39 protein-coding genes, 4 tRNA genes and 1 rRNA gene (1 of these 44 only partly in view) are annotated in these 57,671 nt (G+C 44.8%); 10 read left to right on the plus strand and 34 right to left on the minus strand.

Translation table 11 applies throughout. The features are described from left to right. A 16S ribosomal RNA gene (locus tag NYP65_RS03980) occupies positions 1-901 on the minus strand; it reaches 627 nt to the left of the window's first position. A gap of 556 nt (positions 902-1,457) precedes the next feature. Between NYP65_RS03980 and NYP65_RS03985 the strand changes: the two genes are divergently transcribed. Next, positions 1,458-2,240, plus strand: a complete 783-nt coding sequence (locus tag NYP65_RS03985) for an SIR2 family NAD-dependent protein deacylase (protein WP_016635875.1) — start codon at positions 1,458-1,460, stop codon at positions 2,238-2,240. Here NYP65_RS03985 and NYP65_RS03990 read toward each other — a convergent pair. The 6 genes from NYP65_RS03990 to NYP65_RS04015 form a co-directional block, all read right to left on the minus strand. Then, positions 2,227-4,179, minus strand: coding sequence for an alpha-glucosidase (locus NYP65_RS03990; RefSeq protein WP_473410645.1), 1,953 nt, complete (start codon positions 4,177-4,179; stop codon positions 2,227-2,229). The genes NYP65_RS03985 and NYP65_RS03990 overlap by 14 nt on opposite strands. A 181-nt stretch (positions 4,180-4,360) precedes the next feature. Then, complete coding sequence (locus tag NYP65_RS03995) at positions 4,361-5,329, minus strand: ketopantoate reductase family protein (RefSeq protein ID WP_060785743.1); 969 nt, start codon at positions 5,327-5,329, stop codon at positions 4,361-4,363. 232 nt (positions 5,330-5,561) lie between these two features. Beyond that, entirely contained in the window at positions 5,562-6,026 is a 465-nt protein-coding gene (locus tag NYP65_RS04000; protein ID WP_415680965.1) for a nucleoside deaminase, read from the minus strand. Further along, positions 6,023-6,898, minus strand: coding sequence for an alpha/beta hydrolase (locus NYP65_RS04005; protein ID WP_174191181.1), 876 nt, complete (start codon positions 6,896-6,898; stop codon positions 6,023-6,025). The genes NYP65_RS04000 and NYP65_RS04005 overlap by 4 nt, the downstream gene beginning before the upstream one ends. Positions 6,899-7,192: 294 nt before the next feature. Continuing rightward, positions 7,193-7,774 carry a dCTP deaminase gene (gene dcd, locus NYP65_RS04010; protein ID WP_004131288.1) on the minus strand — a complete coding sequence of 194 codons (582 nt, stop codon included), beginning with the start codon at positions 7,772-7,774 and terminating at the stop codon, positions 7,193-7,195. A gap of 90 nt (positions 7,775-7,864) precedes the next feature. Further along, positions 7,865-10,822: a cation-translocating P-type ATPase gene (locus tag NYP65_RS04015; RefSeq protein ID WP_473410646.1), complete on the minus strand. Its 2,958-nt coding sequence runs from the start codon at positions 10,820-10,822 to the stop codon at positions 7,865-7,867. A 223-nt stretch (positions 10,823-11,045) separates the two neighbouring features. Here NYP65_RS04015 and rlmB point away from each other — a divergent pair, with 223 nt between their 5' ends. After that, a complete protein-coding gene (gene rlmB / locus NYP65_RS04020) occupies positions 11,046-12,041 on the plus strand; it encodes a 23S rRNA (guanosine(2251)-2'-O)-methyltransferase RlmB (protein WP_032839766.1) in 996 nt (331 codons plus the stop codon). A 46-nt stretch (positions 12,042-12,087) separates the two neighbouring features. Further along, positions 12,088-13,821 (plus strand): ABC transporter ATP-binding protein, encoded by a 1,734-nt coding sequence (locus tag NYP65_RS04025; RefSeq protein ID WP_128813910.1) that lies wholly within the window; start codon positions 12,088-12,090, stop codon positions 13,819-13,821. Between the two features lie 79 nt (positions 13,822-13,900). On the opposite strand, the gene NYP65_RS04030 is transcribed toward NYP65_RS04025, so the two are convergent. Both NYP65_RS04030 and NYP65_RS04035 read right to left on the minus strand, forming a co-directional pair. Further along, complete coding sequence (locus tag NYP65_RS04030; protein WP_473410647.1) at positions 13,901-14,611, minus strand: nitroreductase family protein; 711 nt, start codon at positions 14,609-14,611, stop codon at positions 13,901-13,903. Between the two features lie 9 nt (positions 14,612-14,620). Beyond that, complete coding sequence (locus tag NYP65_RS04035; RefSeq protein WP_473410648.1) at positions 14,621-16,513, minus strand: S1C family serine protease; 1,893 nt, start codon at positions 16,511-16,513, stop codon at positions 14,621-14,623. A 293-nt stretch (positions 16,514-16,806) separates the two neighbouring features. On the opposite strand from NYP65_RS04035, the gene tgt reads away from it, so the two are divergent. From tgt to NYP65_RS04055, 4 genes are all read left to right on the plus strand, one after another. Next, on the plus strand, positions 16,807-18,144 hold the full coding sequence (tgt, locus tag NYP65_RS04040; protein WP_473410649.1) for a tRNA guanosine(34) transglycosylase Tgt: 1,338 nt from the start codon (positions 16,807-16,809) through the stop codon (positions 18,142-18,144). A 371-nt stretch (positions 18,145-18,515) separates the two neighbouring features. Further along, positions 18,516-18,598 (plus strand) — tRNA-Leu (locus NYP65_RS04045). Positions 18,599-18,778: 180 nt separating this feature from the next. Next, complete coding sequence (locus NYP65_RS04050) at positions 18,779-21,481, plus strand: exo-alpha-sialidase (protein ID WP_473410650.1); 2,703 nt, start codon at positions 18,779-18,781, stop codon at positions 21,479-21,481. Beyond that, positions 21,465-22,256, plus strand: coding sequence for a FadR/GntR family transcriptional regulator (locus NYP65_RS04055; protein WP_004131272.1), 792 nt, complete (start codon positions 21,465-21,467; stop codon positions 22,254-22,256). The genes NYP65_RS04050 and NYP65_RS04055 overlap by 17 nt, the downstream gene beginning before the upstream one ends. Positions 22,257-22,359: 103 nt before the next feature. On the opposite strand, the gene nagA is transcribed toward NYP65_RS04055, so the two are convergent. From nagA to NYP65_RS04105, 10 genes are all read right to left on the minus strand, one after another. Then, positions 22,360-23,619, minus strand: coding sequence for an N-acetylglucosamine-6-phosphate deacetylase (nagA, locus tag NYP65_RS04060; protein WP_473410651.1), 1,260 nt, complete (start codon positions 23,617-23,619; stop codon positions 22,360-22,362). Positions 23,620-23,689: 70 nt separating this feature from the next. Beyond that, a complete protein-coding gene (nagB, locus tag NYP65_RS04065; RefSeq protein WP_128831935.1) occupies positions 23,690-24,502 on the minus strand; it encodes a glucosamine-6-phosphate deaminase in 813 nt (270 codons plus the stop codon). Between the two features lie 203 nt (positions 24,503-24,705). Continuing rightward, positions 24,706-25,665 carry a dihydrodipicolinate synthase family protein gene (locus tag NYP65_RS04070; RefSeq protein ID WP_101889456.1) on the minus strand — a complete coding sequence of 320 codons (960 nt, stop codon included), beginning with the start codon at positions 25,663-25,665 and terminating at the stop codon, positions 24,706-24,708. Between the two features lie 140 nt (positions 25,666-25,805). Beyond that, positions 25,806-26,666, minus strand: a complete 861-nt coding sequence (locus NYP65_RS04075; protein ID WP_004116524.1) for an ABC transporter ATP-binding protein — start codon at positions 26,664-26,666, stop codon at positions 25,806-25,808. After that, positions 26,663-28,687, minus strand: coding sequence for a dipeptide/oligopeptide/nickel ABC transporter permease/ATP-binding protein (locus NYP65_RS04080; RefSeq protein ID WP_004132421.1), 2,025 nt, complete (start codon positions 28,685-28,687; stop codon positions 26,663-26,665). The genes NYP65_RS04075 and NYP65_RS04080 overlap by 4 nt, the downstream gene beginning before the upstream one ends. A gap of 1 nt (position 28,688) precedes the next feature. Then, positions 28,689-29,594, minus strand: coding sequence for an ABC transporter permease (locus NYP65_RS04085; protein WP_004131261.1), 906 nt, complete (start codon positions 29,592-29,594; stop codon positions 28,689-28,691). A gap of 196 nt (positions 29,595-29,790) precedes the next feature. Next, positions 29,791-31,356, minus strand: coding sequence for an ABC transporter substrate-binding protein (locus tag NYP65_RS04090; protein ID WP_473410652.1), 1,566 nt, complete (start codon positions 31,354-31,356; stop codon positions 29,791-29,793). A 322-nt stretch (positions 31,357-31,678) separates the two neighbouring features. Next, positions 31,679-32,347, minus strand: a complete 669-nt coding sequence (locus tag NYP65_RS04095; protein WP_004131256.1) for an N-acetylmannosamine-6-phosphate 2-epimerase — start codon at positions 32,345-32,347, stop codon at positions 31,679-31,681. Between the two features lie 62 nt (positions 32,348-32,409). After that, on the minus strand, positions 32,410-33,426 hold the full coding sequence (locus NYP65_RS04100) for an ROK family protein (RefSeq protein WP_102704868.1): 1,017 nt from the start codon (positions 33,424-33,426) through the stop codon (positions 32,410-32,412). Between the two features lie 47 nt (positions 33,427-33,473). Continuing rightward, positions 33,474-34,424: a DUF4862 family protein gene (locus tag NYP65_RS04105; RefSeq protein ID WP_473410653.1), complete on the minus strand. Its 951-nt coding sequence runs from the start codon at positions 34,422-34,424 to the stop codon at positions 33,474-33,476. A gap of 279 nt (positions 34,425-34,703) precedes the next feature. Here NYP65_RS04105 and NYP65_RS04110 point away from each other — a divergent pair, with 279 nt between their 5' ends. Continuing rightward, complete coding sequence (locus tag NYP65_RS04110) at positions 34,704-37,424, plus strand: Rib/alpha-like domain-containing protein (protein ID WP_473410654.1); 2,721 nt, start codon at positions 34,704-34,706, stop codon at positions 37,422-37,424. A gap of 73 nt (positions 37,425-37,497) precedes the next feature. On the opposite strand, the gene NYP65_RS04115 is transcribed toward NYP65_RS04110, so the two are convergent. After that, positions 37,498-38,754 carry an ATP-binding protein gene (locus NYP65_RS04115; protein ID WP_473410655.1) on the minus strand — a complete coding sequence of 419 codons (1,257 nt, stop codon included), beginning with the start codon at positions 38,752-38,754 and terminating at the stop codon, positions 37,498-37,500. 395 nt (positions 38,755-39,149) lie between these two features. On the opposite strand from NYP65_RS04115, the gene NYP65_RS04120 reads away from it, so the two are divergent. After that, positions 39,150-40,040: a Fic family protein gene (locus tag NYP65_RS04120; protein ID WP_473410656.1), complete on the plus strand. Its 891-nt coding sequence runs from the start codon at positions 39,150-39,152 to the stop codon at positions 40,038-40,040. 196 nt (positions 40,041-40,236) lie between these two features. On the opposite strand, the gene NYP65_RS04125 is transcribed toward NYP65_RS04120, so the two are convergent. From NYP65_RS04125 to NYP65_RS04185, 13 genes are all read right to left on the minus strand, one after another. After that, complete coding sequence (locus NYP65_RS04125) at positions 40,237-40,545, minus strand: hypothetical protein (RefSeq protein WP_016839044.1); 309 nt, start codon at positions 40,543-40,545, stop codon at positions 40,237-40,239. 183 nt (positions 40,546-40,728) lie between these two features. Then, positions 40,729-40,802, minus strand: a tRNA-Gly gene (locus NYP65_RS04130). Between the two features lie 100 nt (positions 40,803-40,902). Then, the gene (locus NYP65_RS04135) at positions 40,903-41,946 is read right to left on the minus strand and encodes a M48 family metalloprotease (RefSeq protein WP_473410657.1); all 1,044 of its coding nucleotides are present in this window, start codon (positions 41,944-41,946) and stop codon (positions 40,903-40,905) included. A 185-nt stretch (positions 41,947-42,131) separates the two neighbouring features. Continuing rightward, positions 42,132-43,640: an FAD-dependent oxidoreductase gene (locus tag NYP65_RS04140; RefSeq protein WP_473410658.1), complete on the minus strand. Its 1,509-nt coding sequence runs from the start codon at positions 43,638-43,640 to the stop codon at positions 42,132-42,134. Positions 43,641-43,942: 302 nt separating this feature from the next. Next, positions 43,943-46,303 carry a heavy metal translocating P-type ATPase gene (locus tag NYP65_RS04145; RefSeq protein WP_473410659.1) on the minus strand — a complete coding sequence of 787 codons (2,361 nt, stop codon included), beginning with the start codon at positions 46,301-46,303 and terminating at the stop codon, positions 43,943-43,945. Between the two features lie 283 nt (positions 46,304-46,586). Next, a tRNA-Ala gene (locus NYP65_RS04150) sits at positions 46,587-46,659 on the minus strand. A gap of 28 nt (positions 46,660-46,687) precedes the next feature. Further along, a tRNA-Ile gene (locus tag NYP65_RS04155) sits at positions 46,688-46,761 on the minus strand. Between the two features lie 97 nt (positions 46,762-46,858). Next, complete coding sequence (locus NYP65_RS04160) at positions 46,859-47,338, minus strand: Dps family protein (RefSeq protein ID WP_032815613.1); 480 nt, start codon at positions 47,336-47,338, stop codon at positions 46,859-46,861. A 27-nt stretch (positions 47,339-47,365) separates the two neighbouring features. Continuing rightward, positions 47,366-48,697, minus strand: a complete 1,332-nt coding sequence (locus NYP65_RS04165) for a hemolysin family protein (RefSeq protein WP_004131228.1) — start codon at positions 48,695-48,697, stop codon at positions 47,366-47,368. A gap of 109 nt (positions 48,698-48,806) precedes the next feature. After that, the gene (locus tag NYP65_RS04170) at positions 48,807-49,622 is read right to left on the minus strand and encodes a TIGR03943 family putative permease subunit (protein WP_473410660.1); all 816 of its coding nucleotides are present in this window, start codon (positions 49,620-49,622) and stop codon (positions 48,807-48,809) included. Further along, positions 49,619-50,761: a permease gene (locus NYP65_RS04175; protein ID WP_004132405.1), complete on the minus strand. Its 1,143-nt coding sequence runs from the start codon at positions 50,759-50,761 to the stop codon at positions 49,619-49,621. The genes NYP65_RS04170 and NYP65_RS04175 overlap by 4 nt, the downstream gene beginning before the upstream one ends. Further along, positions 50,755-51,414 carry a carbonic anhydrase gene (locus tag NYP65_RS04180; RefSeq protein ID WP_115757084.1) on the minus strand — a complete coding sequence of 220 codons (660 nt, stop codon included), beginning with the start codon at positions 51,412-51,414 and terminating at the stop codon, positions 50,755-50,757. Before NYP65_RS04180 ends, NYP65_RS04175 begins: the two co-directional genes overlap by 7 nt. Before the next feature lie 188 nt (positions 51,415-51,602). Next, positions 51,603-54,359 (minus strand): phosphoenolpyruvate carboxylase, encoded by a 2,757-nt coding sequence (locus NYP65_RS04185; RefSeq protein ID WP_473410661.1) that lies wholly within the window; start codon positions 54,357-54,359, stop codon positions 51,603-51,605. Positions 54,360-54,553: 194 nt separating this feature from the next. On the opposite strand from NYP65_RS04185, the gene NYP65_RS04190 reads away from it, so the two are divergent. Continuing rightward, on the plus strand, positions 54,554-56,359 hold the full coding sequence (locus tag NYP65_RS04190; RefSeq protein WP_473410663.1) for a threonine/serine exporter family protein: 1,806 nt from the start codon (positions 54,554-54,556) through the stop codon (positions 56,357-56,359). 115 nt (positions 56,360-56,474) lie between these two features. Here the strand turns inward: NYP65_RS04190 and trpS are convergent, their stop codons facing one another. Further along, the gene (gene trpS, locus NYP65_RS04195; protein WP_004131219.1) at positions 56,475-57,566 is read right to left on the minus strand and encodes a tryptophan--tRNA ligase; all 1,092 of its coding nucleotides are present in this window, start codon (positions 57,564-57,566) and stop codon (positions 56,475-56,477) included. Positions 57,567-57,671 lie beyond the last annotated feature (105 nt).

Raw genomic sequence — 57,671 nt, forward strand, 5'->3', positions numbered from 1 at the left:
TTCTTTGAGTTTTAGCCTTGCGGCCGTACTCCCCAGGCGGGACGCTTAACGCGTTAGCTCCGACACAGAACCCGTGGAATGGGCCCCACATCCAGCGTCCACCGTTTACGGCGTGGACTACCAGGGTATCTAATCCTGTTCGCTCCCCACGCTTTCGCTTCTCAGCGTCAGTAACAGCCCAGAGACCTGCCTTCGCCATTGGTGTTCTTCCCGATATCTACACATTCCACCGTTACACCGAGAATTCCAGTCTCCCCTACTGCACTCTAGCCCGCCCGTACCCGGCGCAAACCCACCGTTAAGCGATGGGCTTTCACACCAGACGCGACGAACCGCCTACAAGCTCTTTACGCCCAATAATTCCGGATAACGCTTGCGCCCTACGTATTACCGCGGCTGCTGGCACGTAGTTAGCCGGCGCTTATTCGAAAGGTACACTCACCCAAAAGGCTTGCTCCCAATCAAAAGCGGTTTACAACCCGAAGGCCTTCATCCCGCACGCGGCGTCGCTGCGTCAGGGTTTCCCCCATTGCGCAATATTCCCCACTGCTGCCTCCCGTAGGAGTCTGGGCCGTATCTCAGTCCCAATGTGGCCGTCCGCCCTCTCAGGCCGGCTACCCGTCGAAGCCTAGGTGGGCCATTACCCCGCCTACAAGCTGATAGGACGCGACCCCATCCCATGCCACTAAACACTTTCCCAACAAGACATGCGTCAAGTTGGAGCATCCAGCATTACCACCCGTTTCCAAGAGCTATTCTGGAGCATGGGGCAGGTTGGTCACGCATTACTCACCCGTTCGCCACTCTCACCAACCAGCAAGCTGGTCAGATCCCGTTCGACTTGCATGTGTTAAGCACGCCGCCAGCGTTCATCCTGAGCCAGAATCGAACCCTCCACGAAAAACTTCAATGAAGAGCCAACATAAGGCTCCAATATAAAAGAAAAAGACGAGACATTCTTTAAGGAAAGAACATCCCAACAAAAAACCTCACCATCATTTAACCATCTCTCAGGCACCCCACAATCTGTGAGGCTGACAATGAACTGGCAATAATTAACTAAATAAGTAGTACAGACACGCTCTTGAGTTCTCAAACCACCACCACACCAGCCGGCTCATCAACCTCAACCGAGGAGAACCAGCCGCGCTGAGCAGCAAGAGATAAACTTACACCAAAGCAAGCCCAAAAGCAAATCACACACAAGCCAACAAGCCAAAACCATTGAAACAAAGCCAAAACATCGGCGTGTTGAAAACACGATCAAAACACGATAAAAAGTCGCAAGCAACCACACACCAACAAAAACACAACAAAAATAATCCAAAAAAACAAGAAAAACACCCCCAAAACCCAAAACCCGGGAGTGTCGCAAAATCACACAAGCCAAATACGCAAAATAATCAAAACAAACAGCATATATGCACACAACATGTGCGCGTGCTATATATAGGTATATGAGAAATAGCGAGAAAAACAGCAAGAACAACGCACACCATCATATTGTTGTGTTAACAGGCGCAGGAATATCTACAAGCGCGGGCATTCCAGACTTTCGAGGCCCAGATGGAGTTTGGACTAAACACCCAGAGCAAATGAGTGTTTACGATATAGACGCATTTTTAAGCAGCGAAGAAGAACGCATGTACTCTTGGAGATGGCAAAAAGAGTCGCCAGTTTGGAACGCTCAGCCAGGAACAGCGCATAAGTCGCTAGTAAAACTTGAGAAAGCTGGGATGCTGGACTTAATCGCCACTCAAAACTTTGATGCGCTTCACGAAAAAGCTGGAAACAGCCCAGACATTATAGTGAACTTGCACGGAAGTATTGGAACATCACACTGCATGAGCTGCCACGCTAGCTACAATACAGCCGACATTATGCGCGACTTAGACGCACACCCAGACCCACATTGCAGGCGCGCGCTGCCGTACCGCGGAAACATGCCTTGCAACGGTCTTATAAAAACAGACGTTATATATTTTGGAGAAGCTCTGCCCGAAGGCGCAATGGAACGCAGCGCGCAGGCAATTATGCACGCAAGCGAGCTGTGGGTTATTGGCTCTACGCTAGAAGTGTTTCCAGCTGCAAGCCTTGTACCGCTAGCCGCTCGCGCAGGAGTGCCGATTACAATAATGAACCTGGGCGCTACGCAATACGATTATTTGGCAGAGCGCGTAATACGAGAAGATATTGCGAAAGCTCTGCCAAAGTTAGTGGACGAAACTATTGCAAGCTAACAGCGATTCCCTCCCACGGCGCAAGCGTGCCATTTTTAAGCGATTTAAGAGCATGATCCGCGCTGTAGGTAGAAATCATCACATCATCATACGATACGCCGCTAGAGGCGATATTACGCAACAATTCGGCGCTTTGAGCAGGTATTGCTACAGATGAATCCGTCATATTTACCATTACGAGCAACTTCTTTACAGAAGCGCAAGGCAAATCGCAAGCAACCGCGCTTGAAGAACTCACACCATGCTCAAGACCTGCCTCATCTGCCACATCTGCCTTAGCATTATCACAAGTCTGCTCAACCTGCCTAATAAACGCGTAAACGCACTCGTCATCCGCATCAACCAAATTCCAAGAACCAGCCGAGACAACAGGCTGCGAATGGCGCAACTCAATCAAACGCTTATAGAACGAGTAAACGGAATCCGAATCTTCCATTTGCTCCGCCGCATTAATATCTACATAATTAGGATTCACGCTAATCCAAGGCTGCGCATTATTTTGCGACGGAACATTAAAAGGCATGAATCCCGCATATTTAGACGCATTCCACTGCATTGGAGTTCGAGAATTATCGCGACCGCGCTTTGCGAGCGCATCCATCATAGACTCCGCAGACTGAATATGCGCTTCTTCTACGCGCTGCTTAAACATATTCAACGCTTCCAAATCGCGATACTGCTCGAGACGCGTAAAGTGCGCGTTTGTCATGCCAATTTCTTCACCCTGATACACGTACGGAGTGCCGCGATGCATGTGAAGAAGCATTGCAATCGCCTTAGCAGAAAGCACGCGCATCTCGTCACTAGCCTCGCTACCCCAGCGAGAAAGCGCACGCGGCTGATCGTGATTATTAAAGAACAGGCTCGCCCAACCAGCCTCGCTAACTGCTTGCTGCTGATCCGTCATTGCGCGCTTTAATGCTGTCAACTTAAGAGGAATAGGATTCCACTTAGTTCCATTTGCGCAATCAACATTAACTTGATCAAACAAGAAGAGCATGTCCAGCTCGCCATTAGCAGGATTTGTAATATAAGTGTTTCGATGCGCGGAAATTCCAGGAGCCTCGCCAACAGTTAAGAAACCTTCGCGACCCTTGAAAACCGCCTCGCGCATCTCGCGCAAAAACTCGTCTAAGCGAGGGCCATCGGAGCAGAAGAAATACGGCGAAGAGTAGCCGTCGTCGCCTGCTGGCGCATCTTCAATCTGCGAACCGTATTCTCCAGGCAAACGCCCTTCGCTATCTATGCGCTTAGAAATTTGCGTAATCACATCCATGCGGAAGCCGTCAATTCCGCGATCCATCCACCAATTCATCATCTTGTACACTGCAGCGCGAACGGCAGGATTTTCCCAATTCAAATCTGGCTGCTTTGGCGAATACTGATGGAAATAGTATTCGCCGCGCTTTGGGTCGTAGGCCCACGCAGAACCGCCAAAATACGAGCCCCACTTGTTTGGCTCCGCACCTGGCTCTCCAGGCACATGCCCTTTGCGTGCTGGCCTCCACCAATACCAATCCGCGTAGTCGCTAGAAGCATCTCTTGAAGCCTGGAACCAAGCGTGCTCGTCGGAAGTGTGATTTACTACCAAATCCATAACAACTTTAAGGCCGCGCTTGTGCGCTTCTGCCAAAAGCTCGTCCATATCTTCCAAAGTTCCAAAAAGCGGATCAATATCTTGATAGTCGGAAATATCGTAGCCGTTATCGTCTTGTGGAGACTTGTAAACAGGGCTAAGCCAAAGCACGTCGACACCTAAATCAGCCAAATAGTCAAGACGCGAAGTAATGCCCTTCAAATCGCCTATTCCGTCGCCGTTAGTGTCTTGGAAGCTTCGCGGATAAATCTGATACACAACTGCATTTGCCCACCAAGGGTTTGGCGTAGCGCCGTTTGTGCGCACAGATTGCGGCAAGTTCGCTCTATTAAAAGTAGTCATATAAACCCCATTAATATTTTTATTATTTATTTTTATTATTCACAACGTTTACAATTCTATACTTTAACTATCTTACAAGCACATTTTTTAAGCACTAACAATATAAAAAGCGGCCCGCAGTAAAACCGCGAGCCGCGCCTCCTTCTCATTCATTGTAAGAGCTATAGAGATACTATCTAAATTATTGCTGATTATGTAATCTAAATGCAAGCTCCGCCAAATGAACTCCGTGAGTCAAGAACTCGTGAGTGCGGCACACGTAGTCATTTTCGCGACCAAGCTTCGCAATATATCCGTTTATATAATCAACCTCTGTTTTGCGACCGCGACTCATATCTTGGTACATTGAAGGATAGTGCAAAGGATTTGCAACACGGCTCACATAGTCAATAGCCTCCAGCTCTTGCTGACGAGTATTGACCATACGGATTCCTGCGCGATCGCACACGTCGTACGCTTCGTTAATAAGTTGGCGAGCCATATCCATAGCCCCTGGATACGAAATAAACTGACCCATCTGAATCTGATACATTGTGCACAAAGTATTAACTACGGAATTAAAAACTACCTTCGCCATGCACGTGCCCTTGAAATCTTCCGTAATAGTAGGATTCAAGCCAGCAGCTTGAAAATCATCACGCATAGCAAGCTCAACATTGCTCACTTGCTCGTTCAACGCGCACATATTCATTGTACCAACGCCAACTTTACCAATAAAATCAACGTCTCCAGGACCATTCAGAACAGTTGCAATCATTGCGGTACCGCCGTAAATTCGATCGTCCGAGAAATATTGCTGAAGCTTTTCAAAATGACCCCAACCGTTCATTGCAGCGAACACAACCTGATGATCCTTAAACAAAGGCTTGCATCGCTCCAACATCTCCGCAAGCTGCATCTGCTTCATAAACACAATCCACACGTCTGGATCGCCGTCATAATCTTCTGGAGTATACATATTGATTGGCACAAGATGGCGATTTTCATGGTCACGACTAACCATTACTCCACCTTGCTCGCGGACTTTATTCACATTTTCATCCCAGGCATCAATAAAATCAACATGAATACCAGCCGTCTCCTGCAACAAAACGCCATAGCGATATCCCATAGCGCCCGAACCGATCATTGCATATTTCATGTCACTCATAATGACACCTCCCTGTAGGTAAAGTGGCGCCCATACATAAATTCATAAATTTCATTTATATGGATTACGCGCAAGCGACCACGAATATAACAAAAAGCAGAAGACCGAATGAGTGAAAAACAATCAGTCAACTGCTCTTTGGTTTTTATAGCATATTACACAGTTTTTTGAAAATGTCAAAATTTTTCTAATTACATCTTTACAGCGTTTCTAATTAAAAAATTATTCAGTTTTATCTATGATTTTCGAAAAAATTACGCAATAATTGCACACACTGCGATTCGCAAACGGAGCCAAAAACTTGCGGATGCGAGCCAATATGAGGATCTCGCAAAATATCCCAAACAGATCCGCATGCGCCAAGTTTTGAATCCCATGCGCCAAAAACAACGCGACTAATATGCGTTTGTAAAATCGCGCCAGCGCACATTGGACAAGGTTCCAAAGTAACAACAAGCGTGCAATCGCTAAGATTCCAAGACTTACGCACATCGGCCGCCTGCCTAATCGCAAGAATTTCTGCGTGAGAAAGAGGGTCCGCGTCTTGCTCGCGAAGATTAGAGCCGCGGCCAATAATCGCACCAGAACCATCTACAACAACAGCGCCAACTGGAACTTCTCCACAATCGTAAGCGCGCTTAGCAAGTCGCAATGCCTCTTGCATGAGTGGAACATATTCGCGCGCGCCGAAAGTCACATTAACCCCGAAGAAATATTGTGCAACGCAAGCCAAGAGCGAATATCGCCAAGTTCTTCCATGTGAACTGCGTGGTCAAGTCCGCGGTAACGCTTCTCTTCGAGCCATGTATGCTCCTCAAGCCAGGCTGCAGCCGCAGAAAACTCGTAAGGAGCAATAACAGCATCATCCAAGCCGTAGCCAAAGAAAACAGGCGTGTTAAGATCCGCAAGAACGTCGTCGTTAAGAGAAATATCTTTAGCAATATTAGGAGCTACAAAGCCAGAAAGCGCAACGGATGCGCGGTAGCGATCTGGATTAAGCCTAAGAACATGAATCGCAAGAGCCGCACCTTGCGAAAAACCGAATGGAACAACAGCGCGGTCTTCGGGAACGTTCGCCGCAACCCACTCATCAATCGCAGCAGCCGCAGCATACATATCTCGGTCTAAGTCATCTCCGTTAGGCACAGCATCATGGAACCAACTGTAAGCGCCTTGAGCCAAGCGAAGTGGAGCACGCAAAGAAATCGCATCGTTATAAGGAGCCACAACGCGCATTAAGTCAAGCAAATCGTCCTCGTTTGAACCCCATCCGTGCAACAGCAAAAGAAGAGGCCTTGTGGCATACGCAGCTGCTTCGCCTCGAGAATATTTGGCAACGCTTACATGCAAATCTTCGCCGAATCTGCCTGGAACAACGCTAGATTCTCGGCCAGCATGAAGGCCATTCGATGCGCCATCAGCGCTATCTTCGCTGCCAAAATCGCCATTATTGGCGTTGCTGCCATTGCCGCCGCCATTACCACTACCAAAATCGCCGCCGCCAAAATCACTATTGTTAAAATCGCCGTTATCGAACTCGCTAGAGATCACACCGTTATGATTAGTCATAATTACAGCATACGGCACAGCTTTGGCATTTATAAACGCGCGAAGGCTACACTAAACTCGCAAACGCTGCATAAAAATTTAACCCCAGCCGCTTGGACTGGGGTCTAAATTTAAGGAAAAAATATGAATAAGCTTTCGTGAATTACCTTTTAAGTTTTTCACTAATATTATGAAAACACACAATCCTTAGCGCTTATAGTGCGTTAGCTGATAACTTGCTGAAAGTTTTCTACTTTTCCCCTGATTTTTCTTAAAAATCAAGACTAATCAAGACTAATCAAATCTTAATTAAGACTAATCTTCCAAATTTGCGCGATAGAAATTCTCGTAAGACCTAGACGGCGTTGGGCCGCGCTGACCTTGATAGTGAGATCCGTTAACAGAAGAACCGTAAGGATTTTCGCATGGAGAGCTTAGCTGGAAGAAGCACATTTGGCCAATCTTCATGCCTGGCCACAATTTAACTGGCAATGTACTAACGTTTGAAAGCTCCAAAGTAATGTGGCCTTCAAAACCTGGGTCAATAAAGCCAGCCGTGGAATGAGTTAAAATTCCAAGACGGCCAAGCGAGCTTTTACCTTCTAAGCGCGCAGCAATCGTTGAATCCAACTTCACATACTCCCAAGTGGAGCCAAGCGCAAACTCGCCAGGATGCAAAATCCAAGGCTCATCAGGCGCAACCGCAAATTGCTCAGTAAGCTCGCCTTGATTTTCTGCAGGATCCACGTATGTGTAAGCGTGATTATTGAACAAGCGGAAGAATCGGTCGAGCCGCACATCAATCGACGCAGGCTGCACCATTTGTGGGGTCCATGGAGTCAAATCAATATGACCCTCGTCATGAGCTTTGAGAATGTCGCGATCAGACAACAGCATAACGTCAAATCTCCTTGCGATAAAACTTCGTAAAACAAACACTTAAACACACTTATATGCCAAGTGTAGCGCGTGCCGCGGTCGAAAATATTAGGCAGATATTGCAACAGAAGATTCGCCTTTGCGCTTAGCAATAAATCGCAAAACGCACTTTCTTAACTCCGAAGCAATAAGCACAACCATTGAAAGCCCAAGGCACTCCACCCACTCCATAAAGTCGAGCGGAACTGTGCCAAACGGACCATTAAGGAATGGTATATAAATTACAGCAAGCTGCAACACTACGGAAACTGCGATTGCGCCCCAAAGCCAACGATTTGCAAACAAGCCAACAAACACGCTTTGCAAATGCGAGCGAGATGCAAGAGCATTAAGCATTTGAGCAAACACAAGAATAGTGAAGCCCATTGTGCGCGCATGAGTCATTTGGGCAGCATGAGTTAAAACAGTTGTGGAGCGGTCTGTAAACAATCCGCCAGCCAAATGCATATCCATGCCAATCAACGTTATAGCTGCCATAATCACGCCAATAAACACAATGTCTCCCCACATTGGCTTATCAATAACGCTATCCGTAAGTCTTCGCGGACGCCTATTCATAACGTCATCCGTTTGCGGATCAACACCCATTGCGAGCGCAGGAGCCGCGTCCGTAAGCAAATTAATCCACAAAAGCTGCGTTGCGAGCAAAGGCAAAGTCACGCCTACAGAGTTTGGCTGCGTAATTCCCAAAGCGCCAGCAAACACTACACCACCAAACACGGTGAACACTTCGCCAACGTTGGAGCTAAGCAAATATCTCAAGAATTTACGAATATTGTCGAAAATTCCGCGACCTTCGCGCACAGCTGCGACGATTGTAGAGAAGTTGTCATCTGCCAAAATCATCTTGGCGGATTCTTTAGTGACTTCCGTACCCGTAATGCCCATTGCAACGCCAATATCTGCCGACTTTACAGCAGGAGCATCGTTTACGCCATCGCCAGTCATAGCAACAATATTGCCTTGCCTTTGAAGCGAGGAAACAATCGCAAGCTTGTGTTCTGGAGCAACGCGCGCATACACGCTCACTTTGCTAATCGCATCGTCGAAAGCAATATTGTCATCGTCTCTAGAAAGCAACTCGTCAAGCTCATCGCCTGTAAGCGCATGCTCATCTTTTCCAATAATGCCAAGGTCGCGAGCGATTCGAGCGGCAGTAAGTGGATGATCGCCAGTAATCATAACAGTTCTGATTCCAGCACGATGCGCTTGAGCAACGCTATCTCGAACTTCGATTCTAGGAGGATCAATAATCGCAACCATGCCGTTCCAAATCAAATCAGATTCCAAAACATCGCTTTGCTCAGCAACATCTGCGATTTGGCCTGCAGCATTAGAAACCATGCCGTCAACTTTAGCTAAACTATCTACGCCAAGCGGCCTATACGCCATTGCAAGAGTGCGATACGCTTCGCCAGAGAGCTTTTCCACATTTGCAAGAATTTCTTCGCGGTCTCCTTCTGTAAGCGGACGAACAGCGCCAGCCACTGCGATTCGCGTGCAATAAGAAAGCAAAACATCTGGAGCGCCTTTAGCGCAAACAATAAGATTTCCAGAATCCGAGCCATCTTTAACAACAACAGACATGCGTTTGCGCTCAGAAGTAAATGGCACTTCCGCAACGCGACTAAGATGCGCGTAACGCTTGTCTGCCTTGGTTTTGCGCGCCGCAACAATAAGCGAGACCTCGGTAGGGTCGCCAACTGGCTGCCATGCGTCAGACGATTCATTATGATGCAAGTCGCCATCGTTTGCCAAGTACCCAGATCCGAGCGCACCAATCACCTCTGTAGCCAGCGCTGGAGGAACTGCCAAATCCGCATCTAAAGAATCAAGCAAAACCATTCGCCCTTCTGGTTTATACCCACTACCCGTAAGCTGCACTTGGCCACTAGGCGTTATAACACGCTCAACAGTCATCTCGTTTCGAGTTAAAGTACCAGTTTTGTCGGAGCAAATAACAGATGCGGAGCCAAGAGTTTCTACAGACGAAAGCTTTTTAACAACAGCATGATGCTTTACCATGCGCTGAACGCCCAAAGCAAGAACAACCGTTAAAATAGCAGCCAAGCCTTCTGGAACAGCAGCAACGGCAAGAGAAACGGAAAGAAGCAAAGAATCTATAACGTCTTCAATAGTGTGGAAGCCTTCAAGAGCCCACATAGACGCAAGCACAACGGCTGCAATAATACACACTGCGATTCCAAGAACCTTAGATACGCGAACCATCTCTTTCTCTAGAGGTGTAGCTTCTTCTTGCGCGCTAGAAAGCATATCTGCGATTTTTCCAACCTGAGTTTTCATGCCCGTAGACGTGACGATTGCGCGACCAGTGCCCTGCGTTACGGCAGTGCCATTAAACACCATGTTTGTGCGGTCTGCCAAAGACTTTAGTGAAGCTAGAGTTTCTGGACGCTTACTAACGGCAACCGATTCTCCCGTAAGGCTTGCTTCTGCAACGCGCAAAGAAGCGGCTGCAATAAGCCTTGCATCTGCAGAAACAGCATCGCCTTCGCCAAGAACCAAAATATCTCCAGGCACAACATCTGCCGTATCTATGCGCATAACTCGCCCATCTCTAAGAACAGACGTTTGCGGAGCGCTCATTTTTGCCAGCGCTTCAACTGCTTCTTGCGCACGCGATTCTTGAATATAGCCCAAAACTGCGTTTGCTATAAGAATCACGATTATAACTATTGAGTCAAACGGCAGAACTTCGCCGCCACTTTCGCCACCATGTTGTGCGCGCTCAACAAACCATGCGATTGCGGAAATAATAGTCGCCGCTATAAGCAAGTAAACAAGCGGATCCTTAAACTGTTCGAGGAATCTCTTCCACGCTGGTGTTTTAGGAGCACTAGCTAAAACGTTCGGGCCAAATTGCGCAAGCCTTTTAGACGCCTCATCGCTGCTTAAACCCGTAGAAACGTTTACATTAAGCGAATTTGCAACATTTTGCACGTCTTGCAATGACGGATCTTTGGATTGATCGCTTTGATCAACCATATTTTCCCCCTTGGGAGCGCCGCGGAGTAGTCAATAATCAAAATTTTTACGCAAAGTTGACTCAAAATCTTGATTATTGCGCGGTTGTGGATTATTGCAATAACAATAATTTGCAATAATTAAGTACCGTTCTATTATGCCACATAAAGCGCCAAATACTAATGCCTCGCTGATGCAGCACCAAAGCATCGCCAATGCCTCGGGGGCATGTGAAAATAAGAATATGGCTATGAAAAAAGGACCGACCAAGGGGTCGGGTGGAAAACATCGTAATGCATTGCGCGGCAAGGGTCCTACTCCTAAGGCAGAAGACCGCGTTTACCATAAGGCTTATTTCGCCAAAAAAGCTGCGATTAAGCGCACGTTTGCAGATCCGCGTTTGGCAGCTAGACGCAGAGTAGATAAGTTGGGCACAGATAGCGACGAGTTGGTAATCGGGCGAAATGCAGCTCTTGAAGCTTTGCGCGTAGGCGTTCCTAGCACGCAGCTTTATGTTGCAAATCGCATTGAGCACGACGATCGCACGCGCGAAATCGTTAAGCTTGCTGGCATGCAAGGCTTGCGACTTTTGGAGGCGGATCGCCTGGAGATGGATCGCATTGCTCACAGCACTAATCATCAGGGCATTATTTTAAAGGTGCAGCCTTATCAATACTATTCGCTGCAAGAGCTTGTTGATCGCGCAGAAAAGAAGGCTCGCGCTATGGAAGCAGCAGATTCTGCATCTGCACGCATTAACGCACGCCCATTGTTTATAGCTCTAGACGGCGTTACCGATCCGCAAAATCTTGGTGCTGTTATTCGATCCGCAGCCGCTTTTGGCGCAAATGGCGTAATTTTGCCAGAGCGCAGGAGCGCATCTGTTACAGCTGCAGCTTGGAAGGTTTCTGCAGGAGCCGCAGCGCACTTGCCTGTTGCTCGAGTTGTGAATTTAAACAAGGCGATTCAAGGTTTGCGCGAACGCGGATGGTACGCGATTGGCCTAGACGGCGGCGGAGATAAGCTTGTTGGCGAAACTGGCTTTGAAACCGATCCGCTTGTGGTAGTTCTTGGAAGCGAAGGCAAAGGCATGAGTCGCCTAACGCGCGAAGCTTGCGATGCTATTGCTGGAATCCCAATCTCTAGCGCTGTTGAATCGCTTAACGCATCCGTTGCTGCTGGAATCAGCTTGTATGCTGTTGCTAATGCGCGTAGGCTTGCCGCTTTAAACCAAAATTAGCAATTGTTTGCAATTAAGAGTATTGCGGATTTAAGAGTTAATGGTAATGCGGATTTTAAAGCTACGCAATTTACAAAGCTCACATAACGCGCGCACATTGGCACAGCTATTGGCTTTTGTTCTATACATTGCGATTATTGCAATCGTAATGTGTTTCCACGAACCTTGGTTTGACGAAGCTCAAAGCTGGCTGATTGCGCGCGATTCGCCAATCGCAAGCATTTTTAGCATTAGAACGCATTACGAAGGTCACCCTCCTTTTTGGAATCTTTTACTTGCAATTGCAGCCAAAAATGGCGTTCCATACGAGTTTGGAATTAAGGGAACTCAGCTGATTTGTGCAAGCTTACTTGGCGCGTGGCTTATTTTTAAATCGCCTTTTAAGCACACAAGTAGCCTTGTAACTTTTCTTATTCCGTTTACTTATTTTGTTTGCTTCCAGTACGGAGTTACATCGCGACCATACGCTTTGCTTTGCTTAAGCTTGCTAGTAGCGGCACATTACTGGAATAGCGCAGATTCTAAGACTTCTAGCGCTTGCAAACTTGCGATTAGTCTTATGTTTATGTGCCTGCTTAGCGTGTATGGAATCGCGTTTGCTGCAGGATTTACAATTGCTTGGATTTGGCGAGTTTTTAGCAAAAATATCAGCGAAGCCTGTAGCAAAGCATGTAACAAAACTCTTAATTTTAGTGCCATTTTTCACGCGATTAAAGCAACAATCTCATCAAATTTGGCGCGACTTATATCTTGGGGATTAATCGCCATTTTTGGCGTTGCAAACCTTGCTCTTGCATGGCCCGCAAAAAATGCGTTCGCCACTCGCGCAACTATTGATGGCAATTCAACAATCGCAAAATGCTTCGCTTTTATATTTGTAATGCCTTCCGAAAGCATGTTTACAAGCTTTTATGGCGATATTTCAATGCGAAGAATGCCTTTTGACTTTTTGCCAATTGCAATATGCACGCTGTTTAGCCTTGCGATTTGGGCATTTGCAATTAGAATCGCCAAGCGCAGAAAACTTCTTGCGGTTCTTGTAATCCCTTATCTCGTTCTTACAATCGTAGCTGTTCGCTATTTTACGCTTCACCACGCAGGTCTAATCTTTGTGTTTTTGCTTAGTGTGCTTTGGATAAGTCACATAAAAGAGCCGCTTAGCAGCAAAGATATTCCTGCGATTTTTGTTAAAATCGCCCCTACTAAATTCAGATTTATAAAAAACAAAGCTTTGAAAATCAACGTGCTAATTTCAATAATTCTTGCACCAAGCCTAATTTGGAACGCGTTTGCTTGCGTAAACGATATTCTGTTTGACTATTCGCCTTCTAGAGCTGTAGCGCAATACATATCTAGTAATCACTTGCAAAATAAGCGTTTTGTAGCATCTTGGCTCCATAATTACGAGCAGGTTGACGATAGTGGAAACGTTATTTCGCACGAAGAAGCCGACACTCACCAATATTCGTGGCTTTTAGTGGGCGCAAATCCTTATTTTTCTAAGAATCTTATAGACTGCGCTTACAAAAACAAGACTTTTATAACAAACGAAAGTTCTAGCGCAAAACAGCAAGAAAAAGAGTTGGCAGCGTGCGCTGCAAAAGGCGAGCCAGAGTTTTTTGTTAGCGAATCCAGCCAGCCGTGGTACTACTTCTTGGCATTAAACTACAACATTTCGCATTACAAAGCGCATGCTGTTTCCAACGTTAAAACGTCTTGGAAAGCTCTTGTTTGGGAAAGCACTGCCACTATTTACGAGCGCAAAGCACACATAAAATAGGCAAAAGCGGTTGTTTAGCAATCACTAAGCAGCCGATAAGCAACCACTAAATAATCGCTAAACAGCCGCTAAACAATCGCTACAGCAGCTCAATCTTTGGATGCTCGGCTCTAAACTCGTTTGTGTGCGAATCGCTAGCATACCAAAGCGCAAATCCAGTTAAAAGCTCCATGTTTTCTGGAACATCAAACTCCGCGTCTAGCGGATCTCGCCAAGTTGCCAAAACGCCAAGCGGGCAAGAGTCAACGCCTAAATCTTTAGCAGCAAGAAACAGCGTTTGCAACATAAGGCCAGCGTCCATTGCAGCAAACGGCATAAAGTCGCGTCTAGCTAAAACAAAGCCAATAACAGGCGCCCCAAAAGCCTCGAAATTTCTGCGCGTATGGGCGTTCCTGGCTGCAAAATCGTGCCTTTCGATTCCTAAATGCGAATATAACGCTAGACCGAGTTTAGCGCTTCGCTGCTTTAAGTCGCTAGGGTACGGCTTTGCAACAGGAACGTCGCCATTAGGCGCTGACTCTTGAGCAAACTGATCGCGCTCAGATTCACTCAAACTCTTATCTTTAGCTTTAAGCATTGCATTGCACTTATCTAAATAAGCTTTTACAATGTTGTCTTTTTTGCTGCCTTGCGCAATCGCAAGCGCATAAGCCCTTGTGTTACTCCAGCTTGGCGCAAGCGAAGCGGTGTGCAATATTGACTCTAAAACGTTTTGCTCAATCGGCTTGTTTAAAAAGTCGCGTGCAGAAAACCGCTCCGATGCAAGTTTGCCAAAATCTTTGTAAGTCATGGTATCAGTTTACCAGAAACCGAATGGGTCAAAAATGCCGCCGTCGTCGGAATCGTCGTCTCCGCCTCTAGGAAGCTGATCCAAAGGATCGTCGTCGTCATCCGAAGAATCGCCGCCGCTGCCCTTTTGGCTCTTATTCTGGGAAGAATCAGGCTTCTTGTTACCGCGCTTTCTTAGCGAGCGAGGGTCTTGGCGAGTTGCACCATTAACCGCAGCTTCTTCTTGGTTAAACTTAACAGTTAAGTTGACGGTTCCGTTTCCACGAACAACCGTTATTGTTGCTTTATCTCCCAAAGCGGTAGCGCGCACAAATCCAAGCAGCGAGTAGTTACTTGTAACAGACTTGCCATTAAACGCTACGATTGTATCTCCAGCACGCATTCCCGCCTTTGCAGCAGGAGCACCAGGCGTTACAGACGCCACTTGAGCGCCGCCACGCGTAATGTTATTTTGCGTTACATTTACGCTTTTAACCATGATTCCAAGAGCAACGTGCTTTACAGAACCGTTCTTAATAATCTCGTTTACTACGCGCTTAACAAGGTTAGAAGGAATAGCAAAGCCGATTCCAATAGAGCCTGCCGTGCCGCCTCGTGCAGAAGTTGCTGCAATAGACGAGTTAATACCAATCACTTTCCCAGAAGCGTCGAAAGTTGGGCCGCCAGAATTACCTGGATTAATTGCGGCATCAATTTGCACAGCATTTGTAACGATTTCCGAACGACTTTGATCGTCCATAACAGAAACTGGGCGATTAAGCGCAGAAACAATGCCTGTTGTAGCAGTATCGTCGTATCCAAGCGGATTTCCGATTGCCATTATTGGCTGGCCGACTGCGAGCGCGTCCGAATCCGCAAAATCAACTGGCTTTATGCTGCTAGGCAAACCGTCTACTTTAAGCACAGCCAAATCAGTTGTTTTATCTGTTCCAACAAGCTTAGCCTTGTAAATCTGGCCGTTAGAAAGCGTTACTTGAAGCTGTTGCATGCCAGCAATAACGTGGTTGTTTGTAACAACGTGACCCTGCTTGTCGATTATTGCACCCGAGCCTTTGCTCATGTTTTTGCTGTTGCGCGCCTGAATAGACACAACGCCGCCAGAAACGTTTTTAGCAACCGAGCGCCAATCGGGAGACTGACCGCCTTTTACTACGGCTGTTCCTTTTGAAGGACTTTGCGCACCCACATCTGCAAGTGTTCCCGCGCCTGGAATAGGAATCAAGCCTTGAGTAAGAACAAACGCCATTACAACAACGCACACAATTGCAGAAATAATGGACGACACAATTGCCACCATTATTGTTGAGTTTTCTTTATATTCCGCCTTAAACCCGCGCTTTTTATAAACCACATTTGGAGTTTGGCTTAGCATTTGGCCTGGCGCTTGATTTAGCGCTTGATTTGGCGCTTCAGCAGGCTGACTTTCCGCGCTATTATCCGCGCTATTGTCATCGATACTATCCACACTACTATCTGCGCTATTGTCATCGCTTAAATCGTAAGGATTGCCGAATCTAGTTCGCTTTTTCTCGCCATTTGCATTATATGGATCGCCATATGGCAAAAATGGGTTATCTAAACCGTTTCCGTATTCTGAATTTGCATAATCACGGCTATTTGCGCTATTCGCTACACTTGCATTACTCGCGCCAATTTGCTCTTGATTTTGCAACGATTCGCCAGAATGATTAGAATCACCGCTATTTTTATTTGCATCACCATTATTTGCATCACTCGCGTCTACAGGACCATACGCTCCGTATTCTGGAGCTGGTCTATAAATCTGCTCTGACTCCACATGATTTTCCTGCGCGCTCGTTGGCTCCGATTGGCTTTGTGAAGCATTGCCATTATGCTCTTCACTAGAATCGTAGGCCTTAGAATCGTAAATATCGTCAGCCATTAATCCTCCTTAAATCTTTTACAAAGCATACTCTAATCTGATTACACAAATTCATACAAGCTAATATGCAATTAATGTGCAATTTTTACACAATTTTGCGTTTACAATACGAGTTAAACGTGCCGCTCTTAAAATTACCTGAATATTTAGTAGTATAAATGCCGTATAAATACCACATATAACCCATAAATTAGCTAACTATTTTTATAAAAATTATAAAAACACGTAAAATTTAACGAACGGCTGCTTGCGACTTTTCCGCGCGCAATGCCGCAACTTATGCGCGTATCGTCATGCCTTCTAATAGAGTAAAAGGTATGACTAATCTTATTGAACACCCACGCGGAGCAGAGCCTGGTAAGCCAGGAGATCGCAGCGAATTCTCGTTTACAACAAAAACACGTTTAGAAAATGCGGCAGACGGCAAGGGAAAAGATGGAGCCAGATACGGCCGCACTGGCGTGATTCGCACGCCTCATGGAGATATTTGCACGCCTGCATTTGTGCCAGTTGCAACACAAGGCGCAATGAAGGCCGTGCTACCAGAATCAATCAAAGACTTGGGCGGCCAGTGCATGCTTTCTAACGCATTCCACTTGTATGAGCGCCCTGGCGAAGACATTTTAGACGAAGCTGGCGGCCTTGCAAAGTTTATGAATTGGGATGGTCCAACTTTTACGGATTCTGGCGGATTCCAGGTGCTTTCGCTTGGAGCGGGATTCAAAAAGACGCTTGCAATGGACGTTACTGGCATGAAGTCCGACGACGTAATCGCAGCTGGCAAAGAGCGCATGGCATTCGTTGACGAAGATGGCGTTACTTTTAAGTCTCCTCTAAACGGCTCGATTCACCGATTCAGCGCAGAAATCTCAATGGGTATTCAGCACAAGCTTGGCGCAGATATTATGTTTGCTTTCGACGAGCTTACAACGCTTATGAACACTCGCCGCTACCAAGAAGAGTCTGTTGAGCGCACCTTCCGATGGGCCAAGCGATGCGTTGCAGAACACAAGCGATTAACCGAGACGCGATTGGGAAAGCCATATCAGGCGTTGTATGGAGTTGTTCAAGGCGCAAATTACGAGGATTTGCGTAGGCGCGCGGCAGAACAAATTGCTTCGCTCGACTTTGACGGCGTTGGAATTGGCGGCGCAATCGAAAAGCGCATTATTGGAGATACTTGCGCTTGGATTTGCGATGCCATGCCAGAAAATCGCCCTCGCCACGTGCTTGGAATCGCGGCAGTTGACGACATTTTTGCTTGCGTAGAAAACGGCGGAGACACGTTTGATTGCGTTGCCCCTGCGCGATGCGGCAGAAACGGCGCGATTTTTACTCGCCATGGGCGATACAACGTAAAGCGCGCGGAATTTAAGCACGATCAGGGGCCGCTTGAAGCTGGATGCGATTGCTACACTTGCACGCATTATTCGCGCATGTATGTTAGCCATTTGCTGCGCGCTAAAGAGATGAACGGATACACGCTTGCCACTATTCACAACGAGCGATTCTTTGTTAAACTTCTAGACGACATTCGCGCGTCGATTGACGGCGGATATTTTGAAGACTTCCGCGATGAATCGCTTGCGCACTACTACGAGAATGGCTCGCGTGCGAATCGACCTGCATGAGCGCTTTGACTGAGCTTGAAATTGCATAACGCATTTCAAGCTCCTTCAAAGCGTGATTTGGCTTAAGGCATAAAGTCCAGTGGACTTTATGCGCCAAATCAGCCGAACGGCTACTAATAGCCGTGAGGAATAGCGTAGCGCGCGAATGCACTTCGATTCGCTGAGCCGCTCAAACAGAAGCACTGCTTCTGTGCGGCGAAGGCGTTAGCGCGCTTAGACCGCGCTAACGATACATCTCATTCAGGGCGAAAAATCTCGAATCTCTACCTAACTTGGCAGCGCTATCTAATCGATTGCGTATAATTTGCATAAACACACAAGTGTCAATATTTGCTAAACGGCTGCAAATATGGTAGCTTTGTGGTCTGTATGCGAACGTGGCGGAATGGTAGACGCGCTGTCTTCAGGTGGCAGTGAGTGTATGCTCATGCGGGTTCAAGTCCCGCCGTTCGCACTCTTTAAGAACGTTGATTTTTCAACGTTCTTTCTTGTTTTGTAGCATCATTTTGCAACGCAATGTGCAACAATTGTGCATTTGCTTAAAAATGTGTGATAGACTGAATAGTGAACGTCATAAGACGTCAGACGTGTTAAAACATTGGTGTTTTAATTTTTACGGTCATGGAGGACTAAAATGGAACGTCGTTCAACGAAGACGACGAACCTAAGCGGAGATATAGCGAATATCGTAGGTTCGGAGCACACGCGATTCAGTCATGCCACAATAAAAATTACACCATCTACTGAAATCAAAAAATATAGCGAAAACACGTCGGAAATCAATCGCAAAGATAAAAACGAGGAAATAAATCAAAACGAAGGAATAATAAGGTTCAAATTTGTAGCAAATACGGATTGTGATTTATTGCATATTAAGCCAGCACAAAAATCACCAGCAACCGCACTACAAGAGGACGCAACTCCAATAATAAAAATAAGTATTAAAGAAGATGCTCCCCTGCTTATTGCGCAAAATCTTTTGGAAGATAGCGCAGACGCAAATGGCGCGAAAGAAATCGCGTTGCACATGGAAGATGCGCTAGGTGCATGCGACGGTAGCGAACACGATTTTGCAATAACGTACGGAAGTTTTGGAAGCCGATTCTATCTAGACGGATACCAGTGCTTTGCGAGCGCAACAAATCTTGGGCCGAAAAGAGTGAGTGCAAAAGAAGTTGAAGCAAGTGCATCGTTGGAAGAATCTTCGCAAATCTACGACTTTTACTACTCAAGTCACTTGCCAAATCCAGAAGAAATCGCAAATTCAGCCACTCAGACGCAGCCAGACATATGGTTTGCAGGAGCTACGATTTGCGCAAGAGACATAAAACGCGTAGCTTGCAAGTCGAGCGGAACTTTGCACATTCAATTTAGATTGCGAGGCCCTGGCCAACATGGAGTGCTTTTTGCTGCTGGAACTGCTGGAACAAAAACTAAGCAAGAATCTAACGAGAAAATAAGCGTGTATGCAGGGCCAGAAGGCATAAAAATCACACTAATCGACGACGAAACGTGCGTAAAAAGCGTGATCGAAGCAGCCGCAAGCGTTGACGACGGCGAATGGCATGACTTGATTGTTCGCGCAAATCGCGGAACAACCGACATTTACGTAGACGGATACAGCCAGTCGCACAATATAGGGCAATTCTGGTTTGCAAACATACCAGACTTAAACGCCGTAAGCATTGGCGAAGACTTGCGCGGAGTGCGATTAATGGGCGAAGCTAGAACAGGCGGAATCTACTTTAGCGCGCTTAGCGAAGGCCAAATCCAAAGAATATCAAAAGTAAAGCCGCTTGTAACAACTGCACTATTTGACACGGGATATGCGGGCTCTCGCAGCTACAGAATACCGTCGCTCGTAAAAACGCGCATGGGAACGCTAATCGCAGGAGCAGACCAGCGAACAAGCGTTTCAAACGACGCTCCAAACCACATAAACTTTGTGATTCGCCGATCCGCGGACGGCGGCAAAACGTGGGAGCCTTTGCAAACCGTAATCAACATGCCTGGCAAAAACCTTGGAAAACTGGGCGCTAGCGCAATCGACTCCTGCCCTGTTTTAGACCTAGAAGGCAAAAGCGAAAGAATCAACGTATTAATCGACATTAATCCTGGCGGAATTGGGCTAACAAATTGCAAAACCGTTGTAGGCGTGGACACGCGCGGAAGAATCAAGCTTATAGACCGCTTAGGTGGCCACTACGCGGCGGCAATGGATGAAAGCGCGGCCGTAAAATTGCCATGCGATTCTAGCGAAAAAGAATGCTCAACAAAGTGGATAGTTTTGCCAGATGGAAGTATAAAAAATAGCGATTCGCACAATGACTTACGCAATAACTCGCACAGTAATCAAACTTGCGACTGTTCCACGTGGAACATATGGAAATCGCCAGAAATCGCAAGCGAAAGTCAACCATTATTTGCCGAAAAAACGTGCTATATAGCGCAAATTTATTCTGACGATGACGGCAAAACGTGGAGCGAGCCACGCTTAATCGACCACATGGTTAAGGAGCCGTGGATGAGCTTTGCGGGAGTATGCCCAGGGAACGGAATTGTTATTAGGCACAGCGAAAAACATTACGGCAGAATACTCGTGCCATTTTATTGCAGCGGCCAAAGCAAATCGCACTATTCTTCGGGAGCGCTTATTTCGGACGACGACGGCAAAACATGGAGCCGAGGCAAAATGATTAACGAAGGGCGATTAATCAACGGAAAAATCGTAGACCCTGCAACAATGCAAGATGACGATGCAACAAGCTCCGAAACTGTGTTTGTTGAACGCAAAAATGGCGATATTCTAGCTTTCTTCCGCAATCAAAATCGCTCGGGATGTGTAGGCAAAGCCATTAGTCATGATTGCGGAGAAACATGGAGCGAGCTGATTTTTGACACAAGTTTGCCAGAGATATTCAGCCAGCCGAGCGCAACCTGCTTTAGCAGCGAAGATGCAGAAAACGCAGAAACCGCCGACTGCATAGCGTTTGCAAACGCAAGCCAAATGATGCCATACCGCGGTCGCGGAGTTGTGCGATTTAGCTACGACGGCGGGCAAACGTGGGCAAAAAGCGTGTGCATAAACCCATTCCACCACGTTTATCAATGCCTCAGCTCTAGCAATAAACGAACTTTGCAACTACTGTGGGAAAGAGAGACTACTGGAATTTATATAACAGCAATAGATTCCTCGCTTTGGCAGCAAGATAGTTTGCACGCAGGTTTCAAAAACAAAGTACACAAAAACGAAGTACACAAAAACGAAAAAATGGAAGATACAAAAGAGAGAAGACTCAAGCGAACTGAAAGGAGCCAAAATGGAAGAGACATTTAGCAGCCGCGAAGACGATGAGATGACAACACTAGACCGCTTATCGTTATTGCAAGCAAGCTCTAACTCCGCTCCAATCGCAGCAAGAAAGCGCTGCGATGAAACAATGGACGCAATCAGATCGCTTATTTTAAGAGAACGCTTGCAACCAAAAGACATGCTGCCGACCGAGCCAATGCTATGCAATTTGATTGGCGCATCAAGGTCATCGGTACGCGAGGCGATTCGCAAGCTGGAAGCGCTTAACATTGTGGAAGTTAAGCAAGGAAAAGGCATGTTTGTTGGCTCGCTATCTTTGGACCCAATGGTGGAAACACTCGCTTTTCGATCTTTAATCTCCATTAATAAGAATTTTGAAGACTTAAGCAATGTTGTAGAAATGCGAAAATTCCTAGACCTTGGATGCGCGGATAAGGTGGTTGAGTCGATTAAGGGAACGCAGCAGCCAGAGCTGGAGGCGCTTTCGGAAATAATGGCTAAAGAAGCGCATGCTGGAAAAACGTTCTTGGAACAAGACATTGCTTTCCACACGGGCATTTTGCGAGCGGTAAACAATACGATTGCAGAGCAATTCGTGCGATGCTTGTGGCTTGTGCATATGGCTGTTTTGCCGCAATTGGGGTTGGAAGTTTCGGACGAGCTTGAAAAGACAGCTAGAGCGCACGAGCTTATGCTTAAAACGGCTATTGCGGGAGACGCAGACGGATATAGGCAAGCTGTAAATGACCATTACGAGCCTATTCAGTCGATTTTGCTTAATAGATTGCAAAAGCACTAAATAAATGGAAGAACCGCTCACTTAACGAGAGCGGTTCTTTCATCTTCAATGGTGATGCCTGAGTACTACAGCATCACGATTAATCGCAACGATACGATTTACGTTACGAAATTTTATGGCCGTCGCACCAAACGTGCTCAACTGCCAAAGTTCCTGGATTAAGCAAAAGTAAATCAGCAGCATATCCCTTTTCAACCAAGCCCAAAGGAGCGCTAGTTATAGCGTTCGGCTTATCTACTCCAAGCACGTGAGCAGGAACAAGAGTCGCCGCAGCAATCGCCTCTGGCAAACCAATTCCAAGCTCTTTAACAGCGCGCTTAATAGCAACTTCTAGAATCAAAGTAGATCCAGCAATAGCGCCATTAGAAACAAGCCTTGCGTGGCCGCCCGTAACTGTAACGTCTAAAGCACCAAGCTTGTAGGCCCCATCCGCGCATCCCGTTGCAGCCATAGCATCCGTTACAAACGCAATCCTTCCAGCCGCCGCCTTAAACGCCATTCGCAAAACTGGGTTTTCAACGTGGAAGCCGTCGTTAATAAGCTCAATCGTTACGCGCGAATCCTCCAAGGCTGCAGGAATTGGACCTGGCTTGCGGTGATGAATGCCGTTCATAGCGTTAAACATGTGAGTCATAAGCGTAGAGCCAGCGTTAAAAGCCGCGCGCGCTGTTTTATAATCCGCGTCGCAATGCCCAACTGCTGGGATCACGCCAGCTTCTACAAAGCGCTTAATAGCCTCCATGCCGTGTTCGCGCTCTGGAGCCAAAGTAATCTGGCGCAAAGTGCCATCCGCCGCCTCAAGCAACGCCTCAACGCGCTCGGGAGTAGGATCCACTAGGCAATTAGGGTCGTGCGCGCCTTTTCTAGAAAGCGCCAAGAACGGCCCCTCTAAGTGAGATCCAAGCACATCTGGTCGCGTTTGCATAACGCGCTTAACAGTACGCAAATTCTCTTGCATTACGTCAAGAGGGTTTGTAATCAAGCTAAGAACTTGCCTAGTTGTTCCATGAAGCATGTGATACGCGCGCGCAATGGCAATCCCTTCAGCACCGTCGTCAAACGAATGCTCCCATGCTCCGTGAGCGTGCAAATCAATGTAGCCTGGCGCAGCAAAACAGCCACGCCCGTCTACAACACTTAAGTCAGATGCGCGCAATCCGCAAGCGTTAATCGCAAGCGCAAGATCCTCATCTAAAATGCCCGTTTCTAGAATCACGCCATCTTTAACCAAAATCCAAGCGTTAGGAACAATTCCGCGCGCGTCTACAACACTCACGTTGCGCACTACAAAATTGCGTCCCTCACTTGATTTTAGTGAATCATCAATCTTCTTTACGGCGTCTAAATATGCATTTTTTGACATTTCACTCACCTGCGATTGTGCTTTTGAAGTTTGTGCTTTTGAATACGTTACTAAATTTTAGACTTGAGTATCAGATTCCCTGCCAAGATGGCTTATTTGCATACACCCAACGATAGTAGTCTGCCAACTTAAGATTGCTTGCTGCGTCTTCGTCTACAATCACAGTTGCGTGCGGATGCATTTGAAGCGCGGAAGCTGGGCATAGCGAGCTTACTCCGCCTTCTAGCGTTGCTGCCACCGCGTCTGCCTTATTAGAGCCAAATGCAAGAAGAACAAGATGCTTAGCGCGCAAAATCGTTCCAATTCCTTGCGTTATGCAATGAGTTGGAACCTGGTTAATATCTCCGTCGAAGAATCTGCGATTATCTACGCGAGTCTGCTCGGTTAGTGTTTTAACGCGCGTACCAGACGCAAGCGAAGATCCTGGCTCATTGAATCCAACGTGGCCATCGGAGCCAATTCCCAAGATTTGCACGTCGATTCCACCAGCTGCCGCAATAGCAGCATCGTAGTCTGCTCCAGCGTGTGCAATCTTGCTGCCTTCGCTTAATGGCGCTCCGTTAAGAACATCTCCTGGAACGTGCACTAAATCTGGGTTTAAGCCGATTAAGTCTGTTACGGTTCTGCGAATTGTGCTGTGGTAAGACTGCTCGTGCTCTAATGGCAATCCAATGTATTCGTCAAGCGCAAATCCGCGCACGCGACTTACGTCAACATTATTTTCTTTAACAAGCTTTGCAAGATGTTCGTAGGCCTTTAATGGGCTCGATCCTGTAGCCAAGCCAAGCACTGCGTCTGGCTTGCGACTAATCAAATCTACAACAGCTTTTGCGTAAAACTCACCTGCTTCATCTTGATCTTTTACAATAATAACTTCTGCCATCTTTGCTTCTCCTTTAAAGCTTTAATTAGCATAATTAGCAATTTTTAAGCAACATTAATCAGTAATTTTAAGAAATCATTAGCAATTATTAGCATTGCGGCATACGAATTAACGCACACCGCAACGCTATTTACTTACTATGCACCATCGGTAAAAGGCTATTAGATTATTTGATTATTTACTTAAGACACATACTTAAGACGTTACTTTGTGGAATCGCTCACTTCTTGCGGAGTCTTTGCCAAAGTCAAGCCAACTTCCTTAAGAACGCGAGCCACAGCTTCAACATTTTCTCCCTTAAGTGGGCAGACTGGATCTGGCATCTGATTTGTGTCGAACACACCAAGCAATGCCATTGCGGTCTTAAATGCGCCAACACCAGCGCCGAAGCCAGCCACTCCACTAGGAACAGTAACGATTCGCATCAAAGCAGCAAGCCAATCCTGCTCCTTCTTAACCGTTGCCCAATCGCCAGCCTGAGCAGCCTTCCACATGCGCACGTAGCCAGTGGCCTCAACGTTTGCAAGACCAGGAACAGAACCGTCTGCGCCAGCCATGTATGCGCCGTCAACAACAACCTCTTGACCCGTGAGCAAAGTCAATGGGTGGCCAGCCTTATTGTTGTCGTCTACAAGGAACCTAAACGATACGTCATCGTTGGAAGAATCCTTAACGCCTGCAAGCACGCCATCTTTGCCAAGCTTTACAAGCAAAGCACCTGGTAGCTTTGTGTGCACGCAAACTGGAATATCGTAAGCAAACAGTGGCAAATCTGGAACGGCTTCGTGAATAAGACGGAAGTGGCGCTCAACTTCTGCCATGCCGCCGAGTGCGTAGAATGGCGCTGTTGCAACGATTGCAGCTGCTCCAAGCTCCTTAGCTTCCTTTGCATGCTCAATAACGCGGTTTGTTTCCGTATCGATGCACCCAACAAGCACTGGCACGCGGCCGTCAACAATACGCATTACGGTTTCAATAATTTCGCAGCGGCGCTTATCTGTGCTAAACGCCACTTCGCCGGAAGATCCAAGCGTGAACAAGCCATCTACGCCCGCCTCAATCATTCGGTTAAGCGAACGCTCAAAGCTAACAACGTCTACTTCGCCGTCTGCCGTTAATGGCGTAACTACTGGTGGAATAACACCGTGGAATTTTTCTGTCATGATTAAACTTCTTTCGTATTTTTATGACTATTTATGACTTATGATTTTAGATTTTGCAATTAATGGGCGGCCTGCATGGATTTACTGCAAGGTCTTAACAGACCGCCCGCGCATTCAAGCTAGCGACTAACGCTTGCCGCTTACTTGCACTCTTCTTCCGTTGGATGCAACAGCGAAGGTGCCGCGCCCATCAAAATCTTTGTGTACTCATCTTGCGGATTGTTAATCACTTGGTGAGTTTCGCCGCGCTCAACAATCGTTCCGTGATTCATAACAACAACTTCGTCAGAAATGTATCGGATTGTTTGAATATCGTGGCTAATAAACACCATGGAAAGATTCAGCTTCTTCTTTAAGTCGGAAAGAAGATTCAAAATCTGAGCACGCACAGAAACATCCAAAGCGGAAGTTGGCTCATCTGCGATGATTGCATCTGGGTTAAGCGAAAGAGCACGAGCAATTGCCACGCGCTGACGCTGTCCGCCAGAAAGCTGACCTGGTAAAGCACCAAGAACAGAATGAGGCAAACCAACCATTCGGATTAGCTCCTTGGCTCTAGCATCGCGCTCAGCCTTGCTTCCAATCTTGTGCACAACAAGCGGATCAATCAACTGGTCAATCACACTCATGCGCGCATTCAAAGCCATTGCTGGATCCTGGAACACAACGGAAACCACGCGTCCAATATCCATGCGCTCTTTTGCAGTTCTATGCGTAACGTCTTGACCTTTGAACAAAACCTTGCCGCTTGTTACTTGCTGAAGTCCGCACATAATGTTTGCAGTAGTAGACTTTCCGCAACCAGATTCGCCAACAATACCAATCGTCTTGCCTGGCATAAGCTTAAGATTCACCTTGTTTACGGCCGTAATCTTGTTCTTATGGAATAAGCCAGATCCTGCTCGAGTAGTGAACACCACTTCGGCGTCGCGCAACTCGATGATTGGAACATCGCCATTTTCGCTTTGAGTTTTGTTTGTTTCGTTAACATTCATGTTCATCGCACATCTCCTTTATCGGAGTTGGTCAAAATTGCGGAAGGCACATCCGATTCTGGCTCTGGAGGCGCAGCGTAGAAGTGCCACGTTCCTGGAATGCGCTTCATTACTGGGCGCACGTCAAGTCCTTGATCTGGATGAGAAGAACGCGGTGCGAATCGATCTCCCTTAGGGAAGTCGGATGGGCTTGGAACCGTTCCTGGAACCTGATGCAATCTTGGAGCACCAGCCTCAATGGAAGTTACGGAGCCAAGCAAGCCGCGCGTGTACTCGTGATGCGGATCGGTAAGAATTTCCTTGGTGGAGCCTTGCTCAACAACCTGGCCTGCGTACATTACGGTAATCGAGTGCGCAACCTTGGCAACAAGAGCCAAATCGTGGCTTACAAACACCATTGCGAATCCAAGCTTCTCGCGCAATTCGTTAAGAAGGTCAATCACTTGCTTTTGAACAGTAACGTCCAAAGCGGTTGTTGGCTCATCTGCGATTATCAACTTTGGATCTCGCGTAAGTGCCATTGCAATCAACACGCGCTGACGCTGGCCGCCAGAAAGCTCGTGTGGGTAGGATTCAAGCGTGCGCTTTGGATCCAAGCCTACAAGCTCCAGCAACTCTTCGGCGCTGCGAGTGCCACCTCTAGAAGTTAGCTGCTTCATTTGCGCTTTAATAAGCATTGATGGGTTTAAGGAAGACAACGCATCTTGGTAAACCATTGCAATCTCATGACCGCGCAAAGCATTGTGCTCCTTTGGGCTAAGCTTTACAAGATCCTTACCATTAAAGAGGATTTGTCCACTAATCTTAGCTTTTGGATCAAGCAAGCCCATAATCGCAAGCGAAGTGATTGACTTACCGCAACCAGATTCACCAACCAAGCCCATTGTTTCGCCTGGGCGAACAGAGAAGCTCAAGTGATCCACAACGTTTACGCTGCCGTAGCGTGGGAACTGAATGCACAAGTCTTTAACCTCAATAACTGGAGGCTCCGTAGACGTTGGTTGCAAGCGATCCGTACGCTTTAACTCGGCCTCGCGAAGCTTTGCCAAAGACTCAACCAAAGCGTCGTGCTGCTCCTTGTAAGCTGCCACTGGGTCAGTAAGAATCCTGTCTTCCTTGCGAGCCGCATCCGCATCTGCAGCAGTCTTAGCTACTGGAGCGGTTGGAGCTGCAACCATTGCATCCGTAATTCCCTCAGAAAGAATGTTAAGGCACAAAACGGTAATCATGATTGCTAAGCCTGGGAACAGTGCCTGCCACCAGTATCCGAAGATAACGCCTGCCTTAGCAGAAGACAAAATGTTGCCCCATGTTGGCGTTGGCTCTGGAATACCAGCATTGATGAAGCTAAGAGAAGCCTCGAACACGATTGCGTCTGCAACAGAAAGCGTTGTGAACACCATAACTGGAGCTGCAATATTACGCGTTACGTGCTTGAGCAAAATCCAAGGTGCGCGAGCGCCAGAAACGATTACTGCACGCACATAGTCTTTTCCATATTCGCTTATAATGTTTGCGCGCACAATTCTTGCGATTTGTGGAACGTAAAGCACGCCAATGGAAATGATGATGCCAATCATGGATTGTCCAAGAATTGCAAGGCACACAGCCGCTAATGCGATTCCTGGGATTGACATTACTATATCAATCAATCGCATTATAAGCTCAGATATCCAAGTGCGGCTCACAGCTGCGATCGCGCCGATTATTGCGCCCATCACTAATGCAAAGAGTACAGACGACAAGCCGATTACCAACGAGTAGCGAGCGCCGTACATAACGCGCGAGAACACGTCTCTACCAAGGTTATCGGTGCCAAACCAGTGCGCTCCTGTTGGCGGCTGATAGTTTTGCGTAATCTTTACTGGGTCGCATGGCGCTAGGAATCGCGCGAATACTGCGCAGAACGCCAATATTGCAATCACAATAAGCGAGATTTTAGAGCCTAAGCTCATGCTTTTAAATCTGTTAAATTTGATGCCTGGTTTTGATGCGGCATCTACTACCTGACTTTTTCCAAATAGCATGTCACACCGTCCTAATTCTTGGGTTGATTAGCACGTAAAGCAAATCAACAATAATGTTTATAAAGATGAATGCGATTGCAACAACCAAAACAACGCCTTGCACAAGCATTGGCTGGTTGCCATTAATGCCATCGAACATTGCGGTACCCATTCCTGGTAGTGCAAAAATCACCTCAATAACGATTGCGCCACCCATAAGGTAACCAATCTTCATACCAAGAGTTGTGATTGGTGTAATCAAAGCGTTGCGGAACACGTTTCTAGCAACCACTACGCTCTTTGGAATACCTGCGCCGATTGCGGTTCGCACATAATCCTTATCCAATTCTTCTACCATCGAGGTTCGTATGATTCGCGTAAGCTGACCTGCTACTGGAAGGCCTAATGCGAAGCAAGGCATTGCCATTCTTGCAATGTACGCTTCTGGATCTTCAAAGAACGGCACAAAATCGCCAGATCCTGGGAGCCATGCGAGCTTGATTTGCAAGACGTAAATCAAAAGAACGCCAAGCCAGAAGGATGGAGTTGCGATTGCAATAATCGAAAGCACGCGAACCGTTTGATCAACCCAAGTATCGCGGTAAAGCGCTGCAAAAACGCCAAAGATTACTGCAAAGACTATTGCGATTAACAAGCCAATGAAGGTTAGTTGCAAGGTGATTGGGAAGGCGTCCGCCACTCGCTGAGCTACGGAATCCTTGTTTACGCCATAAACACCCATGTTTCCTTGGAAGAGTCCAACTATGTAGGACCCAAACTGCTCCCACCATGGCCTGTCGTATCCCATTTCGTGGCGGAAGGCTGCCAGAGCTGCTGGAGACGAGTTTTCGCCTAATGCTGCAACTGCTGGATCGTATTTAGAAAATGACATAAGGAAGAATACGAGGAACGTAACACCGAATGCCATGAACGGCAGGGCGATTAGTCGCCTACCTAAAAGTCTAAGAAAATTACTCATAAGACATCCACACATCCATTGAAGAAAATTATTATTTTTGCATAACAAAACCGACCCATCTGCACAAAGGCGAGAAAGGTAAACAGTTGGGTCGGTTTTGCGGTTAGAGGTTAGGGAAAATGAAGTTTGTTACTTTGACTTGCACCTACTTTGTTAGCTTTGCTTTTACAAGGTTGATGCCAGTGGAACCGATTGCATTCCACTCAGCCAATGCGCCCTTCTTTACAGCAGTAGTAGTCTTACGATGGAAGAGTGGGTACAGAGGCACTTCGTCGCTAATCAAGTCGAAGCACTGGTTCCAATACTTCTGGCGTTCTGCTGGCTTGGATGCTTCAAGAGCTTCGTCCATAAGCTTGTGGAGCTTTGCGTATCCTTCGGAGCTCTTCCAGAATGTGCGCTGACGGGTCCAAGCGTTGTCGCCGTACCACCAACTCATAAGCAAGTCTGGGTCGTTGCCGAACACGGATGGATCGCCTGGAGCAAGAACCATGGAATAGTTTGCGTCGTCGCGGTCGGTAATCTGTGGGTAAAGCGCAGAAGACTTCATGGACTTGATTTCTACATCCATACCAATCTCAGCAAGATCATTCTTGATTTGTGGAGCAAGCTGAGTAATCCAAGTGTGGTCCGTTGTGTAAAGAGTGAACTTTAGTGGGCCACTTACGCCAGCTTCCTTAAGCAAGCTCTTTGCCTTAGCAACATTCTTGGTGTAAACGTTCTTTGCCTTGTGGTAATTTGCGTAGTTCTTTGGCAAGAAGCTTGTTGCTGCCTCGCCCTGGCCGCTCATCTGGTTGGTAATAAGCTTGTTTACGTCAATTGCGTAGAGAGCAGCTTGGCGAACTCGCTTGTCGTCGAATGGCTTCTGCTTTGTGTTGAACATAAGGAATGGAAGAGTGAAGCCCTGTGCGGTCTTAAGCTCGGATCCAGATGCCTTCAAAGTGTTGAATGCCTGTGCTGGAACCATTTCCATTACGTCGGTCTTTCCGCCTTGCATTGCGGTTACACGAGCAGTATCGTCAACGGTTACATTCCAAACCATCTTCTTGGTCTGTGCCTTGTACTTGCCGTTGTAAAGATCGTTGCGCTCAAACTTTACTTGGTTATCTGTAATCGAAACGTACTTCCATGGGCCAGATCCGATTGGCATATTCTTAAGATCTGCATCAGACTTTGCAGATGGAACAATCTGAATCAAAGCAAGGCGCTGCTTGAACAGTGGGAACGCCTTCTTTAGCTTAAAGATTACGTGACGATTGTCTTTTGCTTCTACAGAGTCAATAAAGTCGAGCATAGAGATGTAAAGGCTGCCCTTTGCGGTTGTGCGCTTAAAGGAAGACACTACGTCTGCCGCTGTTACTTCCGTTCCGTCCGAGAACTTAGCAGCATCGCGAATTGTTACTTCGTATTCAGTATCGGAAATCTTCTTTGGCTCACCCTTTGCAAGAGCGTTGAAAACCTTAAAGTTGCTGTAATCAAGAGCGTAAAGTGGCTCTGTAACGTGCCAGTTTGCTGCCATTGGCAACGCGCCAGAGGTTGTAGATGGCGCAAAGTCGCGGCTTGCGTATGCAACCTGCGCGGTAATCGTATCTTTAACAGCAGTCTTTGCTTTTGCTGCCTTGTGGGTTTTTGCTCCACCGCAGCCAGAAAGCATCATCAATGCGGCCACACCAGCGGCGATTGCCGCGGTTAGCTTCGAGTTAATTCGTGCCATATTTTCTCCTCACCATTGAGTTTGGGTTTTTTGCATTTCGTCTTCGAATGCGAAAACATATTAAATTATAGCGCGTGCGTTATTTTCACGTTACTTCAAACATAAGAGGTCTGATGTCTGATGTCAAGTTATGCGTGTGTCGAATTTGTGAAAATTTTGATTATTTTTTGAAGTACAAAAAATCAGAACAAAATCGCACATAATCGACACACATATAACCACTATTTTTATTTATTTGTTACTTACGCGCGCTCGGCGAATCTGCGGAAGCTTGCGACTTTTCCTTAACGCACTCAACCGCATCTGCCTGCCAACTCTCCGCCTACAACTTTGCCGCAAACCAGCGCGTAATCGACGTTGGGTGCGTAATCGCCGTTCCAACAACAGCAGCCCAAGCGCCCATCTGCATAACCTTGTGCAACTGATCTGGAGTGTGAATACGCCCTTCGCAAATAATTGGATAATCTGGGAAAGCTTGCAAAATCTGGCCTAAAAGCTCAAAATCTGGGCCGTCCGTTTTTGGCCTTCCAGGCGAAGTGCCAGCCAAAGTTGTAGATATAATATCCGTTCCACAATCAGCCGCGCGCTTAGCATCATCGAAGTTGCCACAATCTGCCATAACAACTATGCCTTCGTCGTGCAACGCGCGAACAGTTTGCTCGTAAGTGAGCCCATCTGGGCGCGGCCTATCTGTAGCATCAATCGCAATAATATCCGCTCCAGCAGCAGCACAGCAGCGTGCGTGGCGCAAAGTCGGAGTTATGTAGACACCTTCGTGTCCGTCTTTCCAAATTCCGATTACAGGAACATCAACCTGCCCTTTAATCGCGGAAATATCCGACAACCCCTGGCATCTAATGCCAACAGCTCCGCCTTCTACGGCCGCCATTGCCATTTGTGCCATTGTTTCTGGGTGCCTAAGCGGCTCCCCTGGGTACGCCTGGCAGCTAACCACTAGGCCGCCCTTGATTTTTTCAATCACAGGATTCATATAGATTCCTCCTTTTTTCAAATATGACTAAACTAAACAAAATTAAACACAATCAAATGCGATTAAACGCGATTTGAGTGAACAGCAAAAGCCGCACCAATCAGCGGAGCAGATCCACCAAGCTTGCCCTTAACAATCGGCGTGCTTTTAATCAACGTTAATGCAGAATCTTCAAACCCAGCACGCATAGCATTCCACCAAATATCGCCAGCTTCTACAACAGACCCAGAAAGCACAATCACATCTGGATCTATAAGATTCGCCATTCCTGCAACGCACTGCCCCAAGGCCTTGCCGCTTCTAACAAGCGTTTCTTTAGCGTGCGCATCCTGCCCAGAATTCGCGCGCACACAAACCTCGTAGCCGTTTTTTGCAGGCTCGGTGCCTTGCGGAAGATTGCTGTTGTAAAGAGTGGCAAGTCCAGTTCCAGAGGCAACTGGCTCAATATGACCCGCATGCGCTCCGCAAGAGCAGTCAAAGCCAACTCCCAAATCACTAACAACGTGGCCAGCGTGTCCTGCAACTCCGTGCGCGCCCGTAAACAGTTTGCCGTTTACAATAATCGCGCCACCAATTCCAGTGCCTATGCCAACAGAGAACACAATCGATTTTCCGCGGCCTGCTCCGTAAATCGCCTCTCCAAGGCCGTGACCACCAACATCGCCAATCATATAAACTGGCAAATCGGTTACGCGCTTAAATGCGTCGTAAATTCGCTGACCTCTCCAACCTGGCAAAATGTCTGTAGCTGCTACAATTTCGCCAGTTTTGCTATTTGGCACTCCTGCAGCTGCTATTCCAATTCCGCTGATTTTTTTGCCACTTTTCGCCGCATCTTCCAATATTTGCTTTGCGCGAGCTACTAGGCGATTCTTTATATCTTCTCCGCCTTTTGCAGCTTCGGTTGGCATAGAGCCATAGTCTTCTACTGTTGGAGACGCACAATCTGCGCTTTCTTTACCAACGCTAGACCCTGAAGATTCTAAAGGCTCTGGCAAAGTCACCAATCCGTACGCGATTTTTGTTCCGCCTATGTCAAAAGCAAGATACGTAGAGCGATAATCTTTTACTTCGTCCATAACAATTTCCGTTTTCTTTCTTGCGTTTGCGACCTTATTTTTACTGTTTACTCGACTTTACCTATTAACTCACCCTGCGCAGCGACCACAGCATCATGAATGCGCGCCAAATACCCCAAGCGCTCTTCAACGCTCGCGTCTTGCGGAACGCACACTTTTGCGCCCAAATAGTCGATTGCGTAATCGTCTTTTAGCGCCTCACGAGTGGTTTCTTGAATTTCTTTAGACGTCATTAACGAAGTCGGCTCATCTGGGTTCATTGGCAAGTGGCCATCAATCCACTCGTATCCGTATTGCGTTGCATCTGGACCAGCTCCCGAGAACATTAATCCTTGCAGAACGCCAGCCTGCCTTGCCGCACGCACATGCTCTACTGCCGCTTGAGCATTTCGCTCTTCTACAACGCTTCTTCCCCAGTTGACTGTGATTCCAACTCCAGCATCTTTTGCAATTTGAATCTCTTCTTCTAGAGGCAGGAATCCTTTTTCTGGATTTTGGCTTTCAATATATCTATCGCAATGCTCAATCACTAGCTTTGCTCCACACCAATCGAGCTGCGCGAGTTCTTCTAACGACTTTTTCATTGCATCCGCCTGAGCTAAACGAGTTGGCGCTGTGTGGATTTCTACATGAGATATATCGCAGCTATCTCTAATGTCTACAACGTTTGCGATTGCTTCGCGAATATCCTTAAAGAAAGCCAGCGCGCGATGCCTGCCTTCTTCACTTGGGCTTGCAAGTCCAAATTCTGGGTCTGGGTCAAAGTTTATGTGACGCATTGTTCCTGGAATTGCCGTAATCGTATTTGCATGCCAATGCGATGGTATTGCGCTTGCTAGCCACGCGCGATTTTTTGGATCTGCCAAATCTCCTGGGTATGGAATCTCCGTTCCGTCAATCCAGCTTTGCTTACCCAACAAATCGTAGTATTTTTCTTGATCCTCGCGAGTTTTTGGCAACGATGCGTATGCGCCTACAACAAATTTAGCTTTCAGCATGATATCCTCCTTGAAATCGTAGCTGATTTGTATTCTGATTTGTCTTTCGACTTATCTTTCGATTTGTCTTTTGATTCGTAGATTACACCAATATCACTACAATTCGTCAGACGTCTGATAAATCTTTGTACTTGCGACTAAATTGTTTTCAAACTAAAGCAGCTTTTGTAAAAACATTAAATTTGATAAATTTGTAAGGTTGAGTCAAATTTATTGAATTGCTCTCAATAAGACTTTCCAAATCGTCAAAATAAAACTGTATAAAGTAAGGATTGTGGTATGAGAAAGGTAAGTACTATTCGCACAATTAGTGGAATTGTATTAACTTTTGGATTGGTTTTTTCGTCACTGCTTGGAATTCCCGCGTTGACGTCAACAGCAATTGCAAGTGAGACATTGCCATCTACCACACCTCTTACCGCACAAACCGCTCACGACATTTCAACTGGCAGAATTCGCCTAGAAAATGGCCAAATTGACCAATTGTTGTATGGAAAGCCAGCTCTAGATCCAAATGAAGACAGCGATGGCGATGGCCTTAATAACAGCGAAGAGCTTTACACATACACAAAAGATGGACGAACCTACTACGGATACAAGTCACATCCTTTGATTAAAGACACTGATGGCGACGGATTAGACGACAAAGACGATAAAAATCCTCGCAGGTGGGATATTAGCTCTCGCGATATGGCTCTGTTTATGGAACTTGCGTATAGGGAGGATAATTACGTAAATAAAGTGCTTGACGACAAGCATGAGCTTACAGAGATTTACAAAGATCGCAACGAATATAAGCTTATGCATAACGAGCTTGCGCCATATTGGAAAGTAAAGAAAACATACCACGAGTCCGATGGCTTTGACGCTGTTCTTTTTGAAAATGTTAATCCTGAATACCCATTTATTGAGCAAAACGGCGTGCAAGTTCTTGGAATCCGCGGAACTCAAGGAGCAAAAGATGCAAGTCTAGACTTAAAGCTATTCTTTGGCGGCGAAATTAGCCAAGCAGTTACTACAGAAAAACTTATGGATGAATTAAACAATAATCATTTAGCAAGCAATCTGTACGTTACTGGCCATTCTTTAGGCGGATATTTAACAGAACGTGCGCTTGTTTATGCTAAGCGGAAAAATTACGATTGGTTTACTAAAGCTTATACATTTAATGCTCCAAAAATTAAGGGAAGCATTTTTAGGCCATCAATGAAGAAACGAGCCGAAGAACTAAACGAACTTACTAAAAAAGGTTACGCTGAGCATTATGCCACAAAGAAAGATACGCTTATAAGCTTTATTGGTCATGTTGATGGTGCAAAAATTATAGACACTGGAAACAATGGTCACAGTTCACGTAACTTCCTAGATAAAAAGATGGACAATCAGCCAGGATTTACCGTTGGAAACAGAAAACAGATTGATAGCACTGGAACAGTAAACCCAGGCGTTACAAAAGTTAAAGAAACTCCAAAGCCTGCAGAAGTAAAGCCTTACGAAGAAACTTACAAGCCAGAAGTTAAAGAAATTCTTCTTGCAAACAACGAGCCTTTACCAAGCGATTTTAAGGATGCTTTAGCAAACGCTAAGAATCTTCCCCAAGGAGCAACTTTTGAAGATGTTACAAATCGCGATTTAATTAACATCTCTAAAGCTGGAGACTATACAGGCAAGCTTAAGATAAAAATAAATGGCACTAAAACGATTGAAAAAGAATTTACTATACGCGTAGTAAATATGCCAGAAGTCACCGTTAAAAGCGATGCCAACCTTCGTTTTGAGCTAAATTCTACATTCCCTAACGATTTTGACGCTAAGAAATATCTTGATGGAGTACCTAGTAACGCTAAAGTTTCTTTGCTCAATACGCCAAATATGAACACTAAGGGCGTACAAAACATTACTGTAAAAGTAAGCTTTGTTAACGGCACTAAGCGAACGGTAAAGATTCCCGTAAAAATCTATGAAGCAACGCCTTGGGCAAATTTGACTCCAGCACAAGAGAGCATTCCGTGGACAGAACTAACTCCAGCAAAGAAATCAATACCGTGGACGGAGCTAACGCCAGCGAAAGAAGTAATCCCATGGATCAACCTAACTCCAGCAACGCCAGTAACGCCAACACCAGCACCACAACCAGAGCCTAATATTCCTACACCACCTCAACCTCAACCTCAACCAAATCCACAGCCACAACCAGAGCACCCACAGACTCCAGTTCCACCTACACCGCAACCAAATCCAGAGCCTGCAAACCCTACAAACAATACAACGCCGCAGACTCATCAAACTCATCAGCCAACCCCAAATGTGGAATCTCATGAGCCGCCTAGCGAGACTAATAGTCCACAAACTCCTAATGCTAACAATAACTCACCAAGCAAAAGCTTTGTGGAAATTAACAACAATACAGAATCGCTCACAAATCAGAAGCAGGTACCAGAATCAACAGAAGTGCCAGAAGCACCAAAGAGCATTGCTGATTTGCTGCCAGAATTAACCAACACTCTAACTGTTGGAAACAATAACATTGCTTATGCAGGAAAGAACAATCAGATTACTGTTTCTCTAAACACAACAGCAGAATTCATGCGTAAATTGCAACTAAACAAAGCAGTAAAAGCATACGCATACATTTATTCAAGCCCTAAGCTTCTTTATAGCGTAAATGGAACAAGGCATGTAACAGTTCGCATCAACAAACAGGGCAAAGCAATATTTGATGCGATTATTCCACAAGAATATAGCGGCAATCACACTATTGTTCTTATCGACGAAAATGGCAAGCAAGTTGCATGGACTAATGTGTTAGTAAAGAAAAACGAATCTTTGCAAAATAATTCTTCAAGTGGAATTGTTTCATCGCAAACACATAGTGCTAGTGTAAACAACAAGCTTCCTAATACTGGAATACAAGTGATTCCAGCTGTTTTTAGCACTGCATTAATACTGTTTGTTTGCACAATCATTACAGCTGCAAAAAAATCACATCTAACTAAATAGCTAATGCAAAAAACTAAATACTAAATACTAGATAAAGACCAGCTTGCAAACAACCAAGCTGGTCTTTATTTATTCACTCAAATGCATTGCATTCCCACAGCGCGCTTAATGGTATTGCCCACAGATTATCTGCCCACTGCATAATTTTTTGACCCATATAAACAACATATCCGCGCTTAAATTCAGGTTTTTTAGAAAGAGCTACAAGCCCCTTAAAATCGTTACGATTCACCATGCTAGAGCTTTTTACTTCCACTCCAACCAGATTCCCACGGAAGCTTAGCACAAGGTCAACTTCTTTAGGACTGCTACCAGTTTCACGCCAGTAGAAGCAATCTGGATGCGTTTTAGACCATTGCACAGCAGGCATAATCTGATTTACAACAAAGCTTTCTAGTAAGTTCACATACGTAACGGGATCTTCCAAAGGATTATGACCCTTACTGATCATTGTTTGAACACTTAAAGACGTATCGACTGGGTGTATTTTTGCTCTAGTAAAAGTTTGACGATTTGGCGCAGTTTTTATATTCGGTAGATAATTTATTAAGAATCTACGCAAGAATACGCTAATGTAACGCTCAATGGTTCGCCTATCTAAAGCAAGATCTTGACCTATTGAACTCGTATTAAGAATCCCACCAGGCTCACATAGCAACTTATTAAGTATGCTAACAGCCATGCTTCTGTCTAATCGTTCTCCTGGAAGAATGGTATCTCCCAACACTGCAAGAATATCGTTTGAAACAAGCTTTTCTCTCTCCCAAGCCTCGTAAGAATCATATGATTGCTGATATTCTGGGAATCCTCCCGCAGCCATAATTTTATATACTTCTTCTCTGCTTATTTCTTTTTCATATTTAAGATTTGGATTACTTTCTATAAGACTATCTACAATATTTCTACTATTTTGAGTAATTTCACACTGCGTAAAAGGACTCATTGTAAAATGCTGAGCGCGTCTAGCAAGAGGATCTTGACCATCTAGTCCATTGCGATTTATAAGTGCACTACCTGTTAAAACATATTGAAGACTGTTTTCCGTTGAATTATCAACTATTTCTTTTATTGCAAGAGGCAAATTTGGCAGCCTTTGCGCTTCATCAATAACAACTGGAGTACTAAGATTTTTTAGCCAACCATATAAATCTGTTGATGCAAGCACAAATGTATTTTCATCCGCAAGACTCACGTATGAGAATCCTTTAGACACAAGCTGATGCTTTGACATCATAGTTTTTCCCACAGCTCTTGCGCCTTCAAGAATCACGACTTTTCGCTTTGATTGAAGAATAGAATCAGCAATTGGTCTAGGAAAATAAGCGCTCATAAAGACAAGTATACACAAAAACGTATTTTTTGTACATCCAATGTACAATTTTTTATACATCCAATGTACAAAAACTACGATTTATACATCTTTTGTCTAAATATCACACACAAAATTCATACCAAAATCAAGGGCCCGAAGCCCCAAAAGTGTGTAAAAAAAATCATGTCTTAGACCTTGCAATACAAGCGTTTTGCCACAATCGAATCTGGGCTATTCTTTACTTGCAAAATCATTCTAAACAAAAATATTCAAACACTTAGCACAGATTCACGTTACTAGTTTTATCAATCACTATTGTTCCGATAAATTAAATATGTTATTCCGCTACTGTTTATGTTATTCCGATAAAACGTTAAAATATAATAAAATGCAACAATGATTAAAGGTATTTTATGTACATAACAGTAAAGCAAGCTGCTGAAAAATGGGGCATATCAGATAGACGAGTAAGAATTCTATGCTCCGAAGGGAAAATTCCAGGAGCATATCAGGAAGGAAGATCCTGGAAAATACCATATGACGCATCAAAGCCAACCGACGGAAGATATAAAATTAGCGAATCGCTAATTCCAATCATAAAAACTAAATTAGAGACCCTTAAAACAAGAAGACCTCTAACTGAAGGAGAATTAGAAAGACTTAATGAAGAATTTCTAATAGAATATACATACAACTCAAACGCAATTGAGGGAAACACTTTAACACTGCGCGAAACAGACATGGTTCTTAGAGGACTTACTGTTGATCAAAAATCATTAAAAGAACATCTAGAAGTTATTGGCCACAAAGAAGCCTTTGATTATGTAAAGCAGCTTGTTAGCGAAAATAAGCAGATAAATGAAAAAGTTATAAAAGACATACATTATTTAGTTTTAGCCAACAAGAGAGAAGATAGAGGTGTTTATAGAAGAGTTCCCGTTCGAATTATGGGAGCTACACATGAGCCACCACAACCATATTTAATCGCTTCAAAAATGGAAGAATTATTGAAAAAATACAAAAACAGCAATGAAGATATTGTTACTAAACTTGCTCGTTTTCATATAGAATTCGAAAGCATTCACCCTTTTATTGATGGAAATGGAAGAACAGGAAGATTGCTGGTCAATTTGGAGTTGATGAAAGCAGGGTACCCACCAATAGATATAAAATTTACTGATCGCTTGAAATATTATGAAGCTTTTGATGAGTATCACGCAAAACATAACGTGTCTACCATGGCAAACATGTTTGCAAGATATTTAAATCAAAGACTTGATTTGTATTTGTCTATTTTAGAGTAGTGGCTATTTTTAATTAAAGCTACGCGCAATTGGCTTTACTGTTATTTTCTCAGATAGTTGACTGAACTATTAACAGCACTGTGGTCGAATCTCAGACTTGGCCACAGATTCTGATTGGCCTATAATCCAATATTTATACAAATGCATTGCGCTGCAAGCTCGCGATTATAAAACTTGTATACACAAAAACTACGATTTATGCGATTTTTCTAGACTTAGCAAAAGTTATAGCAGCAATACTTACAACAAGAACAGCAAGAACAATCAATGGCGCCGCAAAATAATTTGTGTAGAATTCACGCACATCAATGTCTACTGAATTGATAGTCGCAGCATAAGTTGCCCAAGACAATACACCTAATACAACATCAACAATCGCATATACATATGCGTTTTTATACAACTCTTTAGCTGATTTGCTGCTTTTAACCCAAAGCATTACAGACAAAACCAAGCCTATTAGCATTGACACAACAGCAACAAGTGCAAACAACATATCTAACATAAAAACCTCCTGCCCAATTAAATCCTCTACAGTAACGGATTTAATACGATTTTAATTTAACTAAGATTTTCGTGTCAATATTAAAAAAAAAAATTATAGAATTTTGCACATTATTTTCACATTTAGCGTACTTCTAAGACATAAGAACAAGCCACAAACGTTGATATATCAACGTTTTCTACATGGAGCGGACAACGGGAATCGAACCCGCCTCTGAAGCTTGGGAAGCTTCCATTCTACCGATGAACTATGTCCGCATGATCGGTTACTCCGCGATTAATCCTTACCGATAATCTGCCTACAAACAAGCAAATAAGCGCTCAAGAATCAATCTAAAAAGCAAACCATCTAAGAATATCACGCTCCGCTAACTGCTACAACTCCGCCAGAAACACCTTTGCCGTATTCAACATTGTATTTAGCGCCATTCTTAAAACGAAACACGCTATCGCCATCACGCTCAATATGATCGATTTCTCCACGCGCATCTTCTTGCACAAGACTTTCCATCTTACTAGACATAAGCATTAAAGAGTCAACTCGCTTGTTAACATCTGGCTGCCTAGAAAACAGCTTTAAAAGCTTGGAATCGTAGTTTGCAAACGGATTTACAATCATCAGTGAAGCAATAGCTTGCACTCCCGAATGCAAATCCATCTTATGCATCTTAACTCCGTAGGAAATTTTGTTTAGAGCAGATGCCAAAGCCGCAGGGTCGCCAGTAAGCATACTTGCACTTCGATCTGCATCCAGCTCGCGCGCTCTAGAAATCGCAAGCTTAACAAATAGAGAACCGAGCGGCACAAAAATGGCACTTAAAACCTTGCCAATAACTTTTAGTACAGGGCAACGCCTTTTAGCAGATTTTGCACACTCACTTCCCGAATACATAAGCACGTACCCAAAATACGTAACAACTGTTGCGATTGCAGATGCAACCGTTGAATTCAAAATATCGTGATTATAAACATGAATAAGCTCGTGGCTTACAACGCCACGCAACTCGCGCTCGTTTAGAATATTCAAAAGACCACGAGTGCAGCAAATTGTTGCGTGACGCTCGCTTCTACCAATTGCAAAAATATTCGGACTATCTGTTGGAGCAACATAAATGCGCGGCATAGGCTTTTCGATTTGCGCAGAAATCTCGCGAACAATGCCGTATAAAACAGGTTCGTCATTCTCGCTAATTTCGCTAGCACGCATAATGCGAGTGGCAACTTTTCCAGAAAGCCAATAAGCACATAAGCTTAAAATTATTGCAATAATTGCAAACCAAACCAGCATCGACAAACGCAATCCAGCAACAATCCACAGCAAAGCAGCAAATAGCCATATTAGCGAAAACAACACTACTGTTTTCAAATTGTTGCAATAGCGCATACCCATGTTGCCAAACATGATTTTGATTTTAATAATCGCAACTGTAATTTTGCTGAATGAAAACTGTATATTTAATGTTTATGATTTAACACACTTAAAACAGATGAATAAATGTTGAAAAGTGGCCACTTTCTGCGCAATTTGGCTACAGTTTAATGGCCACTAATCAATGTTTACTAATCAATGCGTACACTCAATATAAACTATTGTTTAATTTCCGCTATATCCATAAGCATTTGTTTAGATACGACTTTTTTGCGAGCGCGATTTTCCGCTAATCCAGATTCCACCTCGAAAGCATCAATCCTCTTCCACCCTTCAAAATCAACCACTTTGACTCCTCTAGATTTAAGAAGATTTTCAATAGACTTAGGATCTCTATCTGTTGCCAATCTTCCAGGAAGTGCAGGAATCTCAGAAAGCGCAGGAAGCGCGGTTTCACATTCTTCGGTCGAGCTTTTTGCCAAGTCTTCCAGCATATTTTCAACAATTTGCAGAGCGTCCGACTTTGTAGAGCCAATCAAACCGACTGGTCCTCGCTTAGCCCAACCAGTTGCATACAAGCGCGGGCAAACAACCCCATTTTGCGCAGAAGTTAAAATCCTGCCATCGCTGTTTGCAAGAAGCGCACGAGAAGAGTCGTAAGCAACTCCACTAACCTGCGCAGGCTTATATCCAATCGCATGGTAAACCGCCTGAACTGGGTATTCTTCAAACTCGCCAGTGCAAGTCATTTTGCCATCCGCGCTTGTAGATGTGCGCTCTACTCGAATCGCACACACTCGCCCATCTTTGCCTAAAATCTCAACTGGATTTGCGTTAAAGTGAATAATGTAGCGCCTATTTGCAGTATTGCCCTCAAAGTCAACGTTTCCACCATCTTCCATATCTTCACTCAAATCGCGTATAGCAAAAAGCTCTTCTACCATTTGGCGAGTCAATTTGTCTTTTCCAGCAACATCAATTGTTTCGTCGTCCAGGTCAAAATCGCTTTCGTTTACAACTATTTGCACACCAGAAAGCTTTTCCATCTCACGCAATTCTTGCACGGAGAATTTAGCTTGAGCAACGCCTCGTCGAATAAACAAGTGAAGTGTTTTAGCCTGGTTTTTAAGTAAACCATTGTAAACGTCGTCGGAAATATCCGTGTGCTCTCTAAGATAATCAGCATCTCGCAAAAGCTCGCGCGCAACATCCATAGCAACGTTTCCGCCGCCAATAACAGCCACTTCGCTTGCATCAAGCGGCCACGTACGCTCGCTGGTAGGATATCCGTCGTACCATTCCACAAACTTTGCAGCACCATACACACCGTTCAACAATGCACCTGGAATATTAAGCGGCTTATCTTCTACAGCGCCCGTAGCAAACAGAATTGCGTCGTATCTCGGCAATAAATCTTCTAATGTAATATCTTTGCCAAATTCAACATTCGCATACAAGTGAATATTTGGATTATCAAGCGTTTTAGCTAATGCATCTGCAATAAATTTTATACTCGGATGGTCTGGAGCAACGCCATATCGAACCAGGCCAAATGGCACTGGCAACTTTTCAAATAAATCGATTCTAGCTGCCGTACCCAAGCCCATGCCGTCGCCTAGTTTTTTAAGCTGACGAAGAAAAATATCTGACGAGTAAATTCCAGCAGGCCCCGCGCCAATAACTGCGATTCGCAATTCGTGCGAATCCGCATTATAATTCGTTTCCATAAATTTTCCCATGTTATTATTCAAATTTTGTTATTCAACTTTTGTTATGTTAAAACATTACATTTTGCGTGTTTCGAGCATTCTTAAGCCTAATCTTTTTGAAGATTTACATAATCGCTGGCTTTTATGCTCCACTATTTAGACTAGCGCCTTGGTTCATTCAAGAAAAGAGCAAAGTGAATATTGTCACTTATACACATTTATCGCTTATACGCGATTGCGCTTATCCACATATTCGCATTTACACATATAAACTCTTGCTACTTATGCACATATTCACATTCGCACTTACGCACGCAAAATCACGCACGCTTGCCTTTCAACGCTGTTAGCGCCCACAAAATAGACACAACATCAATCATCTCTTGCATCATTGCCCCAAGAACCGCAGGAATCGTCCCAAAAGCCGCTGCAATCATGCTTATAACAGCCAAACCAATTCCCAGCATAACCGCCTGAACCATAACTCGTTTTGTGTGTTTTGCAACGCTTACAGCGTTTGCTACAGCATAAATGTTGTTATTCATAATCACAACTTGCGCGCACTCCGAAGCAGCTGTATCCGTGCCATCTGTTAAAGCCACGCCAATGTTTGCTGCAGCCAAAACTGGAGCATCATTTACACCGTCTCCAACCATCATTGTTACGCGCTTATCTTTTTTCTTATGCATAAAGCTGCTAAAACCGCCAAAACTGCCGCAATCTTCTTCGCTTTTATAACCACTATAGTGCTGTTTTATGCACTCAAGCTTGTCTTGTGGCAGCAAATTAGCCTTTACTCGCTCAATACCAACGCTTTTTGCTATTGTTTGAGCAGCCTGCAAGCCGTCTCCCGTAAGCATGCTTATTGAACGAACTCCAAGCTCCTTTAACTTTTGAATCGTTGATTTTGCATTTTCTCTAGGCACGTCTTTTAGGACGATTCGACCAACAAGTTTGCCATCAAAAGAAACGTATGTTGCCATTTCGTCGGCAGCAAGTTTTTCAAAATTATTTTCTATATTTTCTATATTTGCACGTTTGGCTTTATCTTCGGTTGCTTGCGACTTTTCCGCGAGCTTGCCAGGGCACGCATTCAAAACGTAGCTTTTTCGCCCAACTCTAACGTTTATACCATCCACACTTGCGCATATACCTTGCCCAGCAGTTTCTTTAACACCGCTTATAACTGGATATTCGCGAACGCTTGGAAGTTGCGGAATAGCAGATGGATGCGCGTTTTGCCAAAGATCTGCTCCAGCTTTTGCAATTCCTCCTGCAAGAATGTGCTGCGAGTAGGTTTCCAAAACACCTGCAAACATTAGGATTCTATTTTGCAACCCACTATTTTCTTGATTTACGCCATCTTTGCCATCTGCGCTATCTGCGCTATCTTCGCCATCTTTATGATTCGCTAAATCCACTCTAACAACTTGAGGCTGCTTAACAGTAAGCGTTCCCGTTTTGTCGAAGAAAACATCACTTACACAACTTAATTGCTCTAAAACATCCTGACTTTTTACAACAATCCCAAGCTTTGCAAGCCTTCCCGTTCCTGCCATAAATGCCACCGGCACAGCGATTAATAGTGGGCAAGGCGTAGCTAGCACCAACACTTGCGCAAATCTTAAAGCCTGCCCAGATACAGCCCAAGCGCTAAATGCAATCACAAAAGAAAGCACCGTAAATGGAACGGAAAGCATATCCGCAAATCGAACTACAACTGCCTTGGAGCTTCTTGCAGATTCAACCAACTTCATGATTTTTTGATATTGCGAATTTTGCGATAACTTAGTTACGCGCATAATTAACACAACACCGCCATTTACACACCCAGACAACACTTGCGCGCCAGCAAACACTTCACGCGGAAGCGACTCTCCATTTATTGCGCTTGTGTCTAAAACCGCAGAACCGCTTAAAAGCTGACCATCTACAGGAACCGTTTCTCCTGGAAGCACAACTATTACATTGCCAATTTTTAGATCTTCAACTGGAACTGTTTTGTATCTTTGCAATTGGCTAGAAGACTTTACATCTTGCAATATTGGGCATTCTTTAGAGTTATTGTTACATTTTTTACACGATTCACAACTAGTAAAATCTTTAGGTTCTTGCAATGCCTCTAGCGAAGATTCATCGCTTACTTTTCTAAAATGATTATGATCAAGCAGAGCACATTGCTCACAAGATTCACCGCACACTATTCCAGGAAGTGTCATTAAATGCGCGGTTTGAGGAGACGCATTTACTAAAAGCGACAGATTTTTTTGCGCTGCATCTTGCGCAAAGTCTTCGATTGCACCGCCTGTAAACACCATTACAACAATCAAATAACTTGCCCAAAATTCGCCTATACAAAGCGTTGCGAGCAATGCAATAAACGCAAGCAAGTCAATTCCAAGCGTGCCATGCGCCAAATCATCAATCATACTTAAAAGCGACTTAGCACATGTGTATAAAACTAAACATGTTATTATACTTTGCCCGATTGTAAGGCTTATTTGCGCATTAAAATCAACGTTTATCAGTGAAAATAGTTGATTTAACGTCTTGCTTATAGCTTTGCAAAAATCGAGTATAAAACTTAGATTGCTAGAATAAAACGCCGCAATAAACGGGAACAAAACTAAAACGATTACTAATTGAGGAGCACGACGGCAATACGCTAAAAGTTTACGCATACACTTTCCTTACGCTGATCAGGTTAACCGCGTTAAACGCTGCTAACACACGATTTCACGCCTTGTTAACCCATTGAGCAGCTATTTATAAGATTTATAACAGCAAGCCCAATACACGGCGTAAGAGGTTATATTGACTTAACAAATTTAGTTTACCAAAAGGCCTAGATGAGAAGCATTCTCATATAGCAAGACGCGCGCAAGCACAACAAACACCCCAAAACACAATACGGACCCCATGCATGAAAAAAGGGCTTCTAGCAAATGCTAGAAACCCTATTTGTGGAGCTAAGGAGACTCGAACTCCTGACCCTCTGCTTGCAAAGCAGATGCGCTACCAGCTGCGCCATAGCCCCATTCGAAAGAATGATGTTCATTCTATCGTGGGCCCGGGAGGACTTGAACCTCCGACCTCATCCTTATCAGGGATGCGCTCTAACCACCTGAGCTACGAGCCCAACTTGTATGTTGAAAACATACAAGTAGTTAGATTAGCACATGAAACAAAAATGTCAAATAGCAAATCTAAGCGTGTCGCAAAATTATTCTACAAAATTACTCTAAATGACTGCGCATAAACCACTGGAACTTTTCAAGCTGCTGAACATGGTCTTGAATAATGTTTGAGCTAACAATATCAAGATTATCAAGCTGCGCAATGGCATTCCTATCGTCCGCAATCATATCGTTGTAATACTCAATTAACGCTTGCAAATATTCTTTAGTGGATTTTCTGCCGCTAAGAGAAAAACGCTTCCACGTGCGAGATGAAACAATATCGTCCGCGCGACCCAATGGCGAGCCTCCAAGCGTTGCAATTCGCTCAGCTGTTTCATCTGCTTGAGCCAAAACTTCTGCAACTTGAGGGTCAAGCATTTCGTGAACTGCAATAAAGTCTGAGCCCGTAACATTCCAATGCGCATGCTTTAAGACTAAAGCAGCTTCCTGCTCGTGGCTTAAGCGATTTTGCAAAACCGCAATAGCTTTCTCGCTAGAAACTTCGTCTAAACCTGGCACAATATGCATTAAAGCCATAGTATCCTCCATTTTTGCTATTTTTTATTAATTTTTATTATTGATTTTGTTCAAATCTTTATTTTGCTCTGTTTTTCTAACTTCAATCGTAGCAATTCTACGACCATCCACTTCTGCAACAGTCATATCGTAGCCGTCTGCATCGTGTAAAACAGCGCCAACCTTGCCCATGGAGCCTGTACGAGCCAAAAAATACCCTGCAACCGTTTCGTAAGGGCCATCTTCCAATTCGATTCCAGTAACGTCTGCAAAGTCTTCAATCGTCATTCCGCCGTCAACAGTAGCCACTCCGTTTACAAACGCTGTAGACTTGCTATCGCGGCTTAAATCCGACTCATCTGGCAAGTCGTACTCGTCTCGAATATCTCCAACAAGCTCCTCGGTCATGTCTTCAAGAGTTACAATGCCATCCGTTCCACCATACTCGTCAATAACAACCGCAAGATGAACCCCTCGCTTTCTAAGAAGCTCAAGACTTGGGAGCAACTTAGACGTTCCAGGAAGACTTATTCCCTCTCTAGTTACGTCTGCTACTGTTTTTGCGTTTGGATCTTTAACATCCAGCAAATCTCGAACGTGAACAAATCCAATAACATCATCAAAATCCTTGCCTGTTACTGGGTACCTAGAGTACGGAAGCTCGCGAATCTTTGCAGCAGCATCTTCTAGACTTAGTGAGCCATCCAAAAACTCAACGTCTGCACGAGGACGCATGACTTCTGCAACAATCGTCTCGGAAGCGTCAAAAACATCGTCTAAAATCGTGCGCTCATCTTGACTAAGTTTTTTATTGGAATTAACTAAAACGCGCAACTCTTCGTCGGAAACTTCACTTTCTTTTTCGTTTGGATCGAACCCAAGAAGGCGCACAAAACCGTTGGTATTCTTAGCAATCAACCATATTAGGGGCTTGCATATTTTAGAGAACACGTCTACTGCAGGAACAACAGTCCTTGCGATTTGCTCCGATCGCTGCATTGCGATTCTTTTTGGAACAAGCTCAGAAATTACGATTGAAAAATACGATATTATAAGCGTTAAAACAATAGTCGTAAGCGGGCCTGCTACATGTTTTGAAACACCCCAAGACTCCACTAATGGCACAACATGAGGTGCTATTGCAGATTCGCCAAAAGATGCCGAAAGAAAACCTGAAAGCGTAACTCCGATTTGAAGAGTGGAAAGAAAAGTGTTTGGATCGCGGGCGATTTTTGCTACGCGCGCTCCTCGCGCATCCTGCGCTTCCATGCGATCCAGCTGCGACGATCGCAAGTTAACAAGCGCAAGTTCGGTTGCTGCAAATATGGAACCAAACAAAAGGAACACAACAATGAGTGCAATGTTAAAACCCAACGACATACTTGCTATCTTAGTTGAATTTAGCTCATATAAAAAGTGCGTATAAAAGCAATGTTAATAATGTTGATAATATGCGGATAATATGCGGACAATAAACAAATACGCGCAATCAAGTTCTATAGAAATACCCCGAAGGCGCTTTATTCAAATCGCTAGCGGATTCAACTTTAAGAACAATTCCATCTTGCGAATAACCTTTTAGCCCAACTTTTCCAAGCTCTATTTTGGCTTTAACAACAACCCATTGATGATGCTCAAATCGCATATTTTTGGGCATTTGTGCAACAAAACCAAACGGGCTCATATCTAAAATGCAACAAGACATAAACTGTCTAGATATGCGAACTTGATCTTTAGAAAGCGTAGATTCTTTGCTTATAAACCCTTTTACAACAATCGTATAATCTTTGTATTTATCAAAATTATGGTCAATTTCGTTGTACCAATTGCCAAAATCATCGTCTGCAACAACAATTTTTTTATTAACTACATCTAATCCGCTTAAATTTTTTTTATTATTTTTACGATTAGACGCGATTGCTATTGCGCGACCAGAAGCATACTCGTCAAAACCTGCAGACTTTGCAAAACCGCTCGCAAGCGACGATTGAGACATTTGAAGTGGAATCAAAATAATAAGCATTGGCACTACAATTGAAACCATTATTTTTTTGCAATCTTTAGCATGTGCAGGGAAAAGTCCAAAAAGTGAGCAAATTCCCAAAACCAAAAGCAAAATCGCAGCAAAAATAAGATAAGCAAACGCGCGCGGAGTAGTCAAAATTGCATAAGATCCACTTAGAGCACTGTGCATTAAAGTTGCAGAAAAACAAAATAAACACAATGCTTGAATAATGCTTGCAAATGTTATTTTTTTAGACAATTTTGCAGAATTTGCGGAATTTGCGGAATTTATATCACTCACAGCATTACTCCCCACGCAAAATGAACAATAAGCGCAGCAAACAAACAGAACACAACAATCGTTGCAATTAAGCGCAAAACAAAGCTAGTTTTGCAATCTTCAACAAGCATAAGCGTATTTTTTATGTCTAGCATTGGCCCAAAAAGCAGAAAAACAATTACTGAACTCATTGGAAGCGAGGAGGCCAAAGAGCGCGCGATTACAGCGTCGGAACTGGAGCAAAGTGAGCTTGCATACGCTATTAACATCATTGCTGGAATTGCCACAAAAACAATTGTTGTATTAACCTTTGATGCAGGATCTGCACCAAGCCAAACGCGAATAATCGAAGCAACTATCGTTCCAAACAAAATTATTGGCATTAGTCGCATAAAATCTGAATAAATGTGATGTGCGTAAGTTTTCAAACTATTTTTAATACCAGACTTAAAGCTGGAAGAATTTTTATACGAAGAATGGCCACTTTGCGACTTATTGCAGCCGCCGCAATACGCACAATCCGCACAATCCGAACAATCAGCGCGAACTTTTTCCAATACATTTCGCCTTAAAACTTGCGACTTTACAGGAAAAATCACAAAGCTAACACCCACTAAAAGAGCCACACCAACACCCAAAGCCACTCGAGTTACAGCAACTGCTGGAACGTCCGCAAACGCGTACCAAGTAGCCCAAATAGAAACAGGATTTACCACTGGAACAGCGCACAAAAACGTTACAGCACAAGGCAATGGCAGCTTTCGCGCAACAAGACGAGAAAAAGTTGGAACAACAACACAATCGCAAACAGGAACGCACACACCTGCAAAAATCGCAGCCAAAAAGCCGTTTGCAATAGACTTTGGAGCGTGTTTTTCAATAAAATCTTCCGTAACCCATGTTTCTACAGCAGCGGAAACAAGAACACCAATTAGCGTAAAAGGAACAGCTTGCAAAAGCAAGCCAGAAACACCCCTAATAACAGTGTTTACAGGCAACCACGGGTTGCGCGCTTGCAAAGCTGGAAGCATTGCAATAATAAGAGCTACAAAAGGCACTCCTGCAATCAAAAAAAGATAGTTTGCAGAATTTGCTTGTTTTGCTTTACTTGCTTTTTCTACTTGGCTCGTTGTTTTTGCTTCGGTTTCTGTTTTTAGCATGACAACACTTCCACCAAGCCGTCACTCATTCGATACCTTGCTCCAACAAGCATCAAAGCGTCTTTGAAAACAGCTTCGCGAATTATTTGTGATTTTTCGCAAATTTCAGCCAAAATATTAGACACGTGAATACGTTCAATATCATCTGTATCTAAATTTTCCTCAACACCTGCGAGCGCAGCAGGCCCTAAAGAACGCAGTAATATTGACTCGCTCGACTCAATTGTTTCGCTTGTTTTATCTTCGCCGTATTCAGAAACCAGCTTTTGCACGTTCGGCAAAACAGCCTGTACAGCGCCGCAATGCTCATGCCCAAGCACAACCAACACTTTTACCCCCAAATCACTTACAGCGTATTCTAGCGAAGCTATTACGGCATCATCCAACACTTCTCCAGCTGTGCGAACAGAAAAAATATCGCCCAAACCAGCGTCGAATATAAATTCTGGAGCAACTCGCGAATCTGCGCACGAAAGCACAACAGCTCCAGGATGCTGACCGTCAATAAGTTTCATGCGCGATTCTGAATTTACGCCTGCATGATCTGAATTGCCGTCTGCAAATTTGCGATTCCCTGCAAGCATTGCGTTTAATACCGATGTAGCTAAAACTGAATCTTCATTAGCAAAATCTTCGCTGACTTCTTCTTGCATTATTACCTCCTACACTGGCATTGGCAATATTTTCAGTTGCTTAAAGTGTAAAATTTTTGACTTAAAATATATTGTATCTTTCGTAGTAAATAAGAATTTTGTTTAAGAATATAAGCCTATTATCAAAAAGGCTCCCGTATTGCAATTCGCAAATACGAGAGCCTTCTTGATTCAGTAATTTATTAAAATCATCCAGTGTTTTGCAAGCCTGCAGCAACACCAGAAACTGTGCAAAGAATCAAGTAAATAAACTCTGCTTGCTGGCTTTCGCTAAGCTCTTCTTTATCTACCTTGTTGCGCAACTTATGCAATGCAAGTGACTGAATTACAGAAAGCGCGTCCACGTAAGGCGAGCGCACGCGGATTGCCTGGCCAAGCACATGGCGATGTTGCAACGGCCACTTATCTCCAACAATTTGCAAAACCCACTTGCGCGTAAGTTGCATTTCCGAAAGCACCTTATCGCTCAAATCTTCGCGATCTCCAAGGCTTAGATACATGCAAGCAATGCGCTCATCCGTTTTAGCCAAAGACATCTCAATGTTGTCAATAAAAGTGCTGAAAAGTGGCCACTCTTCGTACGCTTTGCGCAAAGTTTGCAAGTCGCCAAACTTTTCGCAAGCTGTACCCAAGCCGTACCACGCTGCCAAGTTGATTCGAGCTTGTGCCCAAGAGAAAACCCACGGGATTGTGCGCAAATCATCCAAAGACTTTGCGCCAAGGCCTCGCTTTGCAGGGCGAGAGCCGATTGGAAGCAAACCAATCTCGCTAAGCGGAGTAACGGTTGAGAACCACGGCGTAAAGTCATCTGTTTGAAGCAAATCAATAAAACGATTATGCGCTGCAACATCAAGCTTTTGAGCCATATCCGCATACTTATGCGTCATCTCTGTGTTTGTTTTCTCCACGCTTGGAGCAGACTGAAGCAAAGTTGCTGCAGCAACAGATTCCAAGTGGCGAATCGCCAAAATTGGGTTTCCGTATCGAGCAAAAATCACCTCGCCTTGCTCAGTAAGCTTAAATCTGCAATTTACTGACCCAACTGGTTGAGCCAAAACAGCACGGTTTGCAGGGCCTCCACCTCGTCCAACAGCGCCACCGCGACCGTGGAACAGCGTTAGGTCAATATCGTGCTTTTTAGCCCACTGAGCAATGCGCTCTTGAGCAGAATGCAAAGCAAGCGTTGCAGAAGTCGGGCCTGCGTCTTTGGAAGAGTCGGAGTAGCCGAGCATAACTTCCATCTTTCGGCCAGTGGCCTTTAAGCGAGCCTGAACTTCTGGAATCTTAATGATTTCTTCCAAAACATTAACCGAATTTTGCAAGTCTTCAAGCTGCTCAAAAAGCGGGATTACGTCGATTGTTGGCGCATCTTGAGGGTGCGCAAACGCAAGGCGATTAAGCTCAAACACATCGCGAACATGCTGAGCAGACTTTGCAAACGATATAATGTAGCGGCGAGCAGCGCGCATACCATTTCGCTTTTGAATAGCACCAAGCGCGCGGAAAGTGTCTAGAACTTCGCGAGTCATTGGCTGAAGCGGGCCGCGCTCCCCATGCAAACCGTGTTCGCGAATATCTTCCAAAGCGCGAGAATGCACGAGCGAATGCTGACGAAACTCCATTTCCACCATGTGGAATCCAAATGTTTGCGCTTGCCAAATAAGATCTTGCAATGGACCATAAGCCGCGCGCGAATCGCCAGCAGCCGCAAGCGACCTTTGCACAATGTGCAAGTCTTCAATAAAATCTTCGCAAGAATGATACATTATGTCTGTATCTCGGCTAATCGTTCTGTGCAAACGATCTGCCATAACAAGCATAACGGCTCTATGTGGCTCGCTGTTGGAAACGTCGGATGCGCTTTCCGTTAGCTGCTCGCTCATTTCTCGCTGGCGATTCCAAAGCTCCAAAAGCTCAACACTTGGAGGAGTTGTGCGCGTTTCCATTGTTAAGCATTTTCCAACTTCACGCGTGCGCTCTTCTAGAGCAGCAAGAACGTGGTCGCTAAACTTCCTAGCAACTTGCCTGCTAACTTTTGCTGTAACATTTGGATTTCCGTCTCTATCGGAGCCAATCCAGCTTCCTGGATGGAAGAACGCTGGGCAACGCGGTGACACTAAGCCAGCCTTCTTACCTAGCAACCAATCGTCAAATCTGCGATAAACCAGCGGAATCGTGTTGAACAAAGTGGCGTCAAAAATGTCTAGAATCGTGTCCGCTTCTTCAACAGGAGTTGGCTTTTTAAGTGCGATTGGAGATGTACGCAACAATGCGTCAATCTCGTTGTATAGCTTACGATAATTCTCGCGCTTATCCGATCCGCCTAAAGTATTGTGCTTACTTAAAAGCTGCGATATTCTGCGGATTTTACCAGCTACAGCCTTGCGCCTAGCTTCTGTTGGGTGCGCAGTAAAAACTGGGTGGAACTCAAGCTTTGCAAGCAATTCCTTAGCTTGCGCAGGGCTCATTTCTGTAAGCAACTTGTGATATGCGCAAGTTAGCTCGTTCACTGGATCTACTGGATTAGAATCCTCAACGCCGCATTCGCGCTGATGCAGCACAGAAACCCTGTAGTTTTCTTCGCAAAGATTTGCAAGATGGAAGTATGTAGCAAACGCGCGCGCAAGCAATTGCATATCTGGCAAATCCATGCCATTGATTTTTTCTACAGCCTTGCTTAGTCCGTCGTTTTCTGTTTCTTGAGCATCAAGCATTTGATTAAAGTGTGCTGCACTTGCGTCTACAGCATTTAAGCGCACTTCGTCAAATACGGTTAATAATTTTTCATCAAATTCGCCTAAAACATCGCGCAGAATATGCAAGCACAAATCCATGTCTTGCTTAAGCGATGCTGGCAGTTCGCGCTCCTCGGGGCCTTTTCGCCCTAAACCAGACGTTACAATAGTTGCGTCTGCTGGAGTTACCTGTTGATTTTGAGTTGTCATCAGACCTCCTTGTGCTAGTCATAAGGTTGCTTGGTCGTTTGACTTCCGCGGCTCCTCCGCGGTTATTTAGGTCAAAAGTTGCAAGCCCACAGCCTTTGTTTCCAGCGAGATTCCAAAATAATTGTGAACCGACCTTAGGACTGATTTTTTATATAAATTTTTTATAGGCAATGCAATGCGTATACTAAAAAATTGTGAGCATAGAAGAGAATAACGCGGATAGCAGCGATAGCAATAACGTCAATAATAACGGCAGCAACAGCGATAGCAATAAGCCGCAAATACTTTCGACTGGTCATATTGTTGGAAAGCCTTCTGGGCGCTTTCAAACGCACGCGATTCCGCTAGATATGGAAGATGTTGAGCGCGATTGGGATAAACCAGTTACGCAAGCTGGAATTGCAGCAAAATCCAGCATTATTATTCGCGTTGGCGCTTTAGGTTTAGGCGCTGGAACTGGAAGCTACCGCGTTCGCGAGCTTATGCACCGCGTTGGCGAACCTATGGGTGTAAATGTTCGTGCAGACGTTAATTTAACCGATATTGAAGCTACTTGCACAGATAAGCATGAGCGAATTACAGAAGTTGTTGATCTTCCTACTACTGGCGTAAACACAGAGAGAATTTGGCTTCTCGAACATTTTGCAGATTGGTTTAACGTTAAACTTGGAAACGATTCCTTATATCATTCAAAAGCCACTGTTTCCAAGGAATTAGTAGACACTCTTCAAGCTAGCAGTAACGAGAATGCGATTGTTCAAACAGCTAAGCAGTCGGAGGAGCACGCTGCAAAAGTCGAAGAAAAAATGGCAATTCAAGAGGCGATTCGTAAAGAAAAACCTCGCGGAATTTTTGCGCTCCAGCCAGAAAAAACGTATGTTGAGCATTTTTCTCACGTTAAAAATGTCAAGAATGTTAAAAATGCTCAAAATAGCCAAAATAATTTGAATTCAGATCTTAAAAACAATTCTTCTACTTCCTCTAACGCAAATCCTGCTGGCGATTTTTCCGCGCCGCTTACAGTTCGTCAAGTTCACGACCGCTTAGACTTAATAAAAAACCGCAAACCTCTTTATAAACCTTGGTTTGCGGGCCTTGCCTCTGCAGTAGCATGCGCATCCTTCGCATTTTTGCTTGGCGGTGGCGCTTACGACATGCTTGGTGCTTTTATTGGCGCAGGAATAGGCCACTACGTTAGAAGACGCATGTTTATGCATCATCTAAACCAATTCGTTGTAACGTTTATTGCTGTTGCTGTTGGCGCTTTAAGTTGCATTGCTTCTTTGCGCATTATTGGTTGCTTTGACCCTTCTGCTTTGCATCACAATACGGCTTATATTGGCTCTGTTTTGTTTGTAATTCCAGGTTTTCCTCTTATTACAGGTGGCTTAGATATTGCTAAGATTGATTTTCCTTCTGGCATTCAGCGGCTTTGCTACACAATGGCGATTATTCTAATGGGCACTCTTGCTGGCTGGATGGTTGCAAGCCTTGTTCAGCTAGACCCTCAAGGCTTTACTCCGCTTGGCTTAAATCCTTGGCTTAATGCTGTTCTTAGAATGATTACAGCGTTTGCAGGCGTGTGGGGATTCTCCGTTCTGTTTAATTCTCCTCAACGAATGTGTTTTGTTGCTGGAATAATCGGAGCAATTACCGATACTTTGCGCTTAACAATGGCTGATTTTGGCGTAGCTGCAGAGATCGCAGCGTTTACTGGCGCTTTGCTTGCTGGTCTTTTGGCTTCCGCTTGGCGTGCAATTGTGCATAGAGGCTGGGCGCCGCAATACTTGGGATATCCGCGCATTGGTCTTACGGTTCCATCTATTGTGATTATGGTTCCTGGACTTTATATGTATCGCGCAATGTTCTATCTCGGTCAGTTTAATACTCTTCCTGCTTTAGACTGGACTTTCCGCGCGTTTATGGTGATTATTTGCTTGCCATTAGGGCTTGCAGTTGCGCGCGTTATAACAGATAAAAGCTGGCGATACGACATTTAGTCATAAGCTAATAAACATAAAACGCCCAGCTACTACTGGGCGTTTTATTTATGCGCGTTCTATTTGCATGCAATCAAAATATGCAATCAAGAAAGCTTTATCAAGCAAGAATTAATCAATACTTCATATTCATTGCTTCGCGTACTTGATCAAGTGTTTCTTGTGCAATCGCAGCAGCTCGCGCATTTCCATCATGCAAAATATCTCGAATTGAATCCATATCTTTGGCCAATTCCGCTCTACGCTGGCGGTGTGGAGCAAGGAAGTTGTTTACAGATTCAATAACGTACGCTTTTAGTGCTCCTGCGCCCGCGTTGCTGATTTCTTGCGCAATATCTTTTGGATCTCTGCCTGTAACCAAACCAGCAGTAGTCAAAAGCGCAGAAACTTGCGGACGAGCCACTGGGTCAAAAGTAATTGTGCGCTCAGAATCAGTTGGACTCTTCTTAATCAGCTTTGCTGTTTCTTCTGCACTTGCGCCAAGCATAATCGAGTTTCCGTAAGACTTGCTCATCTTGCGGCCGTCTAATCCTGGGATTTCTGGCGTATCCGAAAGAATTGCAGCTGGCTCTGGAAAAACAGGATTCTTCTTTGCGTATCTCTCATTAAATCTGCGAGCAATCGTGCGCGTAATCTCAATATGCGGCAAATTATCTTTGCCAATTGGCACAACATTTGCTTTGCAAAACAGAATATCGCAAGCTTGATGCACTGGGTATGTAAGCAAAAGTCCTGTTAAGGCATGACCAGAAGCTTCCATTTCGGCTTTAACAGTAGGATTTCTATGCAATTCGGCTTCTGTAACTAAAGACAAGAATGGCAGCATAAGCTGGTTTTCTGCAGGCACAGCGGAGTGCGTAAAAATCATGGTTTTCTTAGGGTCAATTCCAGCAGCCATGTAGTCAAGAACAAGGTTTAGCACGTTATCTTCTACGTGCTCAACAGTGTCTCTATCCGTAATCACCTGATAGTCTGCAATAATCACGTTTGTGTTTACGCCAAGATTTTGCATTGCGACACGCTCGCGAATCGAACCAAAGTAATGACCTAAGTGAAGTCTTCCTGTTGGCCTATCTCCCGTAAGCATTGTAAAGGAGCTAGGATTTGCTTTTAGCTTCTCAAGCGTTGCGTCTGAACGTTTTTGAGCTGCCACAAAGCTTGCGCTTATCTCGTTTCCAGCAGCTGTAACCTGTGCTTCTTCTGCCATTTCTAACTCCTTACACACGCAATTTTTCTTGCGATTTTTACGCCTAAAATATGGCTTTTATGGTAAAAGTTCACTCAGACAATATACTCTGTTGCGGCAAAGTGG

It is taken from the genome of Gardnerella sp. c12Ub_1, assembly GCF_055804375.1.

Bases quoted from the DNA above. Each gene is read 5' to 3' on its own strand.
- NYP65_RS03985 (WP_016635875.1), top strand. From the start codon at position 1,458: ATGAGAAATAGCGAGAAAAACAGCAAGAACAACGCACACCATCATATT.
- NYP65_RS03990 (WP_473410645.1), bottom strand. From the start codon at position 4,179: ATGACTACTTTTAATAGAGCGAACTTGCCGCAATCTGTGCGCACAAAC.
- NYP65_RS03995 (WP_060785743.1), bottom strand. From the start codon at position 5,329: ATGAGTGACATGAAATATGCAATGATCGGTTCGGGCGCTATGGGATAT.
- NYP65_RS04005 (WP_174191181.1), bottom strand. From the start codon at position 6,898: ATGACTAATCATAACGGTGTGATCTCTAGCGAGTTCGATAACGGCGAT.
- dcd (WP_004131288.1), bottom strand. From the start codon at position 7,774: ATGCTGTTGTCTGATCGCGACATTCTCAAAGCTCATGACGAGGGTCAT.
- NYP65_RS04015 (WP_473410646.1), bottom strand. From the start codon at position 10,822: ATGGTTGATCAAAGCGATCAATCCAAAGATCCGTCATTGCAAGACGTG.
- rlmB (WP_032839766.1), top strand. From the start codon at position 11,046: ATGGCTATGAAAAAAGGACCGACCAAGGGGTCGGGTGGAAAACATCGT.
- NYP65_RS04025 (WP_128813910.1), top strand. From the start codon at position 12,088: ATGCGGATTTTAAAGCTACGCAATTTACAAAGCTCACATAACGCGCGC.
- NYP65_RS04030 (WP_473410647.1), bottom strand. From the start codon at position 14,611: ATGACTTACAAAGATTTTGGCAAACTTGCATCGGAGCGGTTTTCTGCA.
- NYP65_RS04035 (WP_473410648.1), bottom strand. From the start codon at position 16,513: ATGGCTGACGATATTTACGATTCTAAGGCCTACGATTCTAGTGAAGAG.
- tgt (WP_473410649.1), top strand. From the start codon at position 16,807: ATGCCTTCTAATAGAGTAAAAGGTATGACTAATCTTATTGAACACCCA.
- NYP65_RS04050 (WP_473410650.1), top strand. From the start codon at position 18,779: ATGGAACGTCGTTCAACGAAGACGACGAACCTAAGCGGAGATATAGCG.
- NYP65_RS04055 (WP_004131272.1), top strand. From the start codon at position 21,465: ATGGAAGAGACATTTAGCAGCCGCGAAGACGATGAGATGACAACACTA.
- nagA (WP_473410651.1), bottom strand. From the start codon at position 23,619: ATGTCAAAAAATGCATATTTAGACGCCGTAAAGAAGATTGATGATTCA.
- nagB (WP_128831935.1), bottom strand. From the start codon at position 24,502: ATGGCAGAAGTTATTATTGTAAAAGATCAAGATGAAGCAGGTGAGTTT.
- NYP65_RS04070 (WP_101889456.1), bottom strand. From the start codon at position 25,665: ATGACAGAAAAATTCCACGGTGTTATTCCACCAGTAGTTACGCCATTA.
- NYP65_RS04075 (WP_004116524.1), bottom strand. From the start codon at position 26,666: ATGAACATGAATGTTAACGAAACAAACAAAACTCAAAGCGAAAATGGC.
- NYP65_RS04080 (WP_004132421.1), bottom strand. From the start codon at position 28,687: ATGCTATTTGGAAAAAGTCAGGTAGTAGATGCCGCATCAAAACCAGGC.
- NYP65_RS04085 (WP_004131261.1), bottom strand. From the start codon at position 29,594: ATGGCATTCGGTGTTACGTTCCTCGTATTCTTCCTTATGTCATTTTCT.
- NYP65_RS04090 (WP_473410652.1), bottom strand. From the start codon at position 31,356: ATGGCACGAATTAACTCGAAGCTAACCGCGGCAATCGCCGCTGGTGTG.
- NYP65_RS04095 (WP_004131256.1), bottom strand. From the start codon at position 32,347: ATGAATCCTGTGATTGAAAAAATCAAGGGCGGCCTAGTGGTTAGCTGC.
- NYP65_RS04100 (WP_102704868.1), bottom strand. From the start codon at position 33,426: ATGGACGAAGTAAAAGATTATCGCTCTACGTATCTTGCTTTTGACATA.
- NYP65_RS04105 (WP_473410653.1), bottom strand. From the start codon at position 34,424: ATGCTGAAAGCTAAATTTGTTGTAGGCGCATACGCATCGTTGCCAAAA.
- NYP65_RS04110 (WP_473410654.1), top strand. From the start codon at position 34,704: ATGAGAAAGGTAAGTACTATTCGCACAATTAGTGGAATTGTATTAACT.
- NYP65_RS04115 (WP_473410655.1), bottom strand. From the start codon at position 38,754: ATGAGCGCTTATTTTCCTAGACCAATTGCTGATTCTATTCTTCAATCA.
- NYP65_RS04120 (WP_473410656.1), top strand. From the start codon at position 39,150: ATGTACATAACAGTAAAGCAAGCTGCTGAAAAATGGGGCATATCAGAT.
- NYP65_RS04125 (WP_016839044.1), bottom strand. From the start codon at position 40,545: ATGTTAGATATGTTGTTTGCACTTGTTGCTGTTGTGTCAATGCTAATA.
- NYP65_RS04135 (WP_473410657.1), bottom strand. From the start codon at position 41,946: ATGTTTGGCAACATGGGTATGCGCTATTGCAACAATTTGAAAACAGTA.
- NYP65_RS04140 (WP_473410658.1), bottom strand. From the start codon at position 43,640: ATGGAAACGAATTATAATGCGGATTCGCACGAATTGCGAATCGCAGTT.
- NYP65_RS04145 (WP_473410659.1), bottom strand. From the start codon at position 46,303: ATGCGTAAACTTTTAGCGTATTGCCGTCGTGCTCCTCAATTAGTAATC.
- NYP65_RS04160 (WP_032815613.1), bottom strand. From the start codon at position 47,338: ATGGCTTTAATGCATATTGTGCCAGGTTTAGACGAAGTTTCTAGCGAG.
- NYP65_RS04165 (WP_004131228.1), bottom strand. From the start codon at position 48,697: ATGTCGTTGGGTTTTAACATTGCACTCATTGTTGTGTTCCTTTTGTTT.
- NYP65_RS04175 (WP_004132405.1), bottom strand. From the start codon at position 50,761: ATGCTAAAAACAGAAACCGAAGCAAAAACAACGAGCCAAGTAGAAAAA.
- NYP65_RS04180 (WP_115757084.1), bottom strand. From the start codon at position 51,414: ATGCAAGAAGAAGTCAGCGAAGATTTTGCTAATGAAGATTCAGTTTTA.
- NYP65_RS04185 (WP_473410661.1), bottom strand. From the start codon at position 54,359: ATGACAACTCAAAATCAACAGGTAACTCCAGCAGACGCAACTATTGTA.
- trpS (WP_004131219.1), bottom strand. From the start codon at position 57,566: ATGGCAGAAGAAGCACAGGTTACAGCTGCTGGAAACGAGATAAGCGCA.